Origin of the sequence: Clostridium algoriphilum (assembly GCF_020443705.1) — a bacterium.
Classification (GTDB): domain Bacteria; phylum Bacillota; class Clostridia; order Clostridiales; family Clostridiaceae; genus Clostridium_AD; species Clostridium_AD algoriphilum.
Window position 1 is genome coordinate 230687 of record NZ_JAIZZK010000001.1, and the last position, 57671, is coordinate 288357.

The 57671-nt window shown below is 29.6% G+C and carries 55 protein-coding genes and 6 pseudogenes (2 of these 61 running past the window's edge); 16 read left to right on the plus strand and 45 right to left on the minus strand.

Annotation, left to right across the window (positions count from 1 at the left end; translation table 11 throughout):
* Positions 1-1665: the 5' portion of a carbohydrate-binding protein gene (locus LGK95_RS01145; protein WP_226121303.1), read on the minus strand. 306 nt of this gene lie to the left of the window's left edge; only the first 1665 of its 1971 coding nucleotides appear in the window; the start codon lies at positions 1663-1665; its stop codon lies beyond the left edge, outside the window.
* An 85-nt stretch (positions 1666-1750) separates the two neighbouring features.
* Positions 1751-2500: a C1 family peptidase gene (locus LGK95_RS01150; protein WP_226121305.1), complete on the minus strand. Its 750-nt coding sequence runs from the start codon at positions 2498-2500 to the stop codon at positions 1751-1753.
* A gap of 541 nt (positions 2501-3041) precedes the next feature.
* On the opposite strand from LGK95_RS01150, the gene LGK95_RS01155 reads away from it, so the two are divergent.
* Positions 3042-3293, plus strand: coding sequence for a hypothetical protein (locus LGK95_RS01155; protein ID WP_226121307.1), 252 nt, complete (start codon positions 3042-3044; stop codon positions 3291-3293).
* A gap of 423 nt (positions 3294-3716) precedes the next feature.
* On the opposite strand, the gene LGK95_RS01160 is transcribed toward LGK95_RS01155, so the two are convergent.
* From LGK95_RS01160 to LGK95_RS22735, 4 genes and pseudogenes are all read right to left on the minus strand, one after another.
* Positions 3717-3965: a hypothetical protein gene (locus tag LGK95_RS01160; protein ID WP_226121309.1), complete on the minus strand. Its 249-nt coding sequence runs from the start codon at positions 3963-3965 to the stop codon at positions 3717-3719.
* Positions 3966-4208: 243 nt separating this feature from the next.
* Positions 4209-4718 carry a GNAT family N-acetyltransferase gene (locus LGK95_RS01165; RefSeq protein ID WP_226121311.1) on the minus strand — a complete coding sequence of 170 codons (510 nt, stop codon included), beginning with the start codon at positions 4716-4718 and terminating at the stop codon, positions 4209-4211.
* A gap of 85 nt (positions 4719-4803) precedes the next feature.
* Positions 4804-5010, minus strand: a pseudogene (locus LGK95_RS01170) (GNAT family N-acetyltransferase); the annotation flags it as partial.
* Between the two features lie 437 nt (positions 5011-5447).
* Complete coding sequence (locus LGK95_RS22735) at positions 5448-5657, minus strand: AAC(3) family N-acetyltransferase (RefSeq protein WP_226121761.1); 210 nt, start codon at positions 5655-5657, stop codon at positions 5448-5450.
* A gap of 39 nt (positions 5658-5696) precedes the next feature.
* On the opposite strand from LGK95_RS22735, the gene LGK95_RS01180 reads away from it, so the two are divergent.
* Positions 5697-5855 carry a hypothetical protein gene (locus tag LGK95_RS01180; RefSeq protein ID WP_226121313.1) on the plus strand — a complete coding sequence of 53 codons (159 nt, stop codon included), beginning with the start codon at positions 5697-5699 and terminating at the stop codon, positions 5853-5855.
* Positions 5856-6177: 322 nt separating this feature from the next.
* Here the strand turns inward: LGK95_RS01180 and LGK95_RS01185 are convergent, their stop codons facing one another.
* Positions 6178-6642: a metal-dependent transcriptional regulator gene (locus tag LGK95_RS01185; protein WP_226121315.1), complete on the minus strand. Its 465-nt coding sequence runs from the start codon at positions 6640-6642 to the stop codon at positions 6178-6180.
* A gap of 250 nt (positions 6643-6892) precedes the next feature.
* On the opposite strand from LGK95_RS01185, the gene LGK95_RS01190 reads away from it, so the two are divergent.
* Positions 6893-7708: a ZIP family metal transporter gene (locus tag LGK95_RS01190; protein WP_226121317.1), complete on the plus strand. Its 816-nt coding sequence runs from the start codon at positions 6893-6895 to the stop codon at positions 7706-7708.
* 209 nt (positions 7709-7917) lie between these two features.
* On the opposite strand, the pseudogene LGK95_RS01195 reads toward LGK95_RS01190, so the two are convergent.
* The 6 genes and pseudogenes from LGK95_RS01195 to LGK95_RS01215 all read right to left on the minus strand — a co-directional run.
* Positions 7918-8073, minus strand: a pseudogene (locus LGK95_RS01195) (sporulation initiation factor Spo0A C-terminal domain-containing protein); the annotation flags it as partial.
* A 316-nt stretch (positions 8074-8389) separates the two neighbouring features.
* Positions 8390-9334 carry a magnesium/cobalt transporter CorA gene (corA, locus tag LGK95_RS01200; RefSeq protein ID WP_226121320.1) on the minus strand — a complete coding sequence of 315 codons (945 nt, stop codon included), beginning with the start codon at positions 9332-9334 and terminating at the stop codon, positions 8390-8392.
* 39 nt (positions 9335-9373) lie between these two features.
* Entirely contained in the window at positions 9374-9508 is a 135-nt protein-coding gene (locus LGK95_RS22290; RefSeq protein WP_264174435.1) for a hypothetical protein, read from the minus strand.
* A gap of 217 nt (positions 9509-9725) precedes the next feature.
* A complete protein-coding gene (locus LGK95_RS01205; protein WP_226121322.1) occupies positions 9726-9887 on the minus strand; it encodes a hypothetical protein in 162 nt (53 codons plus the stop codon).
* 101 nt (positions 9888-9988) lie between these two features.
* Entirely contained in the window at positions 9989-10561 is a 573-nt protein-coding gene (locus LGK95_RS01210; protein WP_226121324.1) for a GNAT family N-acetyltransferase, read from the minus strand.
* An 886-nt stretch (positions 10562-11447) separates the two neighbouring features.
* On the minus strand, positions 11448-11681 hold the full coding sequence (locus LGK95_RS01215) for a hypothetical protein (RefSeq protein ID WP_226121326.1): 234 nt from the start codon (positions 11679-11681) through the stop codon (positions 11448-11450).
* Between the two features lie 170 nt (positions 11682-11851).
* Here LGK95_RS01215 and LGK95_RS01220 point away from each other — a divergent pair.
* Together LGK95_RS01220 and LGK95_RS01225 are read left to right on the plus strand one after the other, a co-directional pair.
* Positions 11852-12412, plus strand: a pseudogene (locus LGK95_RS01220) (cupin domain-containing protein); the annotation flags it as partial.
* Positions 12413-12481: 69 nt separating this feature from the next.
* Positions 12482-12688, plus strand: a pseudogene (locus LGK95_RS01225) (cytochrome b5 domain-containing protein); the annotation flags it as partial.
* Positions 12689-12757: 69 nt separating this feature from the next.
* On the opposite strand, the gene LGK95_RS01230 reads toward LGK95_RS01225, so the two are convergent.
* The 12 genes and pseudogenes from LGK95_RS01230 to LGK95_RS01280 all read right to left on the minus strand — a co-directional run bounded on the left by LGK95_RS01230 (position 12758) and on the right by LGK95_RS01280 (position 23074).
* Entirely contained in the window at positions 12758-13483 is a 726-nt protein-coding gene (locus LGK95_RS01230; protein ID WP_226121328.1) for a ferritin-like domain-containing protein, read from the minus strand.
* A 56-nt stretch (positions 13484-13539) separates the two neighbouring features.
* Positions 13540-14193 (minus strand): annotated as a pseudogene (locus tag LGK95_RS22625) (AAA family ATPase); the annotation flags it as partial.
* A gap of 213 nt (positions 14194-14406) precedes the next feature.
* Positions 14407-14490 (minus strand): ATP-binding cassette domain-containing protein, encoded by an 84-nt coding sequence (locus tag LGK95_RS22740; RefSeq protein ID WP_404814393.1) that lies wholly within the window; start codon positions 14488-14490, stop codon positions 14407-14409.
* A 115-nt stretch (positions 14491-14605) separates the two neighbouring features.
* Entirely contained in the window at positions 14606-15457 is an 852-nt protein-coding gene (locus LGK95_RS01240) for a pentapeptide repeat-containing protein (protein WP_226121329.1), read from the minus strand.
* A 7-nt stretch (positions 15458-15464) separates the two neighbouring features.
* A complete protein-coding gene (locus LGK95_RS01245) occupies positions 15465-15794 on the minus strand; it encodes a PadR family transcriptional regulator (protein ID WP_226121331.1) in 330 nt (109 codons plus the stop codon).
* 574 nt (positions 15795-16368) lie between these two features.
* Positions 16369-17859, minus strand: a complete 1491-nt coding sequence (locus tag LGK95_RS01250; RefSeq protein WP_226121333.1) for a nitrilase-related carbon-nitrogen hydrolase — start codon at positions 17857-17859, stop codon at positions 16369-16371.
* A gap of 540 nt (positions 17860-18399) precedes the next feature.
* On the minus strand, positions 18400-19248 hold the full coding sequence (locus LGK95_RS01255) for an SGNH/GDSL hydrolase family protein (RefSeq protein ID WP_226121335.1): 849 nt from the start codon (positions 19246-19248) through the stop codon (positions 18400-18402).
* 450 nt (positions 19249-19698) lie between these two features.
* Entirely contained in the window at positions 19699-20070 is a 372-nt protein-coding gene (locus LGK95_RS01260) for a hypothetical protein (protein WP_226121337.1), read from the minus strand.
* Positions 20071-20152: 82 nt separating this feature from the next.
* On the minus strand, positions 20153-20800 hold the full coding sequence (locus LGK95_RS01265; RefSeq protein ID WP_226121339.1) for a hypothetical protein: 648 nt from the start codon (positions 20798-20800) through the stop codon (positions 20153-20155).
* Between the two features lie 129 nt (positions 20801-20929).
* Positions 20930-21406: a GNAT family N-acetyltransferase gene (locus LGK95_RS01270; RefSeq protein ID WP_226121340.1), complete on the minus strand. Its 477-nt coding sequence runs from the start codon at positions 21404-21406 to the stop codon at positions 20930-20932.
* A gap of 332 nt (positions 21407-21738) precedes the next feature.
* Positions 21739-22554 (minus strand): carbon-nitrogen hydrolase family protein, encoded by an 816-nt coding sequence (locus tag LGK95_RS01275; protein ID WP_226121342.1) that lies wholly within the window; start codon positions 22552-22554, stop codon positions 21739-21741.
* A 253-nt stretch (positions 22555-22807) separates the two neighbouring features.
* Positions 22808-23074: a cupin domain-containing protein gene (locus LGK95_RS01280; protein WP_226121344.1), complete on the minus strand. Its 267-nt coding sequence runs from the start codon at positions 23072-23074 to the stop codon at positions 22808-22810.
* Between the two features lie 976 nt (positions 23075-24050).
* Here LGK95_RS01280 and LGK95_RS01285 point away from each other — a divergent pair.
* On the plus strand, positions 24051-24500 hold the full coding sequence (locus tag LGK95_RS01285; protein ID WP_226121346.1) for a hypothetical protein: 450 nt from the start codon (positions 24051-24053) through the stop codon (positions 24498-24500).
* 449 nt (positions 24501-24949) lie between these two features.
* Here the strand turns inward: LGK95_RS01285 and LGK95_RS01290 are convergent, their stop codons facing one another.
* The gene (locus LGK95_RS01290; RefSeq protein ID WP_226121348.1) at positions 24950-25171 is read right to left on the minus strand and encodes a hypothetical protein; all 222 of its coding nucleotides are present in this window, start codon (positions 25169-25171) and stop codon (positions 24950-24952) included.
* A 674-nt stretch (positions 25172-25845) separates the two neighbouring features.
* Here LGK95_RS01290 and LGK95_RS01295 point away from each other — a divergent pair.
* Positions 25846-26019 carry a hypothetical protein gene (locus LGK95_RS01295; protein ID WP_226121350.1) on the plus strand — a complete coding sequence of 58 codons (174 nt, stop codon included), beginning with the start codon at positions 25846-25848 and terminating at the stop codon, positions 26017-26019.
* An 881-nt stretch (positions 26020-26900) separates the two neighbouring features.
* On the opposite strand, the gene LGK95_RS01300 is transcribed toward LGK95_RS01295, so the two are convergent.
* Positions 26901-27182 (minus strand): DUF1413 domain-containing protein, encoded by a 282-nt coding sequence (locus LGK95_RS01300; protein WP_226121352.1) that lies wholly within the window; start codon positions 27180-27182, stop codon positions 26901-26903.
* A 387-nt stretch (positions 27183-27569) separates the two neighbouring features.
* On the opposite strand from LGK95_RS01300, the gene LGK95_RS01305 reads away from it, so the two are divergent.
* On the plus strand, positions 27570-27785 hold the full coding sequence (locus LGK95_RS01305; protein WP_226121354.1) for a hypothetical protein: 216 nt from the start codon (positions 27570-27572) through the stop codon (positions 27783-27785).
* A 332-nt stretch (positions 27786-28117) separates the two neighbouring features.
* Here the strand turns inward: LGK95_RS01305 and LGK95_RS01310 are convergent, their stop codons facing one another.
* The 3 genes from LGK95_RS01310 to LGK95_RS01320 all read right to left on the minus strand — a co-directional run bounded on the left by LGK95_RS01310 (position 28118) and on the right by LGK95_RS01320 (position 32037).
* Positions 28118-29143, minus strand: coding sequence for a hypothetical protein (locus LGK95_RS01310; protein WP_226121357.1), 1026 nt, complete (start codon positions 29141-29143; stop codon positions 28118-28120).
* A gap of 79 nt (positions 29144-29222) precedes the next feature.
* Complete coding sequence (locus LGK95_RS01315) at positions 29223-30074, minus strand: hypothetical protein (protein WP_226121358.1); 852 nt, start codon at positions 30072-30074, stop codon at positions 29223-29225.
* A gap of 283 nt (positions 30075-30357) precedes the next feature.
* Positions 30358-32037: a hypothetical protein gene (locus LGK95_RS01320; RefSeq protein ID WP_226121361.1), complete on the minus strand. Its 1680-nt coding sequence runs from the start codon at positions 32035-32037 to the stop codon at positions 30358-30360.
* A gap of 525 nt (positions 32038-32562) precedes the next feature.
* Here LGK95_RS01320 and LGK95_RS01325 point away from each other — a divergent pair.
* Positions 32563-35796, plus strand: a complete 3234-nt coding sequence (locus LGK95_RS01325; protein WP_226121362.1) for an Eco57I restriction-modification methylase domain-containing protein — start codon at positions 32563-32565, stop codon at positions 35794-35796.
* Between the two features lie 314 nt (positions 35797-36110).
* On the opposite strand, the gene LGK95_RS01330 is transcribed toward LGK95_RS01325, so the two are convergent.
* Together LGK95_RS01330 and LGK95_RS01335 are read right to left on the minus strand one after the other, a co-directional pair.
* Positions 36111-38018 carry a type IV secretory system conjugative DNA transfer family protein gene (locus LGK95_RS01330; RefSeq protein WP_226121364.1) on the minus strand — a complete coding sequence of 636 codons (1908 nt, stop codon included), beginning with the start codon at positions 38016-38018 and terminating at the stop codon, positions 36111-36113.
* Positions 38008-38226: a hypothetical protein gene (locus tag LGK95_RS01335; RefSeq protein ID WP_226121366.1), complete on the minus strand. Its 219-nt coding sequence runs from the start codon at positions 38224-38226 to the stop codon at positions 38008-38010. The genes LGK95_RS01330 and LGK95_RS01335 overlap by 11 nt, the downstream gene beginning before the upstream one ends.
* Before the next feature lie 273 nt (positions 38227-38499).
* Between LGK95_RS01335 and LGK95_RS01340 the strand changes: the two genes are divergently transcribed.
* The gene (locus LGK95_RS01340; RefSeq protein ID WP_226121368.1) at positions 38500-38799 is read left to right on the plus strand and encodes a hypothetical protein; all 300 of its coding nucleotides are present in this window, start codon (positions 38500-38502) and stop codon (positions 38797-38799) included.
* Between the two features lie 149 nt (positions 38800-38948).
* Here the strand turns inward: LGK95_RS01340 and LGK95_RS01345 are convergent, their stop codons facing one another.
* Positions 38949-39131: a hypothetical protein gene (locus tag LGK95_RS01345; protein WP_226121369.1), complete on the minus strand. Its 183-nt coding sequence runs from the start codon at positions 39129-39131 to the stop codon at positions 38949-38951.
* A gap of 954 nt (positions 39132-40085) precedes the next feature.
* Between LGK95_RS01345 and LGK95_RS01350 the strand changes: the two genes are divergently transcribed.
* On the plus strand, positions 40086-40601 hold the full coding sequence (locus LGK95_RS01350; protein ID WP_226121371.1) for a nitroreductase family protein: 516 nt from the start codon (positions 40086-40088) through the stop codon (positions 40599-40601).
* A 323-nt stretch (positions 40602-40924) separates the two neighbouring features.
* Here LGK95_RS01350 and LGK95_RS22630 read toward each other — a convergent pair whose 3' ends face one another.
* From LGK95_RS22630 to LGK95_RS01365, 3 genes are all read right to left on the minus strand, one after another.
* Entirely contained in the window at positions 40925-41419 is a 495-nt protein-coding gene (locus LGK95_RS22630; protein ID WP_226121373.1) for a peptidoglycan-binding domain-containing protein, read from the minus strand.
* Positions 41398-41841, minus strand: a complete 444-nt coding sequence (locus LGK95_RS01360; RefSeq protein WP_226121374.1) for a GH25 family lysozyme — start codon at positions 41839-41841, stop codon at positions 41398-41400. The genes LGK95_RS22630 and LGK95_RS01360 overlap by 22 nt, the downstream gene beginning before the upstream one ends.
* A gap of 268 nt (positions 41842-42109) precedes the next feature.
* The gene (locus tag LGK95_RS01365) at positions 42110-42760 is read right to left on the minus strand and encodes a hypothetical protein (protein WP_226121376.1); all 651 of its coding nucleotides are present in this window, start codon (positions 42758-42760) and stop codon (positions 42110-42112) included.
* Positions 42761-43023: 263 nt separating this feature from the next.
* Here LGK95_RS01365 and LGK95_RS22745 point away from each other — a divergent pair.
* Positions 43024-43164: pseudogene (locus LGK95_RS22745) on the plus strand (Tn3 family transposase); the annotation flags it as partial.
* Positions 43165-43185: 21 nt separating this feature from the next.
* Here the strand turns inward: LGK95_RS22745 and LGK95_RS01375 are convergent.
* A complete protein-coding gene (locus LGK95_RS01375) occupies positions 43186-44082 on the minus strand; it encodes a hypothetical protein (RefSeq protein ID WP_226121378.1) in 897 nt (298 codons plus the stop codon).
* Positions 44083-44856: 774 nt separating this feature from the next.
* Here LGK95_RS01375 and LGK95_RS01380 point away from each other — a divergent pair.
* On the plus strand, positions 44857-46584 hold the full coding sequence (locus LGK95_RS01380) for an ABC transporter ATP-binding protein (RefSeq protein ID WP_226121380.1): 1728 nt from the start codon (positions 44857-44859) through the stop codon (positions 46582-46584).
* The gene (locus tag LGK95_RS01385; RefSeq protein WP_226121382.1) at positions 46550-48322 is read left to right on the plus strand and encodes an ABC transporter ATP-binding protein; all 1773 of its coding nucleotides are present in this window, start codon (positions 46550-46552) and stop codon (positions 48320-48322) included. The genes LGK95_RS01380 and LGK95_RS01385 overlap by 35 nt, the downstream gene beginning before the upstream one ends.
* Positions 48323-48410: 88 nt before the next feature.
* On the opposite strand, the gene LGK95_RS01390 is transcribed toward LGK95_RS01385, so the two are convergent.
* The gene (locus LGK95_RS01390) at positions 48411-49898 is read right to left on the minus strand and encodes a sensor histidine kinase (protein WP_226121384.1); all 1488 of its coding nucleotides are present in this window, start codon (positions 49896-49898) and stop codon (positions 48411-48413) included.
* Positions 49888-50574, minus strand: a complete 687-nt coding sequence (locus LGK95_RS01395) for a response regulator transcription factor (protein ID WP_319001880.1) — start codon at positions 50572-50574, stop codon at positions 49888-49890. Before LGK95_RS01395 ends, LGK95_RS01390 begins: the two co-directional genes overlap by 11 nt.
* Before the next feature lie 427 nt (positions 50575-51001).
* Here LGK95_RS01395 and LGK95_RS01400 point away from each other — a divergent pair, with 427 nt between their 5' ends.
* Positions 51002-51214, plus strand: coding sequence for a helix-turn-helix domain-containing protein (locus LGK95_RS01400; RefSeq protein ID WP_226121386.1), 213 nt, complete (start codon positions 51002-51004; stop codon positions 51212-51214).
* Between the two features lie 135 nt (positions 51215-51349).
* Here LGK95_RS01400 and LGK95_RS01405 read toward each other — a convergent pair whose 3' ends face one another.
* The 6 genes from LGK95_RS01405 to rbsK form a co-directional block, all read right to left on the minus strand.
* Positions 51350-52348, minus strand: coding sequence for a LacI family DNA-binding transcriptional regulator (locus LGK95_RS01405; protein WP_226121388.1), 999 nt, complete (start codon positions 52346-52348; stop codon positions 51350-51352).
* Between the two features lie 221 nt (positions 52349-52569).
* Positions 52570-53478, minus strand: coding sequence for a ribose ABC transporter substrate-binding protein RbsB (gene rbsB / locus LGK95_RS01410; protein WP_226121390.1), 909 nt, complete (start codon positions 53476-53478; stop codon positions 52570-52572).
* A 19-nt stretch (positions 53479-53497) separates the two neighbouring features.
* The gene (locus LGK95_RS01415) at positions 53498-54427 is read right to left on the minus strand and encodes an ABC transporter permease subunit (protein ID WP_226121392.1); all 930 of its coding nucleotides are present in this window, start codon (positions 54425-54427) and stop codon (positions 53498-53500) included.
* A 41-nt stretch (positions 54428-54468) separates the two neighbouring features.
* A complete protein-coding gene (locus tag LGK95_RS01420) occupies positions 54469-55974 on the minus strand; it encodes a sugar ABC transporter ATP-binding protein (RefSeq protein ID WP_226121394.1) in 1506 nt (501 codons plus the stop codon).
* A 38-nt stretch (positions 55975-56012) separates the two neighbouring features.
* Positions 56013-56408 (minus strand): D-ribose pyranase, encoded by a 396-nt coding sequence (gene rbsD, locus LGK95_RS01425; protein ID WP_226121396.1) that lies wholly within the window; start codon positions 56406-56408, stop codon positions 56013-56015.
* Between the two features lie 43 nt (positions 56409-56451).
* The gene (gene rbsK / locus LGK95_RS01430) at positions 56452-57390 is read right to left on the minus strand and encodes a ribokinase (RefSeq protein ID WP_226121398.1); all 939 of its coding nucleotides are present in this window, start codon (positions 57388-57390) and stop codon (positions 56452-56454) included.
* A 233-nt stretch (positions 57391-57623) separates the two neighbouring features.
* Here rbsK and LGK95_RS01435 point away from each other — a divergent pair, with 233 nt between their 5' ends.
* Positions 57624-57671, plus strand: partial view of a hypothetical protein gene (locus tag LGK95_RS01435; RefSeq protein ID WP_226121400.1) — the start only. 234 nt of this gene lie beyond the right edge of the window; only the first 48 of its 282 coding nucleotides appear in the window; its start codon is at positions 57624-57626; its stop codon lies off the right edge, out of view.

Sequence of the window (57671 nt, forward strand, 5' to 3'; positions counted from 1 at the left end):
CCAATCTTGATTACCGTTGTTATCCCAAATAGTTCCATCTGTAAAGTCAAAATCTAATTTTGTAGCTGAAGCAGGAATAGTTACATCAGCCTGCCAAAAGCCATTTGAGGCTTTAGTCATATCAACATTAGTTACATTAGTCCAACCATTGATCCCCCAATGTAATGAAACACTTATGGAATTAGCTAGAGAACCATTATAGTAAACTGTAATTCTGTTACCTGTAAGTAACTTGCTACTATCGTAATCTACTTTGTAACCAGCGTGAGGAGCATAGGTAGTAATGGTATCATCATATAGAGTAATAATTGAATTTGCTGGAATGCTTCCAGATATTGTTCTATTTGAAACTGTTAAAGTACAACTTGCTGTTCCATGATTTGTGTACGTGCCATTTGCTAAGTTAGTAGCAGAATTAATACTAACACTTAAACCAGCGTTTACTATTACTGTACCAGTAGTTCCACGATCTATTAACATAGTTTGATTATTGTTTGTCCATCTTAGATATTCGTTTTGACCAACCATTGCATTATGGAACTGATTTAATGCTACAACGTCAACATCTTTCCATAAAGAATCACCTACGGATCCAATTGAACTAGTTGGTCTAACGAATAATAAAGGAGTGGTTCCTGCACGTGAATCAACAATAGCCCAACCCATTTTTCTTTGCCACTGTGTTAAACTACGAGTAGAACCATCCCCATAAGTATCATGAGTTTCAAAAAAATTCACACTTGTAGTTGGATCTATACCACCCATACCACTTGATTGGCTTAGATTGTTTGAAGTAATTGCACTTCTTACACTACCACCATAATTAGTAGCTGTAACGTTCATAAATGTTTCATAGCTGGCAATATTGTCTGCTGTTCCATCTTGTAATATTTCACCGTATATAAATATGCTTGATTTATTATGCAAATTGTCAAGAACATTATTCCAATAATTTCCAGACAAGGATTGTCCTGCATCTAGTCCTATATTTGTTTCAATATGTTTAGCTGCATCAAAGCGGAATCCAGAAGCTCCAGCATCAACGCATTGATTTAAAAATATTATTGCCTTGTTTTGAACTGCAGCGGTTTGAGTATTTAAATCAGGCATACCGATACCTTGTTGTGTTATGTCATACCTGTTACTCCAATCTGCACATTGTCCTAGATTGTGATACAAGCTTGGATCTTGAAAACTTGGATCAACTGAAGGATCTAATTGATTTGAATTTCCGTTATTTGCCATATGGTTCATAACCACATCTACTATTATTGAAATTCCATAGGTTTTTGCAACGCTGCAGAGTGCTGTAAAATCAGATAAAGTTCCAAGCTGGGCATTGCCAATAGCTTCATTAGTTGGTTGATACAATATCATCCACTGAGATGGATCAGTGCTTGTACTTTTGGTTCCTTGTATAGGTGAAACTTGAATGGATTTATATCCTGCTGCTGCAATATTAGGCAACTCATTTTGTATATTATAAAATGACCAATCAAAAGCATGAAGTATTGCTCCGTCTTTAGTGTTAGATGGTAAAGTAGTTGCAGCATGTACAACAGCTGGAGACTTATTAGATAAAAAATAGAAGTTTTGAAGTGGGGTGAAATCTAAATTTAAAAACAATCCAAACGAAGTTAATGTTAATTTCCTCTTCTTTCTCATAAATTCACTCCTCAATTTTTATTATAAAACGTGTATCCCTATTACTAAAAAAACCAACAAGCGTTAAAACCTATTGATTTTTCGTTTATTCTCCTAATTTAACAGTCCAAATATCAAATATAGATTTGAACATACTGTATGGCATATAGCAATATCCTGAATCACCCCAAGTTTCACCCCAGGAGTTTCTAACAATAAAGCTTCCATTATTAATATTATCATCATATCCAACAATACACAGAGCATGTCCACCAAGCTGCTTCTCTTCAGTTTTAGGTATTGGAACTATACCATCATTACCCACTGACTCAAAAGATTGATATACAGTCATCCCAAATACCAATAGATGACTAAGCAGTAAAGCATGTTTAACCTCATTAACTGAACGTATTCTTTGATATCCTGAAATTATATAGTCATTAGCTTCGATTATTTCATTTTGAGTAGGAGAATTTTCAAAGGTAGTTATGTCATATGGCCATGAAACTTCACGGCAAACACCTTTTTGTTTAAGAACCTTCATTCCGTCCCTAAGGGATGCTCCACTATCACTATTTATGGTACCTTCTAAATATCTTTCCCACCAGTATAAAAAAAGTCTGGATAATCGTTCAAAAGGTTTGCGGGAACTATTATTGAGCAGCATAAACTCTCTAAGTCCTGAAACAATTGCATTGGCAGTACAACTTCCTAATTGACCTTGATCTACAACAGGAGAACATTTTTCTCTAAGATCAATTTTCCCAGGAAGTAATTCAACATTGACAATATGTCTCTGTCTATACTTCAAGTCCCTTGGATCAATCTTATCCTTGATTAATGTATACTTTCTCACATTAACACACCTCCGCTTTTTTAATATTTTGTATATATTAAAATATTGATAAAAATAAATATTATCAATTTAAAAGATATATCTGCTTGGGATATCTATAAATTTACTATAATTAAAATTTACAGATTGAAGTGATCAATACAAATCAGAAAAAATTTATATCTAAATTATACCATTAAATACCATGTATTGCCATTCAATAACTTATATCGAAAATATTATTTAATTAAAAAACACTATTGTAAATTTTTAACAAAGATGTATAATTAATGTGTATAGTAATCCATTTCATTATAATAATTTAAATTAACCTTGAAGAGGAAATGTTAATGATAGAATGGAGAGTTTTTTTAAAGATCATAATTTGCATAGGTAATATAAACACATTGTTTCGGTTGATTTCTTGTTGACAAAAGTATACATTGCTAAGGTAGCGATAGCATTGGTCATGCTTTGCTACCTTAGTTCTTTTAAAAATTTAATTGACGACACATATGACCAATGTATCGTCAAAAAATATTTAAAAGAAGGGGTGTATATTATGACAACAAGAAAATCAAACTCAAAACCGAAACCAAAAACAAATGAATTAATATTATTAGAAGCAAAAGAGAACCACAAGTTTATTATTGATTTGATTAATAATAAACACTTTCTTCCTTTTTTAAATATAGTGCTTTCTACTGTATTTATAGGTATTATAGCAAGCATTTGTATTTACAAGGGACAACTTGCAAATACAGCAATATTAGTTAGTGATATGCTAATGAAATTGTTTGTTGGTAGAAAGTAAGCATGTTAGATAAGAGAGATTTTATACACCTCTCTTGTCTTTTGGTCGATTTGTTTATTTGCATAACTTCAAAACCTTATTTATTTTAATTTTCAAATGAAACGCTTTAAAAATTACATACTGTATATTGATTCCGGTATATGGCCGATTTTTACCTGTATGTCGGCTGTACAAAAGGTTCTTTCATAAATTAATAGCATTGGTAACCGTTATGTTCTATATGTCATTGCCAACATTTCAACATTTCTTAATAGGTATTATTTTATGTTAAATGCGATAATTATATTCTTCTATTGATAGTGTTTTACTTCGTACTTGATCATTTATTTTGCTCATACATAAATATCCATAAAATTCATTATAATTTATAGTATGCAGAAACAATAAAAATGTAACTAATGTCTTAAAATATTTATTAATATACTAGGTAATTGGTTCACTCAGTGGTGTATTATCAGCTACTTGAATTTTAAGAAAATCGGGCAAATAATTTGGGTAATAATTCCATACAGCAAATGGTGCTTTTTCAGCCTTTTCCTTTGTAGGTCTGAGTCCGATACCAAATGGAGAAATCATATTTGTGGTTGGCAGGCAACGCTCGTACAATCTCATTGGCTTAGTTCGCTCATTCTGTACTTCTTCTATATTTTCTATCCATAAAAGTTCCAACATTAAATTATGAAAATAAAATCTCCTATTCTCTGTACCTTGCCCAGGGTGATTATTTGAAGAATCTTATACAAGTCCAAATTCTACAAGTAAGTTACCAGCTGGTGCTTTGGTTTCTGTGCATATATAGATATGGTCAACTTCCATATGATTTCCTCCTTATTCGTTGATTTGTTGTCAAAGAAAATATAAAAAATCTTTACCCCGCACTATTATACAAATGTTTCTTAAATCCAACTATTTATTTTATCTGAATTCAATAATATAATTATCCTCTTGCTCAGTAGAACTATCCACTTTAAAATTACAATTATTTAATACTTTATTAGAGCCTATATTTGTTTTTAAAACTTTAGCAATTATTCCTTTACATTTTCGGAATCCGTAAGCCCATTTTAACAATGTATCTAAGGCCTCCGTCATAAAGTTTTGATTTCTATAATTAGGTGAAATACTGTAACCAACCTCTGAATAACCATTTTCACTTAACACCCCTTTGAAACCAATAAAACCTATCCCCGTTTGATTATCTTTATTAATGATTAGCCAGTATGTATACCATTCATGAATATTCTCATTAACATTTTTCATTTTGACCAGCTTCTTTGATATTGCTGATTTAACAAAATTAGATATTGCTTCTAATTCAATGATAATTTTAATATTATAAATCTCATTTTCACTAATACATGATAGTTCATTATAAGATAAAGGCTTTAAAAGCAACCTTTCTGACTCTAAGACTTTCCTATCCATTTAAGCTGCCTCCTCCCACAAGTTTCCGCACATTTATCTACCATTGCAACACACTTTAAGAAAACTGCGTAGTAAAATTTTTTCCCTAAAGATTTTTAATAAATCCTGTCTTTATTCCTCTAACGAATCCTATTTGTTCATAGAACCTTAATGTCTCTTCTTTTTTCGAACCTGTTAAAAGCATAACTTTATAGCAATTATTATCTTTTGCAATTTCAATCGCCATATTTAGTGCTTTTGTTGCATGCCCTTTTTTTCTATAATCTGAATCAGTAATAACATTTTCTATTAATCGGGGTAATGACAGGGTAGCTACCGTGTACTGCAAAGTAATTGGAATTAATTAACTTTTAAAAAATCATATGCGAAAAGGGCTTGATGACCTTAATATATTGTTATGCAATATATAAATATTTCGACTTAACATGAATTGAAGGATTCAAAAAATAGTATTATATTTATATTTTTTTAACTATATAATCAATAAATCCCTGGCGGATTTTTTCTCCTTCATATATTCTTTCTAGAACTCTATTTTCTTTATATAATATCTCCATACCGTGAAAATATCTATCTGCTTCATATTCTTCACAATATGAGTGTAATTTCCCTATTAGGCATTATATAATATTCTCTTTTTAACCTTTCACTTATGGCGCCTTCCATTAGTATAAAATCATTATTATTAAAGCATTGCTCAAAGGTTTCTTTCATTTAAATCACTGCCTTTCAAATTGCGGAAAATCTATATTTAATTAGCCACGTCTTTGCAAAGTCAACTCCGTCTTTCATTTCGAACAACTTACATTCTGCATTGCCAACCTTGCCCTTTTGTACATTATAGTTTTCTTCAAACTTTTTACCAATTAATATAAAATCGTCTGAGCTGTAATCATAATCCTTAAACCATTTCCAGCATCGCTCACCATTTTCAAATATTACTCAAAACTATCTATTTCTTTAACTAATATTGAGGTTATGGATAATTATGTTATAGTTATTTTAAACATTCAAAACACAGATGATCCTTCTTTAGAATTAGATCTAAGTAGAACCTATTTAGTAAATGGTAAAAATAACTCTACAAAAATTGATAATCCGAATTCAATTAGTCTGATGTCAATTCCCAAAGCTTAAGCCAACAGCAATTGAAGTTATACTTTAAAGATTTTCATTTTGAAGGAAGTCCTTATACATTAAAAACAGTTTTAAGCTCTGCTGTAAATAAAGCTATAAATTTATATGTAGATATTAAATAATCCTCTCAATTTGGGAGGATTATTTTTATTTTAAGATAAATTTAAGAAATACCCTAACATTCTTTATGCAGAGAGTATGACTTCTCCGCTAAAAAATATATGTTCTTACATTCAACATTATCAACGCTTTGTTATTTTTTACGAATATAACACAATTACACTTATGTTACATTCAGAATATTAATTTTTAGCAATCTATTCTAACATTTTTTATAATTCATATATTTTTCTAATATATCTTTGTTACTTTTAAAAAAGTCATATAAAGTTTGCATATTTTTCACCGTATCCGTAGTAATAATATGCTCTATCAATTCTACCTGAATTAACTTATCCTCTGTACATCCTATAAAAGTTAAAAAATTTTCTATTATATTATGTCTGTTCAATAGGAATTCTCCTAATTTCTTACCTTCATCTGTTAAAGTTACAATTCCATATTTAACATAATTCACTAATCCAAATTCTCCAAGCTTCTTTATCATTTTTGAAGCTGAAGAATCCTTAACATTTAGAAGCTGTGCAAGCACATTTGTTCGAATATATGTTTCTTTTAGGCTATTCCTATATATCATTTCAAGATAATCTTCTAATGCAGGAGTAAGCATATTTTTATTATATCCTTGTAATTCATATCCACGGACAGTATGAAATTTATTATCCATTTAATCACCACCATTATATAAATTATTCTTTATAATTTATATATACTAGTAACACTTATAAAATATTTATCATATTTTAGTGTGGGGAAAGTTTTTTTCTCTACAGCAAATTATATTATTTGGATTTTAACTCATTGTGCTGGTTTCATGCAATTTAAATAGTTGTCCCTATAATAACTATGTGCTATATTTCTACAGAAAGTATTCTTGAACTTGATAGTAGATAATATTTATGAATGGAGGATTTTTTATGATAATAGCCTGGCTTAAAGGTTTTGATCCGATAACTCAAGCTCTTTTTGCAACACTATTTACTTGGGGTGTAACTGCTTTAGGAGCATCGTTAGTATTTCTATTTAAAGATATAAATAGAAAGGTACTAAATGGCATGCTTGGGTTTGCGGCTGGAGTTATGATTGCTGCGAGTTTTTGGTCGCTGCTCGCCCCTGCTATAGAGATGGCCGAGCAAACAAGTACACCAGCATGGATACCAGCAGCTGTAGGTTTCTTAGCAGGTGGCGCTTTCCTTTTTGGAGTAGATAAAATTTTACCCCACCTACGTCTTAGTCAACCAATAGAACAAGCGGAAGGTATTAAAACTAGTTGGCAAAGAAGCGTCCTATTGGTATCAGCTATAACACTTCATAACATACCAGAAGGACTTGCTGTTGGAGTCGCATTTGGAGCAGTAGCAGCTAATATGCCATCGGCTTCATTAGCAGGAGCGGTTGCACTGGCAATTGGAATCGGCATTCAAAACTTTCCAGAAGGAGCTGCGGTTTCTATCCCATTAAGACGAGAGGGTTTCTCTCGATTAAAAAGTTTTATATACGGTCAAGCGTCAGGCATAGTAGAACCTATAGCAGGTGTGCTAGGTGCATTTGCAGTAATATCTATGAAACCTATTCTTCCTTATGCGTTAGCTTTTGCGGCAGGAGCTATGATTTTTGTAGTTGTTGAAGAACTAATACCTGAATCACAACAGGATTCAAAAACAGATATTGCAACTATTGGTGCTATGGTAGGGTTTGTAATTATGATGGTGTTGGATGTAGCTTTGGGCTAATGTTAGAAACCACTATTCTTAAATAAATGTAAAAATTATTTAACATAATATACGTTATGTTGTATGCCTTTAGAATCTAATTCAATACCAATAGATCGAAAGAGCATTCACTATAACGTTTATTATGTTGTATGATTTCCTGCTATACTAATTTTAAGCTAAAAAGTTTAACAATTACGCTTAAAATAAAATTTCTTAACTAATTCAAACTAACTAATGCTATTTTGTAATCTTAACTTGTCAGCCACCATTGCCATAAATTCTGAATTAGTAGGCTTTCCTTTTTCATTGCGAATAGTATACCCCAAAATTTTATTAATAGTTTCTACTTAACCCCTACTCCATGCAACCTCTATTGCATCTCTTTCGATGAAAATAAAGTGTTGAATGTTTAAGTATCAATGGCTTATAATACATAGATAAAAACAATTATTTAATTTTAGAAGGAGTTTTGTCTATAACGGTATATTGTTTGCAGTATTTATTGTAAGAAAGGCTTTAAAATAGCAATACCAGAATATATTACACCTATGGTTACAATATTAATAATTACATTCTTTTTCTTTAAATCAAAAATTCATGCTAAAACCCATGTGACATCCAATTAGGAGAATATTTAAAATTCAGCAGTTCTTATATTGCTAAATTTTAAATATTCTGATTTATTCTAAAAACACACATCTATTTAAGATTTAACCAACCTTTACGTTTAAACCACCAGGACATACTGATGCCTATAAGAAACATTATAATTATAATAAAAAAGTAACCGTAGCGCCAATGAAGTTCTGGCATGTAGTCAAAATTCATGCCATATATACCTACAATGAATGTAAGCGGAATAAATATTGAAGAGATAACTGTCAAAATCATCATTATAGTATTCATTTTGTGAGAATTAAGAGATACAAAGCTATCTCGTATTTCAGAAGTTATTCCCTGGCTTGATTCGAGTATTTCAGAAAGTCTTAAAAGATGATCATAAACATCAACAAAATAAACACGGTTATTTTTAATTTCTTCAAGATGAGTTGAGTTCAGAACTCTATAAATCAAGTCTTTCATTTGGTTTATAATTCTGCGAAGTTTAAGTAAATTTGAACGAATTTCAAAAACTTTATCCATTGAGTTCCTAGTTAAACTATCACCAATTCCGTCGATTAAATTCTCCAGATTATAAACGGCTGGGAAATAATGATCTACAATTTCATCAAGTATGTGGTAGCATATATATATATTTCCTTGACTCCAAGCGCTCTCAGTGGTATTGATTTTTTGCCATACTTCATCAAATTCATCCAGATGAGTACTATGAAAGGAAACTATAGATTTTTCACCCATAAATATATCAACTTCTTCAGGTGATAAAGTTTTTTCATTTAACGAATGAAGTACAAAAAAACTGTATCCTTCGTAATAGTCAAGTTTTGCACGTTGCAAATCATAAAGACAATCTTCAATAGCAAGCTTATGAAAATGAAAATAAGTATCAAGTAGTTCTGCTTCCTTTGGAGTAGGACAGTCAAAATCTACCCAAAACCATTCTATATTGGTATCATTAAGTTTTTCCAAAGGTAAATCTTTTTTTAGGATTAAATCTTTTGTTATTGCTAATGTATGAATCACTTCTTTGATCCCTCCATCTCTAAGTTATGTAATCTATTTTTATACCTTTTCAATTGACGCTTTCACACCTGATATAACAAAAGGTAGGACTTCTTTTGCAAAGACAGAAGCGTCTCTCAGTAGGTCTTTAGTATACCAATAATAAGTTGCACCATATATTGACCAACTTATCATAGTATCAACCAACTCCAATTTTTTTCATTCACTACCAGCAAAAGTTGTACTGTTTGTCAGCATAGTAATAACAATACCCTGTAATTGAAGTTGGTCTTTAGTCTCAACCAGTGAAGCAATGGATTGATGCTTTCAAGTTATAACTATATTATAGCTTTTCTAATAAAAATCGAAGCAATCAACATTGTGGCTTAATAGAATTTTTTTTATAATTTTATCATGTTAAGTCCTTATTTATTGTACTGATGCAATAGCCAATATATAATGACTTATCTTTATCTCTAATTAAATCTATATTCAGCTCTGACTCTTCAGCATTAATAAATTTATAATTTGAAATTCCTAAACTTAGAAGAAAAATGATTTGAGTTATTTTCATGATGTTTATTTAATTTTTCCCATAACGGTTGCACTAAGTCAAATAATTCTCTATTCACATTTAAAAATTCAAAATTATTCATATGTAATCCTCCTCCAAATTTATAGGTTTTTAACTTTCATTGCATTGATCCAATCCTCTTTCAAAATTGCATAATGAACAACGTCATAGAAAAAGTTTTTAACTTTTACTTCTTGTAGACCTAACCCTTCATATTTCATCCCACATTTCTGCATAACACGACCAGAGCCTTCATTTCCTACATAATGTGTAGCTTCAACGCGATTCAATTCTAATTTTGAAAATGAAAGTTCCAATATTAAATTCAACGACTCAGACATATAATTATTATTCCAATATTTACGGTTTAGTACATAACCAATATTTGCTTTATTATCATCAGTACATACTCTTAAATCAATACACCCAATACATCTATGCTCTGCTTTTAACTCAATTGCAAAAGTCCCTATTTTATCTAAAAAATGATCTTTTACTGATCTCTCTGTTTGCGATACATCCGTATGTGATGGCCATGTTAAATATTTTGTTACAATATCATCCCCGGCATATAAGAACACATCATTTATATCATCTATAGAAAACGGTCTTAAAATTAATCTGTTTGATTCTAATATAGGGTTTTCTTTTATAATTTCATTGTAATCCATCATTTTCGCTCCTTTCCGTATAAAAACATATGTAATCATTGCTCCGTAATAAAATACAATTACGAGATAAACCTTTAGTTAATTATACTATTTTTACCATGAATTATATATAAGAAAATAAAATGGGTTTTATTTATTATTGCGATAAAAAACATTTAATATTTTATACCTATATCTAGCCTATACCCTCATTCATACTTTTGTATATGCAATAAATCACTATTTAAACTGCATAAATGGTGTCTAATTGAGAATATACACTACATTTATGCATTTAATACAAGTAAACTGTGACAAAATCATTTTCATGTTTTTGCCACAATCATATACAATTAAATTGATATTAATCTTATTGAGGATCTGCTATCTCAAGTTGACAAGTTGTAATGGCAGTATCTGTATTAGTAGCTGAGTTACCAACAAAGATTATCCAACAGCTTTAACATTAACACGTCTGTTTCCTGTTGTAGTACCACCTGCTTGAATATTATAAATAGTTCCGACAATTAAATTATCTCTAATGGCTTTTTCACAAACATCTTCGCAGCTTGTTTGTGTGGGTTCAGGTAACGCTAATGGAGTAATTCCTCCAAGTGATTGAAAGCATAGTTATTGATAAGAGGTATTGCAGTACTTTTTTTAAAATATTTACAAATAAAGGCATTCCCATTGCCGTTCCGTTGCTACACAAACCCCTTATCTTGAACCAAAAGAAACACCATCTGATCTTCAGATGGTGTTTTGTTAAATGGATATTTAACATAAATAACTATATAATGTTGAGTATCTATGTACTGAGATGATGGCCAAACAAAAGTAACGGTAGACTAATTACATATGTTGAAAGAAGGGCGAATTGGTTAATAAATTAATTTTTTTCAAATAGTACTTAATTTATTAACCAATAAAAGGCATCAGTTTCGGTTTCGGGTTTGTTAGGTTGTTTTTTTAAAGCTAGATATTGTTGTTGAGCTGCGATAGTTAGCATTAACCAGCCTATACCTACAATAAAATTTCCAAGTACATTTGTTTCATCAGCACTTTTATTTTTTGAAAGTGCAATAGCGATTATATTAGTTAAAACTACTAAATCTTCGGGGCTTGAATTTTCTAAAAATGTCAATATTACACCACCTATTTGCAAATAGTAATACTAATATATAGTATTGTTATTATATGAATAATATGAGTGTATGTTTGGGATATGCATAATTCAATTCCTGCGAATAGAAGCACCTTCTCTGAACATAGGGCATATGATAATATCGTAAACCTATGAAAGGAGTGAGCAATATGTATAATCCTTATAACACGTATCAATGTCCTTACTACTTTAACGAACCAATGTATAACTCAGACTTTTCTAATCAGTATATTCCTTTTACCAATGAAATGGATTATGATTCAAGATTTAATTTTTCTGAATCAGCAGATGCTGATGGTTTTATTGAATTGAAGGATTATGGACCAGACCCCTTTGTAGTTAATATTAATGAAGCTACTAAGCAAAATGATACTTATCGTACCGCTTTATGGACAGGAAGCTATTTGCAAGTTACCTTGATGAGTATCAATGTTGGGGAAGACATAGGTTTAGAGGTTCATCCTAATCTTGATCAATTCATTCGTATAGAACAAGGTCAAGGAATTGTTAAAATGGGTGATAGAAAAGATAGGTTGGATTTTCAAGAAAGAGTCTATGATGAGTTTGCCTTCGTTATACCTGCTGGTAAATGGCACAATCTAATCAATACAGGTTATGAACCGCTTAAATTGTACTCTATTTATGCACCACCTCAGCATCCACGTGGTACAGTTCATGTAACTAAAGCAGATGCACAAGCTGCTGAAGAGCACCGCGGTGACTACTATCAAAAGGAACAAAGAGCTCATAGGCAAACCAAGGAATTTACCTTAAGTGAACTTGCTCAGTATGATGGTGCTATGGGAAAACCTGCTTATGTAGCAGTTAATGGAATTGTATATGATGTAAGTGATAATTCAAAATGGAGCGGAGCTACACACTTTGGCTTAACTGCTGGTAAAGATTTAAGCTCACAGTTTGAAAGTTGCCATGGAGTGGCAAGCAAATTAGCTAAGATTCCTAAGGTTGGTGTACTTAAAGGGTAATTATAAAAATCATGTAAAAATGAAATGTGATAACTTAAATACTAAGCTATCACATTTCATTTTTACACTCTAGTAATTGTAGCCTCTTGCCATTTTACTCTTTGCAAGCAGCTGTGATGTACCATCCCTTTCCCACTGTTCAACTTGTTCAATAGCCTCCTGAGGGTTCTTTCCTAGTCCTACAAGCACTCCTGATAATATAAATTCTTGATATAAATGTTCTGGATTAATCCCTTCTTTAGCTTCTGCTAAAGCACGAGTTACTAATGGAGTTATATATCTTACCCAGTCGTCTGGTGTAAATTTAGAAGTATCTTGTACCAAGCCTCTACTCGTAGATGGAATATTCAAACTGCTATTTAAGGTAAATAGATAATTGTATTTTGATGAGTGTTTTATCTCGTCTGTAATTATATCAAATAATACATCTCTATATGGACCTATAGGCAAAGCTCTTTTAATTGCTCTGTATTTTTCTACGGCTCTTAACTCTCCAAATAAAGCTTTTTTAATACCCTCTATATAAGAACTTGGTTTTTCAAAGGTGTCTTCACCACCAGTTGGTACTTCCATCCCTGTAAAGTCTTTATAAATTTTTCTGAATAATCTATTATGTTTGCGTTCATCATCCCTTATAGAAATTATAATAGCTTTTTCTTCTCTAGTAGGCGCTACACTTATAAGGTAATCATAAAAAAGTTCATCTTCTCTTTCACCTTGAACTGCTTCTTTTACCCCCACAAGTGCCTCCTGTAATTGAGGATTATACATCATTGGATTCTCTACTCTTGGCATAATATACACGAAAAACCTCCTGAAATAATAATTCAATAGTATATTATGTTATATTTTTATAAATGTGATTTTTTTAATTTTTTACTTATATTTAGTAATTTGGCGAACTCTTTTCGTATTTTGTAGTGCATATTTAAACAAATCTCTAATAAATTATTTATTACCATTAAATCACCCCTTATATAGATATTAATTTTATATATGGGTACATCCTCAAGTGTTGGTAACTTTTGTGAAAATTCAGCAACAGTTATGTCCGCGTTTTCAAGTAGGTTAAGAATGCTAGTTATCTGTTTTATGCTACCATCCGTAGAAATGGTAAGTGTTTGATTCTCTTCACTTGTGCTTGGAGTATATTCATCAAGTAAATTACACGCCATTTGTACTGCTTCTTTATGATGAATTTTCAGTTCAATATGCCTATGTGTAATCAACTTTTTTAATTCTGACGCGGTTCCTTCGGCTACAATTTTTCCATCATTTAAGATAGCGATTTGATCGGCAAGCTCATCCGCCTCATCAAGATACTGCGTAGTTAAAAATACGGTAACTCCTGAATGGCTGAGGTCTTTGATACTTTCCCACATAGCCTTGCGGCTTTGAGGATCAAGTCCTGTGGTTGGTTCGTCAAGAAATATAACTGAGGGATTGCAAATCAAGCTCATCGCCAGGTCAAGTTTTCGGCGCATACCGCCGGAATAAGTTGATACCCTCCTGTTTGCAGCATCAAGTAAATGAAACCGTTCAAGTAATTCATCGGCTTTGCTATTTACACTTTAAATATGACATAGTTTTCCAATAATACGCAAATTCTCTCTTCCAGTCAAAATCTCGTCCACTGCTGCAGACTGACCTATTAGGCTGATTACGCCCCGTACCTGATTTGATTGCGAAGCGATGTCAAAACCGCAGATCTGAGCGCTTCACTTATCTGGATTAAGTAAAGTGGTCAGGATTTTAATTATTGTAGTTTTACCCGCACCGGTGGAGCCCAGGAGGGCATAAATGCTTCCCTTTTACAGTAAAATGGATTTCCCTTAGCACCTTTAGGTTCTTATAGGACTTTTCAATACCACTTACAGTAATAGCTATATTATTTTATATCATATTTGCATTTACCCCCTATATAACTGTGACATTAGTCAAGTTTGCATTGCTTCCTTTTAAAACAGCATAGGTCAATTTATCCATTTTGGCACCGTCAAAAATAGCTTTTTTTACCTGAGCGTTTTTAAAGTACACATTTCTAAATACTACATTTTTAAAAGATGTCCCTTTTAACCCCGTGCAATTAAAGATAGTACCAATTAACGTTTGATTATCAAAACATACACCTGACAAATCCGAACTGCTAAAATCCGTATAATCTAAGACACAACTTTTAAAACTCATATTTTTCAGACCGACCTGAATTAATTTTACGCCGGTAAGATTAGCACCATCAAATCTTACATTAGCCAAATCACAAGCTTTAAAAGAGGTGTTAGTTAAATCTGAACCGCTAAAATCTGATCCTTTAAGTCCGCTACCATTAAACGTTCCATCATGTAAAGTTACATTTTTAAAATCAGAATTCTGTAAATCAGTGCCTTTAAAGGAGCTGTTACTAAAATCTGAATTGCTGAAGTCTGATTCTTTTAGAGCGCTGCCGTTAAATTTCCCATCATGTACTTTTACCCCTTTGAAATCAGAATTTTGGAGATTAATATTTGAAAAATCCTTTCTTACCCTCTCCTGTAATTCTATTGTCTTTGCAGCGATACTTCCTATGAGCTCTGATATATCGCCAATGGAGTTAATTGTCATGCTATAAGCAGTTTCCTCGTCATAACCTTGGTTTTTCAAATCACTTAATTTCTCTTGTAAATTATTAAACAATTCTTCTTTCAATTCCTTAACTACTTGCGAATCTTCATATATTGAAAATATTTCCTCTAAATATTTAATTAATTTCTCATTCATTGTTATTACCACCTTTCTCTTATAATAATTGATCCAAGATACGCTTAGCGTTCTCCCAATTTTTTTTATTTTCAAAATAAGTCTCATTTCCTTTTTTGGTAATTTTATAATACTTTCTTCTTCCACCTTGGGTCTCATCCCCCCAATAAGAAGTTATATCACCATCACTGTCTAGCCTCTTAAGGCTTGAATACATAGTTGCCTCTTTAAGTTCATACTCACCACCAGAGTTTGAATGTATCAATTTTGATATTTCATACCCATATTTATCACTGCTCATCAATAATTTCAATATAATTGTATTCGTATGTCCTCTGAGTAAATCAGAGGACATTTTATTATCTGCCATTGTGTCACCTCCACATTAACAATATACATCATATTACTATGACTGTCAAGGTACTGTTATTGTAGTTATACTGTTATTGGTTTGTGTATTTAATATAAATAAATATTATTTGGTTACTTTTTCTATTTGCTCTAAAATTGGATTCACGACTATGTCACAAAGTGTACTTTGTGACATAGTCTTATAAGTACACTTTTTGTATTTCAAATATACAAAAAATTTATATATGAAATATTTCATCTGACTTGTATACATTTTGAACTAAATTTATAATTATCATATAAATTTTTGAAGGAGTTATATAATATGAGAAGTTTTTTTATGGAAGAGTAAGTAGTAAGGATCAATCTTTAGAAAGACAAATTATTGTGGCTAAAGAGATAGAAATAGAGGATGAATATATTTTTATATGGTGCAGTTCAGTATTGTGTTACATTCAGGTTATCAATACGAGCTTAACAAAGTAAACCCATATCTAATTATATGGGTTTACTTGTATCGACATAAATGAAAAATGTGAATTAAACATTATTCAAAATTTTTTATATACTTTTATATAAAAATGTCGTTTAGATTACTTACAGGAATTTTTTGATTTAAAATTAACAACTAACATAATTAAAAATCCAAAGGTACAAACCCATGCAAAAATGTCTCCTATTGAAGCATATATTGTTTTTACCCCTTCTATCGGAACATAAGATATCATAACCTTATTATCTGTATTAAAATAATCCATTGAAGAAATGGTATTTCCTAGATAATCAGTTGATAGTGAATATCCATCTTGCACTTGTCGGATTATTGAGAATCCATTTTCCACTGCTCTGAATACAGCCATTTTTGTATGGATAGGGTCTATTTCTTTCCAATCTGAACTCGGAAGAAGTAGAATATCTATATTGTCCTTCCCAGCTTGTCTTATGTATGAGGGGAAGTCTGCATCAAAACAAATAGCGTTTCCTACTCTTCCATAAGAAGTATCTACATACTTAATTATTCCATCGCCAACCCTATCATTATCTCCTATCACTATTTTTGATTTAAGATATGTATACTTTATTTTACCTTTTCCATCAATAAACACAGATTTATTTTCATCATAAGCATTTCCTTGCTGGATTGTACACAATGATAATAAAATATTTACATTGTTTTGTCTTGCAATACTACTTACTTTATTTAGCAATAAATCTTCATCTTCTTTAAATGTAGGTGTGCTTACTTCATCCCAAAATATTATTTTTGCACCGTTTTCTGCTTCCTGTTTTGTTTTATTTAATAATTCATCTTGTAGAATACCTACTTTTTGTTTAAATAATTCTTTATCCTCCTTTGAATAGTTTTCATTCTTCATAGCTGCATGTATATCTTTGTTCAGGTATTTATGTGGTACACTTATCGATGCAACTTTTACAGTTTTATCTATTGGCTTTAATATAATAGTCCTAAGTCCTCCAAATAACATCATTAAAGTAAATACAGAAATGAAAATAGCTGTTCCATTCTTTATTTTATTAATATTAAACTCGTTTAACCACATCCAATTCGCATAAGAGTAAAACCAATATAACATAAAACTTATACCCCAAATTCCTGTAACAGAAGCTAGCTGCATTAAAGGCAAATTGCCATACTGAGTATAAGCGAGAGAACCCCAAGTTCCATAAGGACTGACAATGGAAAGTGCATACTCAATAGTTACTCCTGCAAATGGAAGAATAAAAGTAGATTTAAAACCTTTTATTTTAGGTTCAATAATTCTATCAATCAAAAATGGCAAGTAAAAAACTATGCTGAGTCCTGCTAAGACGGGATATTCAATCCAACTATTAATACCAGTAACACCTTTAAATGAAAAGAAGATTGTTACAACTAGTACTAATAAAGGCAGAAATAGGCCCTTTACATTTTTATTTATCCTATAGAAATGAATAAGAAATACTGGAGCAATCCATGATGCAATTGGTATTACCCATCTCCCATTGAAGAACACTAAAAGAATACCACCTATAATTAACCATATATACGAATTTTTTTCTTTTGATGATAAATCCTTCTTCATTTAATTTACCACACCCTTTCGTTAAAAATAGTTTTTAATTCTACTCTATTTTGTTGCGTATTATTTTACAATTGTTCATGTATCGTAGAATCACGATTGATGTACCATTTAAGAAAAGTATGACTCAACTTTAAGTAATACTTTTATGTATTTATATTTGTTGTAAAACTGGAGTAAATGGCACTTTAGTAAGTTCAATGCCCTTAAGCTATAACTTTCATTTTTTGAACTTCTCATTATAGACACAACCTGCCAAGTTTATCTAATGCCTTAGTAATTTTTGCAATTGTTTATGACGAACTTTAAGAACAATGTGAACCAATAATATTACCTACGTTTATATATAAGTTTTCTAATAATATAAGCTATAACAACACCTATACATATTATTAGAAAAATTATAATCGGTCTGTATTTGTGAAATGCAAATAAATCTTTGCATACATAACCTGTAGTAAAGACAATAAAAACTAATGTAATTAATTCAGGTGCTAAACTCCTACCCGGATTCAAATTATTTTGAACCAAGGGTAATTTATTTTAGTTTAATCCTCTTAAAAAGTCTGTCTGAATAAAACCCCAAAAATCCTGTGCAATTGTTCTGTAGCCTTGAACAGTCGGATGAACGTCACCAGGAAGATATTTAGTTAAATGCTTGTTCATTGATGCCTGGGTGTCAACATAAGTTGCTCCATTACTAGTAGCTGCAAGTCTTATTTTATCATCCAATTGTTCAAGAAGAGGCAAAAATCGAGGCATATCTGGTAATGCATTGTAATAGCCCATTACATAAATTTTAGTATCTGGCCTACAAACTTTTATTGCTTGAATTATCTTTTCTAATTTAAACTGAACTGCCGTGATTTCAATCCCAAGTATTGCCGTGATTTTTTGTTCAAGGGTTTTTGAAGAAATCAACAATGATTGTAGCTCTGCTGTCTCCATGGAACCGGGATAAGTTTGTAGCGTTTGTTGTGGAGTCATAGTACTGAGTTGATTTGCCCATTCAATCACCCTAAAAATGTCGTTAGCCCCAATATCCAAAGTAACAATTTCAGCGTTATTAAGGGCAGATTGAACGTCAGTATCAGTAGTAACCTGATTTAATACGTTCTGTGTAGTCCAGCCGGATACGCCATAGTCGCCGTAGCCACCTAAAACTCCAGCATCAGCAAGCTTGTTTACTATGATATTTGTATAACCATAGGAATCATTGTTGCCATATGGAGTCTGTCCTGCCGCCAAGGAATCACCCAATGATACATAATCATACAGCGGAGAAACAGCGCCAAATACTGTTCCATTCATAGAAAAAAGAAATACTATAATAAGAGAAATTACCATTGATGTTTTTGACATTAGATATTTTAACATAATTAAACACCTCACTTTACGTATTTATAGATATACATAGAATTATGAAATTATACCATTTTTCAATGTTTTTCAAACAAAATAAAGAAAGGTAAGTTTCCTCACCTTATTAATTACACTATTAATAGCTCTAAAACCTTGTTTATACCCTCATTTGCAATTATAATTAACAATCTTTAATTGAATTATATAATTATATAAAAGTTTTATCATCTATACAATTTTAATTAAGTTTAATTAAATTTAACTCAATTCTTATTCCTTAACTTTATATGATGCAGTAAATAAAATTTTATAAATAGTCTATAATTTAAAATACTATCCTTTTAATATGATAACTTATGAGAACAATAAATGCTCTAGCGGCTTGATGACAACTAATTATTATTATATATATTAATCTACACGACAAAAAAGAAGCCTCTTTCAGCTCCTATCTTATTTTACGAGTAATTTTACACTTAACTATTTACTCTCAATATCTTTCTTAGCCTTTTCAATTTTTTTGTTTATTTTATCTGCTTGTTTTTGGTTAATTACCTTATTCTTCACCAATTTATCTAATCTATTAATGCTACCTTTAGCCTTCGACCAATTCTTTGTTACTTCTTCCATTACTTTATTTGCTTGAGTCTGTGTTATTGTTTTAACTTTAACTAGACCCTTAAGAGTATCACTGTAAATAGTTTTCATAGCTGTCGAGATACCTTTTTCAGTATCATTAATGACCGTTTTGGGATTCATCGGTGCCTTTTTAGTAGTAGAACTACAACCAGTAAATAACATAATAGATATACAAACTAAAATAAATATTGAAGTAATTTTTCCGTTTTTCATTTTCACACCATCCTAAGATTATTTATTTTCCAACTTAATTTATCTTTAGGATAATCCAATGAAAATATACTATTTTTGTATTCTACTTAATAATCTTACTAATAAATCTAATTAATATATTTTTAGACTCACTTTCCTGTTTAGTAACTGCTACTTCTTCTTGACCTTTCTTAATTTCATTATCTACCATATTTATTTTATCTTTTTCAAATGTTACTGTGAGTTGTTCAAGTTTTTCAATTAGTAATGTTTGAAATTCTTCAGCCACTCTTTTTCGTTCTTCATTCCTTTCTTTTTCAATATCCTCTAATACCTGTAAACTGATACAATATATAAAATTCTTTTCTTTCGATTTTGATTTTACGCTATCAGTAACGATGAATGCAAACATAATCATTGATATAATAAAGCACCATATCCCACTAGTAACCCCTAATACTGTATGAAATGTAACTCCAGCAATTTGAATAACACTATTAATTAATATTGTCAAAGCTATAACCATTAGTTGTAAATTTAAATTCGTACCCTGACCTTTATAATGACCAATTTTCTTTTTTAAGGTTATCTTCTCAATGTTTATGTCTAAATTTTTATACTTTTTATAGAAATCATAGAGCTCTTTATATAATCGTTTATTCACTATTCGTGATTGGTCTTCTTTAGTTTCATTAAAAATCTTTTGATACCATTCAAAGCTACATTTTTTAAATTTTTCATTTTTAACCATTATTACCACCTCATAATCCCAATTCGCCATAAAATGGTAAAATCCTCTAATTGTTATTACAAAATAAAAAAGTACCTGAATTAACAGATACTTTTTAATAAATTAATCATATATTTATTGCTTTGAAGTCTAAAGTCCAATTTTCATAAAGCCCACTGTGAAAGGTAAATGTTTAAACTTTCTTGTACCTGTATGTATAAATCCTAAATCACTGTACCAATTCCTTAATTTCGTACTTTCTTCAATTAATCCAATAGTCATTTTATTACTTCCCATTTCTCTGACTTTATCCATTGCAAAAATAATCATTTCTCTGCCATAACCTTTATGACGATATTCTACCAATACAGCAAGATTATTCAGTGCAAAACTCCCACCATCATTCTTGTTAAGCGAAAAATAACCTACAATGATACCATTATCCAGATAAGCAAACATTGGTCGACCTTCATCATACTGCTTATATAATTTTTCAACTTTCATAAAACTTGCATTCCCTGGACAATTCTCTTTTGTAAGACTAAATTCTTGTGCTACTGTTCCAAAACTTTTTTTGATTACTTGTACACATACTTCAATCTCATCTCTTTCTATCTGCCTTATCATTTTTATCACTTCCATACTCACATTTTTTAATAATCTTTACTTCGTAATATTACACGATTATTCATCAATCGTAATTTATTGTGAACTATTTAGAAAATTTGCGAACTAGTAATCTTCTTCGCTACAATAAACCATTGTCCATATTTCTATTTAGGATATTCCTCGCCAAAGTATTTTATAAATATGTCCTATACTTATAAAAGAACTCTCTAGCCAAGGCGAACGGCAACATTTTGTTAGGCGCCGCCTATTTTTTAACGTCTGGCATCTTTTCTCTTAAATGATTCATTAACTTCCCCAGAAATTAATAATGAATATACCTTTGGTTAACGTTAAGCATTACCCCGAGTTTGACTTTCTCTATATTCTCTTAGCTCATCAATATTAAAACATGCCACAAATATTCCTTCTTCTTCCCCCGCCTTAACAATCAGTGTATTTCTTGAAATCCATTCTTTTCCCTTTATTATTTCACGAGATGAAACAACCTCAAAAGCCATAGAATGTCCATTACAAGTACCTTTAGCATAATTGGTTAATGCAACACCTACCATGTTTTCATAAGCTCTTGTTTTTAACTGACACTTCCTAGTTTCATCAATTTCACACGCATTAGGAATTAGGATTACTTCGGCACCTTTAAGCATTAAAATTGTTGCACTTTCAGGAAATTCTCGATCATAACATATCATAGCTCCGATTTTTACACTGCCCATAGAGGTATCTAAATCGCAAGTGTAAAAATTATCACCAGGTGTGCAAAATGCTTCTGTGGAAAAATCACAAGTATGTACTTTTGCATATGTAAGTGCAGAATTACCAAACCTATCAATTAAAGAAACTGTATTTCTAGGTAAACCTCCCCTTCTCTCTAAATAGGTTATCCCAATTGCCATGTTCAGTTCTCTTGCTAGATTTTTAAAACTTATGAAAAACTCGTGATTTTGATCTATTGCTGTTTCTTTCCACTTTTCGACCTCTTCTATTGTTTTGGGAAGGGAATATCCGTTATTCCACATTTCAGGGAATAAAGCAATATCAGCCCCCATTTTCTTTGCTAATCTACAATATTCATATCCTTTTTTCAAATTCTCCTTTGCATTACTATTTTGAATTAATTGTAACAATGCAACTTTTAAAATGCCCATAAAACACACCTCCGAAATTAATGATATTCTAGTAAAGATGGCGACTAACTACGGTATTCATGACAATCATCAAATAAGTATTAAATTTCCAACTACAGATTATAGAGACAACCTGCACAAATAATCTGATACCTCTTACAGTTGATTATGACGAACTATTATTGAAATGCAACGTAAAAACACCGTAAATTCAGTTATGAATAATACGGTGTTTTTTATTCGCTTTTAGTAGTTACGACGCTTAATAAGAATATTATTCATTATGGTCTGAAGACCAATAGTTAAGGTTATCGCTAATATTATAAGACAATTTTTGATCCCTTAAAAGTATTATATCTTCATCTGGGTATGTAGCAAAATCACCTTCTTCACGAGTTTCTACATCAAGTATCTGTAATAACTCTGTGCTATTATTTATAAACTGATGTGCAATATTTTTTCCTGCAGGTTTTGAAATAACATTACCAGCCTTTATTAATATTTCTTCTCCATCCATTCTTAATATGCCTTCTCCTCTCATTATGAGAAAGAACTATTTTTGAATGTGTATGATACTTTGCACTTTTCCTCCCGATTTTATTAAATCTATATTGATATAAATTTTTCACATCCTAGGGCATCTCCAATTAATACTGACTTCATTTTAGTTTGAAAATCAGGGTCATAATATACTCCTTGGATATATCATCTAAATTAAATATTCTATTCATTGTATCTCTCCTTTGAATATATTAATAAGTAATATTATACCATTTAAACCTTATTTATAGAAATTATAGCATATCATATATACTCATACATCACTATATTTCTATAATTGTAAATACCGTATTATTCAATTTTCAAAGAACATTGTCTGTACTTCAAATTTCAATAGTTATGTCACCCTATAATCAAAGTTCGACATATATATATCCGTTATTCTTTACCTAAGAGATCTCTTTTTAAACATTACTTTTTATCTGACTGCGATGTTCCTACACTCTTTGATCATTTTCCCAACTTCTCAATATAGACATTATATACTTCATCTAACTCCTATTAATTATGCAAACAAGCCACCTCGCGCTTTAACATTTTTCTTTTATTAATTCACCATAAAACAATTTTTCTCCTGCGATATTTATTAAAAAAGGTAAAAATTACTTTTAGATTTTACATTTGACTATAAGTTTTGACACCCCCGTATACATTGATTGTAGGTTATTATTTTACCGTTATCAATACTTTTAAGTTTTGAGTACGATGGGGACTTCAATATCAGCAAAAACATTATTTTTAGAGTATAATAAATATATAATTTAGGGTATAGCCCAGTACGAAATAAGTATGAGTTTTAATTATAGTTTTAATAATTGGGGGAGTTTTCTCCCTCTTTTTTTCGTTGTTTTATTATAATTAATTTTTAGGCAAAAAAATAGCCACCTATATAGTATAAATGTTTATTAAAGTAGCATAATAAAATTATAATTTATTTAAGAAGAGGAGTGACTACTTTGAATGATGATAAGTATTTAATTGCAAGCATAATTGGAATAATATCTATAATACCAAGTGAGATAGTTAGTCAAATATTGATAGGTTTAGGCTATAATAAGTACAGCACTTGTACCCTATCCAGTTTACTAATTACAGGTGATAAACCTTCATTAATTATGGGCATAATTGTAAATTCAGTGATTGCGGGATTCATTGCGATCATATTATATCAAACAATTAGAAAAATAGGTTCACAACATTTAGTCATAAAATGTGTTGGGGGAACTCTATTGATATGGTTAACTTTAGAATTATTATTTTCGATTTTTATTGAACGTAAGTTAATTGCTCCAAGAGGAATGAGTGGTTACTATTCTCATTTTTTGGGTGCTATTACTTTCGGAATTACTGAAGGAATGCTGTTTAATAAATTTTTATTTAATAAAAACATGGTCCATAAAGACTAATTGGTTTTAGTATTATAAAAACAAATATAGGATTATCCGCTTACACTTTCTTTACGCTTTCATAATTGGATAAACCTATACAACAGGCTATTTGAAAATTAAAAATCTATTTTAAAGCTGTTTTATATCTTATTTTTTTTAATGTCATACGATTCTAACTCCTTCATCTTTTATTTATATTTTTCGATAAATTCATATAGTGCTTGAAAAATAATATCCTGCTGTTTAACCCCTCTATGTTCGTCCAAAAAAAAATTAAACTTATCTAACACCTCACTATACAACTTCATATTTTTTGATATTAGAGTTCCTTCAAAGGACATAATTTTAAGTTGTAGTGGTTCTAGAATCTCTATTATGTTATTTTGCCTTCTGTTTCTTTCTATTAAATCAATAAGCTCTGTTTTTAGACTAGCTATTTCCAGTAAGGCAGGAATTGCTTTTCCCAGTTAGCTTTCTAAATACATATTTAACTTTTTTTCTTTCTCTTGCTTTTTAAAGTTTTCTAAAGCTTTCTCACTTCTTTCAATTGGTTTATTTTTAATTTCTGAAATATTTTGAAAGCTTTTGCTTTCCTTCCCGGGGATGTTATATAAAAAAGTTTGTCTATTGTAGTTTATACCAGTGCCTATAATGTTTTTAGCAAATTTTTTTTTTTCTATTCGTTCCAAGGCTATGTATAAATTTATCTGTTTGGATCTTATCCTCTTTTAATCGACTCCGATTTGCTATCGTGTTTTTATTTAATGCTTCGGCAATTTCTATAAGTTCATTATTTATCTCCATTTTTAACACCGCCCTAATTATATTCTACACTTAATCATAGGGGTTCGGTCAGTGTCATTTAAAATAAACTCCAGATACTGATTTACCGAATACGGATAATTATATTTGGTTGAAATGTTTTTGGAGTTTATCACAATTTTGCATGCTTTTTACCTCCTTTTTGGTTAATTTTTTGTTGCTTTTTTCAAAACCCGCAAACATTTGGTGTATAAGGGCTAGAACCTACTTTTAAAAAATTAGCTTTCATTTGTGCGGTTACAAAACCATACAATATAATCAAGTTAATATGAGTTCCGATTCCTTTTTTACAGAAGTAGAGGTGGCAGATTTTAATTTTATCTTGCTCACAACCCTTTATATAAAAATAGACCCCCTTAATGGGGTAGTAATCGCTAAGCGTAAATTTACCACGTTAAGACACATATTACCAAAATGACGATGAATTCAGAGAGAATATTAAATATACTCATGTTAATTTAATGTTTTTCTCAAAGATTTTACATTAGCTATATATAGTACTTTTAATGGAAGATACGGACCATTTCGCAAGCCGGTTGGCTTGTCTTGGCAAAGAGATTATAGAATTAAAGTAGTAACCCAAAGCAGTAGTGATCCATTTTTGCTCAATATTGAGAGTTTAAAAGATATAACTATATGGGGCAAAGTCAGTGATTTGATAAATGGAAGTGTTGACTATAGAGGAGGAGTAATGATTCCTAATTGTCGTACTTAATATTATAAATAGATTAGTAACTACTAAAAATTTAATTTATCATTGGAATACCGTATTATTCAGTAAAATGAATTTTACGGTGTTTTTTTATTAAGTTAATACGGAGTCTGACCAAAATTCGATATAAATAGTTCAAGCATATACAAATAAAAAAGACCCGCGATTAGCACAAGTCTTTGATAATTTATTGAATTCTATTTCATACCTAACATCATTTGAATACAATTCACTAGTTCTTGTCCATGCATACCACATTTATGAACGCATTCAACAATGCATTGAGCAAAAGTTTGACATGTCATTACAGCACCTCCTATAAAGTATATTGTAATTATAATCCAAGGTTATGTAGATATTATGAAGAAAACTCAAGTAGGTCTCTTTTATAAGTTTATAAAATCAGCATATAAAAATAATTCACATTCCAAAAATATCTCGACATAACTTATAATAAATTGTACTCCTATAACCTATAATTCCCTTACTTTAATATATTTAATTGTATGTAAAGTATCATTCATAATTATTTACACTTATCCTATATAATTCGTTTATATACAAAGGGTTATAGTTGTTTTATCATGTTATGTTTTATTGTACATATTGTAATATATGCAATCCCTATCGTTTATTAATTATCAAAATGTCCCTATGTATATAGTTTATTGATACACCTACTATACTAAAGCGTTCGTCTAGATCTAATATAATAAATGGACTAATTATATGTATATTCACCACCATATAATGCCACTTTGAATGCTATTAGTTCACGTTCATCTGCGGTATACTCTATCCGAACTACTTTATGCATTGTAATACTACTCGTCCACACATAAGTTCACGTTTTGTCCAGCAACATTCAATGTATTATAAAAATCTTATTTATTATTAGTTGTTGTATCATCATCATGTAATTTTCTATATTTTTGTTGGTTATGAGCTGTTTTTCCTATTCCTACTATGATTAATTTATCATCATTTTTTGAAAAGTTAAAAAACATAGCTCCCAATTTAGCTCTGTTACCTACATCTATTCGAGACCACTCATAACCTCTAAAAAGATCTTTTACAATAAACTCTTCATCCTCTTGTATTTCATATATAATGCCTTTTGCAATTTGAAATAAGTCTTTAAGGGGTGTATTACAATCAATTTTCATATTCAAACCAACCTCCCGTTATTGTATGGCTACTAGCTATACAATAACATAGATATCTATGGGACTTAATCATCTCTTATCTTGTTAGTACCTTTTTTTAAGTATCCTTGACATATGTTGTAAGCCTACCCGTTCACGTTTTGTCCAGTAAAAGTTCCCTTTATGTGCAAAACCAACCTCTTTTCAATTAAAATTCTATAGGAGATCTTATTATCATTTATTAATATATGTAAAGTATGGTTCTATGGATTATTTTATCATGACCAACTGCTGATAAAACTATTATACTAGACAATGGATCTAAATCCATTCATTCAGTAGTCTTTTATATCTATTATAAAACAACCATGTTATACTATCCCAAAGGCGGTGCATTTTATGCAACAAATGAGAAAGAACGTAACAATATCCTTACCTATACTCCTAGTTAATAAACTTAAATCTCATGCAGAAGAATTTTCAATCTCCTCCGATAAATTAATACATGATGCCATTGATGAGTATCTAATTAACCATAAGGATATTCAATATATAAAAGATATTGAAGACTTAATTTTTGAAGATGACGAATTAACCGGTACTAACACAATGTCCCAAAAATGACAATTAAACCTTTACAATATGTATTTTTAAATATATAATTAATTAACCTATTATGCTTAACATATAGTAATTTAGTATTAATTAAAGTTGTATTCTCTCCAAAGAGTACAGCTTTTTTTGTATCAAAATAAAGATCCTCCAAGATAATGTCAAAATTTAAGCCTAGCAATCATGATAGGCTTCGTATTAATAAGAATAATGTGAACCTATCTAAATGTTTAGATTTCTTTAAAATCATTATTTCACTTTTTAAGCACTAACTAATATATCGGCATTTACTTATGTATACTTATTTCTTTACTAATTTTCTGTGGTTAAAAATATTTTTTATATTATTCATACACCTTTTCCAACTGATTTACTAGATGCTTTTGTGTCTGGAACACGCCCATTTTTTTCCATTCTAAATATAACTCTGGACTAAATACTATCTTACTTTTAAAAAAATAAATTTTAATAGATTCAAATGCTACCTTTGAACTATCCTCAAATTTTGATTCTGCCATATTTAATGCACACATTATAATATCGTCCTTTATAAATACAATTGCGTCACAGCGTGGAATTAATTTAACAACTAAATCTGTTTTTTTTCCTTCTCGTTCAAAAGATAATTTTTTCAAAGAATGTATGCGCTCATCCGTATCCAATTCAACTTTATCTACTGACCCAGCAAAAACCTCATCAAAGTATTCAAAAACTCCATCAAGCTGATATTCCCAAGATGCCCACCACGTTTCTTCAAGCCCCTTACTCGCTAAATGTATAACACTATCAATTTCTTTTAATATATCGCCTTCAAAATGTCGTTCTGATTTCCTAATTGTTTTGCTATAAAAACTCTTGACTAATCCAAGGCTATCATTGATTATAATTAATATTTTATACCATCCAAAGTCATCCCAATACCCAAGATGAGTCATTGCATTACGCATTTTCCCAAGTGATACCAATACTTCATAAGCTCTATCTGCTAATTCTTCTTTAAATATAGATTTTAAAATTTCTATACTCTTTTTGTATTCAATAGTTTTGTATGTGGTATCTTCCACCTTACCCGCTATCCAATAATCCATATGAGAATCCCTACTGTTTTCTACATACTTCTGATGTAACAGCCTTGCAATGAAATCATCAGATACATCAACCGTAAAAATTAACAATTCATTTACATCATACAATATTTTTTTAGTAAACAGCTCTATTGCATTATGAAATGCCATTGTAGAAAATTTTAATTCACTAAAATGTTCATCAATACCTAAGCCCATATCATCAATATTTTCTAAAAATTTGTTATAATGAATCAACCCAAACCATAACGAATCAATTCCATTATTCATTATATGAAATTGCATTGTTTACCTCCTACTTAAGCCTTATTTTTTAGTAAAACTAGATCTTTAATTATCCTAATGGATATATATATCGCATACCTTAGGCTTCTATCTTATAAAAGCCAACAATATTTTCTTTACTAACAGATTTATTATCTTTCAAACGCATTATTGGATTATTAAATCTAGTATTCCATACATCATGATATACCTGAACTAGGTAGTATATTACATACTTATAAGTCAAATATATTTTAGATTTTATGGTCTTAAATTTAGTATGTTCATCAAAAATAATATCTTTGATGTCAACTAAAAAACCTAATGCATATGATGTCGATATTTTTCTCCACTCGTTTACAATATCTTGTCTATTAAGCACATAACATATGTCCGAGACAATTTCGGGACAATCCTTTATATGTTCTACATTACTATCTTCCCAGAATAAGTGATTAAATAAAAAGCCATTTATACAATTATCAATATATTTTCCTCGTACCTTTAATCTCTTTTTTATGCGATAAGTGTATGAACTGTCAAAGCTATTCCAATCTACTATTTCAGTGGTATGATAAGTAATTAACCCTTGTGCCATTTCTTTAAAAGTGATTCCTTTACTTGCTAAAAACTTACTAATGTCTGTAGTTTTAGTCAGAGCCCTAGCAAGGCAATATATATCTGATTCATTTGGTAGAGTTGTTCTTGTAGTAAGATGTGATATAACACATCTATCGAATTTTATGATTTCAAACAAATCATTATTGCAGTTAAACTTAACACCTATCGTTTTAAAGAATTTACTTAATTTAATATCTTCAACAATAATATTATTAAATGGTACTGAATACTTCAAATAGTTATTTATACTTTCTTCACTACAACCACAAATATATGATATTGATTCAATAGTATCCTCATACGAAGTTGTCCATAGTACTTTTTTGTCCACAAAATCCCCCTTTATAACTTGAATTCTGTAACTTTCTAAGCAATACTGTATACTTTGACTAACCAAATGTTTTTCTAAACCTATTTTTACAACCATATCTCTATTTTTTTCTTACAAGTAGCAATCAACTCTCCATATGTTTAGCATACAGCTACATATTAATTAAAGCTTTTGCCTTATATTTTTGGTTATCCATGTATACGGTTCACCGTACCTTTGTATCAGCGGTATTCAAATATACTTTAATTTGATGAGTAAACTAAGTATACTCATATCTAACATTTTATATCTCTAAATCTTCTTCAACACTTAAATAATCCAAATCTTCATTGTTTATTAGATTAATAAAAATTGTATTTATTGTTGAAAAAACTATCCATACAACCTTTATAAACTCAAACATACTCATTTCACTAGGATTAATGTCTCTAAGGTGGGCAATTCTATTTCTATACTCTAAACCAACCTCATTATCATCTTTTAACAAGTAATATCTTGTCCATCTTAAATGATGCTCACCTAACACTTTCAACATTACTTGGTTCAGATTATTACCATTTCCAAATATAGCACCCAAGGTGATATTCTTCTCAAAGAAAACAGTATTATCAATCGAAACATATACTAGTCTTAATATCTTTTCAAGGAAAGAAATAATATATATTAATTTATTGAATAGCGCAATTCCATGTTCGTTGTTTTTTACCACTTCACGAAGAATATTAATTAAATCATCAATATTATTATCTAGGTTTTCAAATTCAGTGTCGTGTTTTAGAGTTTCAAATATACATCCTATTACGACTTTTAACGAATTATTAAACTCTTCTGCTACCTCATCCTCACTAAACCAATAAAGCAATTTTGATGAATGAACGGTAATTAAAATGTCAAATTGGCTTTTTCTACTTGAAGTAAAGTAATCATTTGTATTAGGAGAACTAGCTATAATGTCTGTTACAGATCCCTTAAATGAAGTTGATGATTTTATTAGGGCGGATACCCATAACTTTGCTTCGCTCATTTCGTGGCTAATAGTTAAGTATCTTGTAAGTGGAACAACTTTTCTGTTCTGTTCCATCCACTTCCTATATGGCTCAGTTGAAAACTCGTATTTAAACTCTTGCCCTGTTTCCATAATTTTTTTATTTACTTTTTCATCTATTTCTCGAATGATTAGTGTTAGCTCCTTCGCTTCATTCATTCTTAATAGATACAATGTATCATAGGCAACTTTTAAATCACCTTGTAAAGAATATTCATCCTCCATATGTTTGTATCTTTCAACGATGTTTTCAAATACTTTTCTGCCACTTTCTGTGGCTATATTAACAAAACCACGCTGATACAAAACTTTCACAACATTACAAATATCTTTGAACCTCATTCTTGATACTTTATGGAAATTATCAACCATAAGTAGTTTTAAAAGCTCTTGATTATTCTTTTTTAAAATATCAAATAATCCTTCAAAGTTATCAAATGCGAAGTATGTATGTTCATTAATAAGATATTGAAAGATTCTACTATCCTTTAACCCAGAATAAAACATAATCATTAACTCAAGTGTTGCCTTCATTAATCCCATATCAGAAAGTCTATTAGCAAGCGTAAATATCTGTTCATAATTACTTTGAAGACATTTTATTATCGGTCCATTTGTAATAATCTCTTTATGTTTAGTTGAATATTGTATAAGTTCTTGTAAATGCTTACGAAAATCTTCTGGAATATCATCAATGTGTTCTTCAAATTTAAGAATATGATCTAAATACAAATAATCGAAATATTGTTCTTCATTATCTAATGAGACTAATTTATGAGTATCAAAATAATCACAGATTAACTGTCTATTATCTATTAAGAACTTTATGTTATGGTAAGTTGCTAATTCAGCTAAATCATACTTTTCTATTGTTAAAAAGTCATTGGTTTCTTCACGAAGATATTCAATTATATTCATTCATCCACCTCCTACTATTATCATCAAATACTCATTTACAAAACCGCAGTAACTTATGATACGGTTCACCACTCCAAATTCTAAAACTTATTAAGAATTTACATTTTCTCTAATCATCATAACTTCCCATTATAGACAATATATACTTCATCTAACTCCTATTAATTATGTAGTACAAGCCACCTCGCGCTTTAACATTTTTATTATATTAATTCGCCATAAAACAATTTTTCTCCTGCAATATTTGTAAAAATAGGTAAAATAAAGCTCAAGAATATACCCCAGAGCTTATGATTCAAGTTTCCAGTGATGACATTTATACTACTCGTCATACTTTTTAACTTTACTATGAATGATATGTTTTATAATTAGTCTTATAACCTTATGATACCGTATGGAATGTTGATATATGGTGCTATGAATTGTGAATCATTTGGTACACCTTTCCTTCCTAATTCTAAATTTATCATATATCAAGCATTTGTTTAATATTGTAAATGTATAGCAATTATTAAGTGGTAGGTTATGAGTAAATATGATATTCCGTTATTTAATACAGAAGATTTATTGAAAGAAGTTAATTTACTAGACGTGTTTCATGTTGAAGCAAGGGTAAATGTAATAAAAAAATGGAGCAATAATGATTATATTAAAAGCCAAAGTGAAATACAGTTAGGGGGAGAATTTTTTAAGGACATATTTGTTGATGTTTTAGACTATAGTACTGTGACATCTGGTGAAAAAGATTGGAGTTTATGTATAGAACAAAAAACAGAAGTAGATGGAACTAAACCGGATGGCGTATTAGGATTATATTCAGCTAGCAATACAATGGGTAAAACGCAAGCTGTTATTGAATTAAAGGGTCCGAATATTGATTTAGATGAAAAACAAAAGAGAAATGCTAAAGATTATGGAACACCAGTTGAACAGGCGTTCAGTTACGCTAGCAAATATGATGGATGCAAATGGGTATTGGTATCAAATTTTAAGGAGATTAGGATATATAAAGTCGGAAGAAGCCAGAATTATTATGAAAAATTCTTATTAGAAGACATTCAGGAACAAAATGAATTTAAAAGATTTTACTTATTACTATGCAGGAATAATTTAATAACAAAAGAAAATGAATCAAAGACTGAAATGTTGAGTAAACGAGCTTATAATATTGAAAAAAATATTACTAAGGAATTTTATAGTAAATATAAGTTGTTAAGGTTAAGTTTATTACATGTTATAAAAGATAATAATCCATATTTAGACATTGACCAATGTATCAGATGCTCACAAAAATTTTTAGATAGAATTGTTTTTATATGTTTTTGTCAAGGAATGAAACTTATAAAACAAGACGAACTAAAAAATGCTCTAGTAAGAGGTAAATACTCATATAACGGTATATGGATTGAAATCAAGGGATTATTTAGAGCTTTAGATGAAGGTAAGAAGACACTTAATATAAATAAATTTAATGGAGAATTGTTTAAATTTGATACGTTTCTTGATAATTCTAAGATACCAGATGAGTTTTTTGAAAATCTAAATGATATTATTAATTATAAATTTTCAAATGATATTAATGTGGAAATACTTGGTCACATATTTGAACAATCTATAACAGATTTAGCGGAATTAAAAAAAGAGTTTACTGGAATTGAGGATTATGATAATGAAGGTAGACGAAATAAAGAAGGAATATTTTACACACCTAATAATGTTACTAAGCTTATAGTTGATGAAACTCTAGGAAAATATCTAGAAAAAAAATTTAATGAAATTGTAAATTATTACAATTCACAGGAGATTAAAGTTCTTAAGGACATTGAAGGGAAAAAATTAAACAAGACTAACAGCAAAGAATTATTTATATATGTAGCATATAGAGATATATTAAGAGATTTAAAAATACTTGATGCTTCTTGTGGATCTGGTGCATTTTTAGTACAGGTATGCGACTTTTTGAGCAAAGAATACGAGAGAGTGGAAAGAAAGATGGATTACTTAAAAAATAATCATTATGGCCAAATTAATTTATTTCAGTTAAACCAAGAAATCTTAAGTAAAAATATTTATGGCGTAGATTTAAATGAAGAAAGTGTAGAAATAACAAAATTATCATTGTGGCTTAAGACTGTTGAAAAGGATAGGCCGCTGCTGGCTTTAAATCGGCATATCAGATGTGGAAATAGTCTAATCAATGACAGTCCAATAACAAGTAAAGCGTTTGATTGGAATAAAGAATTCCCAGAGGTTTTGGAAACTGGAGGATTTGATATAATTATTGGGAACCCTCCATATTTAAAATGGAGTTTAATTAATCCAAGAAAGCCATTTGAAACAGGTCAATACTTAGGTATTTCTTATAACTGTAGAATTCACCATGAGGATGCACAACCTAATCTATATATTTTCTTCATTATTCTTTGTATGAATTTACTTAAGGATAAGGGTTCTTTAGGATTTATAACATCTCAGGAATGGCTGAATTATGAAAAGTTAAATACTGTGAAAAAATCATTGTTAGAGAATGGAACAATAAATAATATAATATTTAATAGTAAGTATTCTGTATTCATTGATTTAGATGGAACTACTATCGGAACAAATAGTTCAATAATAATATATGAAAAAGGAATTTTTGAAGAAAGTACTTCTATAAATATTCCATTAAATGAAGAGGAGATGTATTTTAATACAGGAAATTGTTCAAGTATTCCGTATAAAATTACTCTTAATGAAAAATGGAATAGATATGGTATTACCTCTGAAATAGATCTAATAATGCATCAAATTAGTGGGATTGAATCTATATCTTTGGACAATAGAGATTATTTTGACGTATTTGGAGGATTCCAACCACCTATAAATAAATTACAATACTTTACATTGACTGAATCGGAATATTTGATGGTACCTAAAAGCGAAAGAGAAATTGTATATAAAGCTATTTTAAATGCTGATTCAATTGATAAATATTTTATGAAGAATGAGGGAGTTTTCTGGATTGTAGCTAATGAACTAACAAGTGAAAGCGATTTTAATAATACGTATCCATATTTGTATAGACTGTTGAAGAGTAGGATAAAATCAATTAATGATAGTACTTGGTACAAGTTTCCTAACATTAGAAATCTAGACAAATTTAAATCCATGGAGTTAAAACTTCTAGCGCCTAGAACAAAAAAATATAATGCTTTTTCATTAGATGAATCTAAACATTTATTCAAGGGTACAAATAGTGCTATTTATGTTAAAAAGGGATTTGATGTTAAGTTTGTAATGGGAATACTAAACGCTACTCTATTAACATTTTGGTATAAATTCGAAGGAGATGCCTATCATGGTGAAACCAGAAAATATGAACCTAAATCAGTGAAAAAGTTTAAAATACCTGTTGTTGAAAAAAACATTCAAAACAATATTGCTAATAAAGTCCAGAATATTTTAAACAATGGTATCTCTATAAATTATTTAATTATTGAGTTTAAAGAATGGCTTCAGTTTAACTTTAAAGTAAATATTGAAAATAATTTTTATAAATTAGAAACCCATATATTTATCAAAAAGTATTTTAAACAAAACTCTAAGTTGCTTTCTCCAAAGGACTTAAATATAATAAATAATTATTTTAATAAATATAGTGAAGGCTGTAGAGACTTTCTGAATAATAATCGATTACTAATTCAGGAGATAGATGAGATAGTTTACAACATTTATGGTATAGATGAAAACCAGAAAAAAATCATTAGAGAGTTATAGATGCTATAGATAAACCAGTCGTATCAACGGTTAGTAACGAAAAATTTAATTCAACTAAATTTCAACTAAGTATACACGAAGTGAAAAGGCAGATAATAATTAGCGACTATATAAAACTTTGACTGCCGAAGCATGCTAACTGGCGATTATAATCAACACTTGCCACCCTACTTCTTTACTGAAATTAAACTAGATAATAAAAAAGGACACAGAAAGCACGTTTTTTGCTCTCTATGTCCTTTTTAAGCATTGTTTACTTAATTAATTAAGACTTACACCCTAATTTAAAACAATAGCTTAGGTATCAATACAAGTTATTTTAACAAGTTTTCAATATCATCAAAACTAGTTTCTTCGGTTTCTTCACTTTTTTTATCTTCAATGGGTTTTATATCAACAGTATTTACAGGCTTTAATGGTATAGTTTTATCAAACTTTATGTTTATAGGTTCTTTTTTTTCTAAAACAAGTCCATCAACTTTTACATAACGCATTTTCATTTTTATATCAATCTTTTGGTCTTTTGATATAAAAATGCTTTGTCCAGTTTCTAAATTTTGAATATCGGTGTACGTATATTTGCTTTGCATTGTTTCGTGCATATTACCATTGCCTGTAGATATTATTTTATTTCCAAATATGCTAGCTTTTTTTTCTACGCCATAAGAATAGTTAGTTCTTTTTTCTTGTCCGATTACTTTTTCCCACTCTGCAGAACTATCATAAGAGTTTTGTCTCATTATTATGTAGTTATTACAATTTTCTATAACTTGATTTCTAAGTGCAACCCCACCAGCTTTGTCTAAATCAGATAAACTTTGAAATGCTGGGATACATGTTATATTCGCACTTCTAGATTTATTTAATAGATCGATTGCAACGTCACTAGCGTACACATTAAACTCGTCAAAAATAAAATATTTTCTTGTTTTATCTAAAAATAATTTAGATACTGCTTTTTTAGCATCCAATATTGCAAGCCTTCCAACTTGTTTACTAAGCTCTTGCTTACCAAGACTATCTAAAACAATTAAGATATTAGCCTTCTCTTTTAATGCTGTGTATACATCAATACCATTACTATTAAATATTTCACCTGCCTCACTCTCCGCCGTAGTTGCAAACCGAGCCATTGCACTATTTACTATAGGAGCAGTGGTTTCAATTATATCTGATAGTTTTGCATATTCATCAATTTCAATTTCGTTGTTATATTTCATTTCTTCAATTAAATTTTGGAATAGAGTTGGCGAATACTTTATTATTGTATTTAAATCTAAAGGTATCTTTTTTATATTTAAAATCTTTATTAATTGTTGTAAATATCTTTCTGTATTTACTTTGTAATGTGCTTCGGACCAATCACTCATGCCGATTAACATATCTTTTGCTTCTGTCATTCCAGCTCCTTTAAAAGGGTTGTAATGGTCGCTTTCATCGGGTTTTACAAAGTTTACAACATATAATTGTCTATTATATGTTTCCGAAAGTGATTGCATATAATTTAATAAACTTCCATCCCCTAAATCCCCTTTTCCATCAATAGCAAAAACAGGGTGATTTTTTTGAATAGCACTCTCAATAAAATTTGCTATAGCAATTGTTTTACCAGCACCAGTTGTTCCAGCTACAATTATATGTTTTGCATTATCATTTATTTTTACGACTTCAATATCTTCATAATCAGCACCAATCGTTGTAGTTCCTTCGTCATGCGTTTGTAAATTAATTTTTTCCGAATATTTATTTACGGTATTTTCTTTTTTCTTTTCTTTTCTTTTATCTGTTTTACTTTTACCTTTCTTCTCTTTTTGCCTTTTTATATAATAAATTTCTGCTATTATACTACTTATTATTAAAGCAATTAGTAATTGCCAAACTATATTAATATTTAATATATAATTTTTGTAAAGTGTAGATATGGTTGCAGTTTTTTTATGTATTATAGCATCCAATATAATATTTAAAAAATTTATTGAATGTACTAAGTATTTTTGCATAAAACTAACCTTAAGATTTACAAGTATAGCTAATACAAAACTTGCTATACATAAATATTTTTTTTTAACTTTCTTTGTGTTTATAAATATAACTGTTAGAGCTATTGTAAGTATCACACTAGGTAAACTTACAATTACAAATAGCACTAATGCTATAAATGCTAGTGTAAATAGTATAAAACTATCCGAACCACTAGTGTTTTTGTCATTATTATAATTCATTTTTACCCCCCTTCACATTATTACGTAATTTTTCTTGTAATGTTGCCATTTCTAGTTTATCTACATCTTTTAAAAAACTTTCCTTTTGTGTTGTCGATTGAAAAAATCTATCAATATTCAAATTAATTATATTTCTTAAAAACAAAAGTCCTTTATGATTCATAGTAGATATATCTTTTGTTAACCTCTCTTTCCTATTTTCATTCATTGTTAAATTTTTACATCATATGAGTTATATATATATAAACTTCTGAAAACAGGCTCGATCCTCTCTAATAATGCATTATATAAGGGAATAACCACATTAGGTTTATTGCTCATCTCTTAAAAATTTCAATTTGAATGTAACTAAAGTATATTTTAAGATTTAAAAAAGTACACTAAGTTTTTTCAACTATAACTTATAGCAAAATGGGTAAACTATATAATGTATTGAACGTATATAGTGTAAAATAAATTTATATTTGAAGGGAGAATAATTATGAATGAAAATAATTTAGTAGAAACAAAAAAATCAAATAAACAACTAGAAGGTAATACAGACTCAAGCACTTACTCAAATGAAGGTATTAATAGTAGTGTTAATGATAGTATTTCAAAATCAAAGGCGCGTTTAATTAATGAACAAGATAACAATGATTTTTATCTTTCTAATGGAGATTTAAGTGCTTACATGTCTAGTATGTCTAATATGAATAGCGACAGTGACGCTGCTGCTTTAGAAGAAACAAAACAATTAAATGCACGTTCAGCAGCAAATAAAGGTAATACTAAAAAATAGCTTAAAGATAACCTTTTATTGTGTTGAATTCATTTTATTCTATAAAGTATAAAGAAAATAAAAAAGTAGTGGGGTCCCACTACTTTTTTTAACTACATGAATTTCGATTAAATTATAGTTTAAGCAGTTAATATAAATATTTCTTTGACTTATTCTGCCTGGAAAATATTTAATATATAAAGTTCATTAGATATTTCTTTGGTTTCCTCATCTAATCTTTTTTTAATACTAACTTGTATTTTTTTGAAAGTACATGCTTCACTAAATATTGCACCAAATATTTCTATTAAACTGTCCAACGTGTTTTGTGATTTGCTTTTTTTCTTGTTCATTCCTTCTCCTTTAAATATTTACTTATATTATTTCTAATAAATAAATTAATAACATTTGGTTTTAAATTCCTTCTATCAATCTAACCATATCCATCTATTTATTATTTTCCCAACTTAATCTGAATTTTGTCTGATGTTAAATTATATTTTATAAATGTATTATAACTCTGTTATTCTTGAATGCAATATAATTTTTTGATTCTTTTTCATAGTTAAATTCCAAAACTCTTTTGTATACGTTTCATCGCCATTTTACTCGTGTTTTAAAAAAAACAAGAAAACTATTGTATATAACAATATAATTTACTTAAAGTTGGAATCAAGGTTATATATGGAAAATATGATAAATGGATAATAAGATATATGAGGGGGGAGTACGTCTGTTTTTAGAAAACAATGAGGAGTTTAGATCTGAATAATTTTTTTTATTGAATCTACATTATTAATAGTATAAGTAAATAAGTTAATTTTAATTGTATTGTATTGTATGACAAATTAAACAGATAGGAAGTGAATTCTATGATAAGGGTAACTCTTCTTCACCTTTTGATTGAATGTAAGCTGCAGTAAATGGAATGGTAGTCAATATAAAAAACCTTTTAAAATCTTCCATACTGTAAACTTCTTTATATTTTAAATCTTTTAAATACCTTTGTTCATATATTAGTTATGTTTGTTTTATTATTTTGTCTATTTCACTCAAAACTGCTAACGTTAATCCAATAAGTGTTACTATTATGACAGAACCAAAAATTAATAATGTAATTATAATAATCACCCCTTAAATTTATAATATAATTACACTATATTTTGTAAACGTGTACAATTGTAAAAATTTATATGATATAATATATTAAAATCAATGTTATAAAATGGGGTTAAGTAATGGAAATGTTGATGTTACTATAGAAACATTAGTTATACATTTATCGCACTATAAAAAGGAGTGTTAAAATGCATTCAGTAATGTCATTTATATTAAATCGTAAAAGTATCAGATCATATACTTCAGAAAAAGTAAGCAAAGATGTTATTATGCAGTTATTGACTGCAGCTAATTGTGCTCCATCTGTTAACAATATGCAACCATGGAGATTCTCTGTAATAATGAATAATAAAGAATTGATAAAAAAATTATCTTCTCTTACTGTATACCATAATTGGGTGAAAGATGCCCCTTGTTTGATAGCAATCTTTTTAGATACCAAATCTTTAGACGATAAATCCCCAAGCATTTACTTAAGACATACTGAATCAATCGGAGCTGCGATACAAAACATACTACTTGCTGCACAGGAGCTTGATTTAGGTACTTGTTGGATTAGTGAAATATTAGAATATGAAGATAAAGTAAAGGGATTATTAGGAGTTTCAAGTGACTTACAGCTAATGGCTGTTATAACCGTTGGATATTCTAGTGGAAGGAATTTTAAATCTAATAAAAAGGATGTTATTGTAAGCTGGTTATAAAGTTAAACGTTAGTCTTTTTATGCCATAACATTATTATATTGTTCAAATAAATAGCAAAACCCATACAACATAATATGGTTAAGGTAGAACTGTAATAGCAAAGATTGATCCTGTCTTTCTGGCTAGATAAAAGTTGTTATTTATTATGTGACCTTTTCTCGTTTCATGGCGATTGAACCCATCAAATTGGCTTATTTGATATGTCTTTTGATACAAAAAAATATACATTTAATTAAAAACAACTAATGGAGGTAACTTAATACTAAGTAAGTTACCTTCACATTTTCTTATATTTTAAGATGCTTATTATTTTTAGTTTGGTTTATTTTTGTTTTTTCAAAAATTGATTTATGGTTAACGATTCCACAATTCCATCGGCTTTTAATGTTCTTGAAGTTTGAAATTTTTTCACAGCTGCTAATGTGTTTACACCAAAATATGAATCAGCTCCAGTTACACCACTACTAAATCCTGATGCAATAAGTCTCTGCTGTATCCACCTTACTAATTCATTATGATCTCCTTTAGTAAGCAATACCTTAGCTATAACCTCTGTGGTATGAGTCCCTATGATGCCATCCTCAACAAGCTTTTTCCCATTTTCATCTGTTAACCCCACTAAGTTGACAGCATGTTGAAAAGTCCGTACAACAGTATTTATAACTATTACAGGTGAGATTGAACCAATAAATATATCAGAACTAAATTCATCTAAATCTACAAGTCCATTTACCCCGGCTACGCTCCCAGATCCTGAATATTGAAACTCTATATAATTAATTGAATCTGGCTTTGCTACACGTAATGTGCCACCCACAACGGTATATTTTTAACTGAATTATCCAAATTTTTCGAGTAAAAATTATCTCCTGTATAAATGCAAACTTCCTTACCATTTGATATTAAATGATCTGCGAATAGCCTCACATTACGGCTTATTTTAGATATAGTTTGTCCCAATGACGCTTCTACATCTATTGCGTATTTACAATCGGACGAAAGTCCATCTATAACAATTAGGAAATGTTTTGCCTCTAATATTGGATCATTTGCTCTTAGATAATGATAAAATCCAATTTTGAGTCCTGCTGCCTTAGCTTCACTATATTGTAATATTAACAGAGGATTTTCATAAGTGACTCCTTCAGTGGCTTTAATATAAACTATTTCTATTCCACTGTTTTTTACTTTTTTAAAATCTATATTTTGTTGGTAACTTGCTATATCTATTCCTCTCACAAAATTTCATCTCCAGTTCTAATTATTTTCTCGTAACAAGATATGTTGCAACCCATATCTCTGCTACTATAAAATAAAGGTAGTTACGAAAGGAATGAGCCAATCTATGACTAAGGGAAGGGATACTTCATGGAAAGAAAGAATTGAGATTGCATTGTACTGTATTCCTCAAAGCAACGACTATCATGGGTTTCTTTAATTCAATTCAAATTATTTTATTGGACACAAAAAGAGGAACTAAGTCATAACACTTAGTTCCCGTTTTATCTTACTTAAATTCAGTTGTAATACCTATTACTGTGCTATCGTAATCATCACTATCTACAAGGTCAATATCTCTATTAAGCTCTATATGAAGCTCCTTACCATTAGTAAAAATAATTGTACCTTCGGATGTACTTATATCTATATTCGCAACTTGCACAGCACCTTCAATTTGATAAACATTGTCTGAGATTGTATCCCTATTTTCAGTGGATACTGAAATATATCTGTCTTCGCCTATGTTTCCTTCTATTAATAAATAAATTATTCCCAACTCACATTTAACTGCAACATAACTTTCATTTTTAACATATACCTCCAAACAATTGCCAAACCCATCTATTTCCCATTTTTTTAGGTTATGGGTATGTATTTTAATAATTTTATCACCTGAATACACTTTTCTGGTTAAGCTATGATTAAAGAGGTATTTAAATATGACTATTTCCTTTGAAGATAAATCCCTACTTATCATTTTTTCTATATTCTCAAGTTCTCTTGTTAGGTCCTCATTACATGAAAGGTCAATTTTAAACTGTTCTTTGGTCTCTTTTGAATATTTCTCTTTACATTCTCCAATATGATTATCTACCATATTTTCTAATAAAGCATTTAAAGCACCATTAAAATCATTCTTTAATAATATCATTTCCATTTTACAACACTCCTTTTGAATTTTAATTACCTTATTTACTAAAACGACCATATTATTAATTAATTAATTATTTTGAAATTATTTCTATTTGTTCTTTCATGGTACATAGAATAAATTTTATTAGTTTAATTTAAAGCAATTAATATATTAAAACCACATCTAGTTATATGGGTTTTACTCGCGACGAAATAGGTACCTGTGCAAAATTACCACACTAGGGTCTCTGTCAATTTTAACATATTTGTTCATTTAGTTCTATTTTAACATTCATAGCACTATTTAGTCACCTTATTCCTTGTGGATTATGGGAAGCTATTTATATAATTGATGTCTTCTTAGAAAACAAATCAGATACTCAGCCAGATACAGTACATGCAGATACCCAAAGACAATTCGTTAAAATAAAATACAAATAATAGCATTGGCTACTCGTTAGAATTTATATGTTTTGTTATTTTATCAGTTTCACTTTTATCTAGCTTCAAAATTATATTTTTAAATTGTTCAGTTGCTTCTTCTTTTTCTCTCAATAATTTATTAATTCTATCATTAAAGTCTTCTTGTAACTCTTGCAATTTAACTTGTTGCTGCTCTCTTAATGTCAATAGTTCTTTGCCTACTTCAAAACTAGTTCTTTCCTTTTGCATTTCAATATCTTGCTTAGCCTTAATTTCTAGTTCAGTTAACTTATTTTTGTTTATTGTATCTAACTCATTAATATGTTTTATCAATTTATCCGTTTCGGCATTTTGATTAACTAAGTCATTATTAAGTCTTAAATTTTCGTTTGTTAATTTATTAAGGTCTGTTTTAATTTTATAAATTTCATCTTTATATTTAATATATTTTTCGTTAGTTTCTTTTAGCTTTAATATTTTTTCACCCTGCATATTATTAAGAGTCTTTAAGCTCTTAATATTTTCTTGTAGTTCTTTACTTACATGGGTTGCATCTAATTGCTCTTTTTCTAGTGTGATTATTTTCTTATTTTCTTCTTTTAATAAAGCGATGTCTTCTTTTAGCTTTTGCACTTCTTTATCTTTATCTACTATTTCATCCCTATGTATATTTTTAACTTCTGCAGTTTTGACATTATTTCGTTCTACTATATTTATATATATATCTGCCATTCTACTTGTTATCGTTTGTAATTCTTTTATATCTTCAGACATATTATTATCTTCTTCTCTGGCTCTATTTAATTCATAGTATTTAACTACTTGCTCCATTAATTCCTTATTATTTATGCCCTCACTCTGAGCTAACTCATTAAATTTTTGTTTTAAATCATCGCTTATTCTTACACTTAATATTGCATCCATAACCTGCTCCCTCTCTTAGTCCAGTATTCTCTATGAATATTATATATATTTTAACTTTTGTTAAATCTGGATTTCACCTACAACATTACATTACTTCTATAAGTATTATCATGCTTATAGCAAGTGATTTTGTGATAAATCATTAAGATTTATTATATTGTTTTTTAATACCTATTGTAATTTATACATTGTAAACATTTATAAACCACTGTATACATTAAGACTAAACATGTATACATAATGTTTACAATAATAGTATACCATATAAAATAGTAAAATTACATATAAAATCATTTAAAATGCATGATTTATTATAAAAACAAAACCATTCAATATAACTTTTATTATATTGAATGGTTTTGTGCTGGTTAATAGCGTAAATTTATGAGTTTAGTAGCGAAACAATAAAAAAAGCTGATAGGTTAGTAAGAAAAATAACCTCTGACATTGAAAATAATTTTCGGTCAAAAAGAGGAAGCGTCATATAAAAGAACATAATAGTTGAAAAATTAAGAGATTATATTAATATTTGAATTAAGATGAACAGTACAACTACTTTTATCATATTATTTAATAATATTAACTTTATGGAGTGTAACATGAAATTTTTTAGGATAAATCAATACTCCAGAATAAACGCAGTTAATTATGCTAAGACATTGAATTATAATTTTATCACATAATATTACATAAATATTATGTCCGTTGCCTTTGTAGCTTATATTACTTATAATAGTATTAAAGCATAAATTTGGAGCTTAAAGGAGTTGCTTAATGGGAAAGAACATAATATTTGAGTTTTTTAAAAAGCATAAAACATCGTATATTCTTGGCTTTGTTTTTATGATGTTAACATCTTATATCCAGTCATTATTTCCTAGAGTTCTGGGCAATGCGATTGATATTTTAAGCACTAATAATTTTGATTTTTCTCTTGTAAAAGTTAAAATAATGTACATATTATTAATTGCTATAGGAACTTTTATAAGTACCTATGCATGGAGAAACCTAATTGTAGTAAATGCCAGAAATCTTGAATGTTATCTTCGCGCGCGATTGTTTAATCACCTTCAGAAATTATCTCCGGAATTTTATAATCAACATAAAACAGGTGATTTAATTGCATACGCAATAAATGATATTTCTGCTGTAAGGATGACATTAGGTCCAGCAACAGCAATGATACTAAATATTATTATTCTTTGCAGTATCTCTATATATTCAATGTCAACGATTATAAGTTTTGAGCTTACTCTAATGATACTGTTACCAATTCCTTTCATTATATTATTTATGTTCAAAACAGGAAAACGTGTTCAAAAACAATTCAGAAAGGTTCAAGAAAATTTTGCAGCAATATCTGGCAGAGTTCAAGAAAACATATATGGGATTAGAGTAATAAAATCTTATGTTCAAGAAGAAGCTGAGGCTCTGAAATTCGAAACATTAAATGACGATATGATGAATTCTAACATTAACATGGTAAAGATTTCTTCCGTTGTCTCCCCTGTAATTGAAATGTCCTTTAGCATAAGCTTTGTTATGAATCTTATCATAGGTGGAAATATGGTATTAAACGGCAATATATCTCTTGGAGAATTTATTGCCTTTAATGGCTACTTGACTATGATCATGAGGCCTATAATTTCTATAGGAAGAGTTATAAATATATTTCAAAGAGGTATTGCTTCAATGAAAAGATTAGATGAAATCTTTAACGTTAGTCCAATAATTAATGATGGATGTAAAATGATAAGTAGCGCTATACTTGGTGAAATAGAATTTAATAATTTGAGCTTTTCTTATGGTAAATCAAACATAAATGCTTTAGAAAACATTAAATTTAAAATACCTAAGGGGTGTACGGTTGGAATTATCGGGAAAACTGCTTCAGGTAAAAGCACCCTTTTGAACCTGTTACTTAAGCTTTACTTGTCACCTATTAATAAAATTTTTATTGATTCAATAGATATAAATGACTATTCTCTAGAAACACTTAGAAGTAGCATCGGGTATGTACCCCAAGAAAATTTCCTGTTTTCTGCTTCCATTAAAGATAACATTAAGTTTTTTAAAGATATATACACAGACGAGGATGTTAAAAAGGCCGCTCAAATAAGTTCTATTTATGAAAGCATTATGAAATATGGTAATGAATTTGATACAATACTTGGAGAACGTGGTGTTAATTTGTCAGGCGGCGAAAAACAACGTATATCAATAGCTCGAGCTATTATTAGTAACCCGCCTATACTAATTTTAGATGATTCCCTCTCAGCAGTGGATACTATTACTGAATCCAAGGTACTTAAAAATATACAAAAATTAAGAACTGGTAAAACTACAATAATTATTGCACATAGAATTTCTACAATAAAACATGCCAATTTTATTATAGTCTTAGATGAAGGTAAAATAAGTGAAATGGGAACTCATGATGAACTCATAAAGAAAGGAGGACTATACTATGAAGCCTATAAATCTCAATGTTCAGCTTCGTAAAATGAGTAGTCTTAGAAGACTTTTAGAGTTAACAAAACCACATCTGAAAAAGATAATATTGGCTGCTTTATGCGTAATTGTAGTAAATTCAGCAGAACTTTTAAAACCATACATATTAAAGCTTGTGATTGATGATTTCTTAATTAAAAAGGTTTCACGAAATGGTATAAACTCTATAACACTTATGGGAATAATATATTTTATTGTTGCATCTATTGGCGGGTTATCCTCTTTTACTCAAGTGAATTTAATAAACAAGACTGGTCAAGCAATTATGAAGGAGCTAAGAAAAAATGTATTTAGAACAATACAATTTCTTCCTCTCTCATATCTTGACAAAAACTCCTCTGGACGATTAATTACGAGAGCAACTAATGATGTGGAAGCACTAAGTGAGATGTATACAGATGTTATTATAAGTTTGTTTAAGGATGTTTTCTTACTTATAGGTATAGTTTATGTTATGCTTGCACTTGATGTAAGGTTAGCTCTAATTTCGTTCGCTGTTGTGCCTCTAATGTTTTTTATAGTTTTCCTATTGAAGAATAAAATTAAAAAAAACTTTTCCATTATGAAAATGTTAATAGGTAAAATAAATGGATTTATGGCTGAAAATATTTCAGGAATGAAAATCATACAAATATTTAATGGAGAAAAGGAAAAAAATGTTGAGTTTTTAGATTTAAATGAAGAATATTTAAAAAGCACAATATTTCAAGTTAGATTGAACAGTATATTAAGACCTGCTGCAGATGTTTTTCAAAGTCTTTCAGTAGCAATTATTCTTTGGTATTGCATGGGTAAAATTTCAAACCATACTATAGGAATAGGTGTACTTTTCGCTTTTACAACCTATATAAAACAATTTTATAGTCCGATTTCAGATCTTGCGGATAACTATACAATTATCCAATCCGCTTTGATTTCAGCAGAGAGAATCTTTGAACTCCTTGATGAGGAAGATTCTCTAGAAGATATATATAAGGGCACGAGTATGGAACAGTTACATGGCAATATAGAATTTAGAAACGTATGGTTTTCATATAACAATTCAGATTGGGTATTGAAAGATATAAGTTTTAAAGTTATAAAGGGTGAAACTGTCGCATTTATTGGAGAAACGGGTGCAGGTAAGACTACGATAATAAGTTTAATAAGTGGATTTTATAAAATCCAAAAGGGTGAAATATTAATAGATGGAATTAATATTAATAATATAAGAAAAAAGGACTTACGGAAAGGTATATCAGTTGTTCTTCAGGATATATTTTTATTCTCGGGTGATATTGCCTCTAATGTTGTATTAAATGATAATATCAGTAACGAAATATTAATTGAGTCCTTAAGAACTACTTGTGCCTTAGAATTTGTAAATCGGTTACCTGACGGAATACATGCAGAAGTCATGGAAAGAGGAGCTACCTTTTCAGCAGGCCAGAGACAACTTCTATCTTTTTCTAGGGCACTTGCTCATTCTCCGTCAATATTTATTTTAGATGAAGCCACATCAAATATAGATACACACACAGAGAAGTTAATACAGAAGGTAATTCAAGAAATGGCTCAAGATAGAACTACACTTATTATTGCACATAGATTATCAACCATAAGAGAAGCTGATAAAATAGTGGTCCTAAAGCATGGAGAAATTTTAGAAGTTGGAAATCATGATGAACTTATATCCATTGAGGGATATTATAAAGACATGATTCAGGGTAATGTAATTGTCGTAAAATAATATTAAAAAAGGTATGTAAAATAACTGCTTTAGTATTTTACGTACCCTTTTATATTCTTAAAAATATATAGACATATCTATCAGTTAATCATTGTTTTATTAAGATAAAATAGAATTTAACACCAAGGTCTGTGTTTTCCACTCCACATCTGCCACCATGGAGCAATATTATATTTTTAACTATTGCGAGTCCTAGACCAGTACCTCCAAGCTTTCTAGTCCTTGATTTATCTATTTTATAGAAGTTATCCCATATCTTATTTGTTTCATTAGCATCAATTTTGCTTCCACTATTCTCCACCTCAACGCAAATTGCATCTTCTTTATCTATCATTTTTATTCTTATTAATCCACTATCATTAGTATGTCTTATTGCGTTAGTCATATAATTTGTTAGTACCTGCTCTATTCTATTCCAATCTGCTTTTACTTCTATATTTTCAATTAGTTTTAATTCAAGCTTAATACTTTTTTCATGAAGTAAGGATGAAAATTTCTTAGCAACAGGCTTTACTAGTTCATTTAGGAAGAATTTTTCCTCAACAAGTTTGAAATTCCCTGATTCTAGTTGTGACAAATTTAACATATCCGAGACTAAACTGTTCATTTTTCTTGATTCGTCCATTATGACTTCAATAAAATATTGTTTTTCTTCACCTTCTAAAACATCATCATTTAACGCTAATGTATACCCTTCTATAAGCGTTATAGGTGTTTTAAGTTCATGAGAAACTGATGCAACAAAGTCTTTTCTCATTTCTGTTAGTTTTTTTTCTTTTTCTATGTCTTTTTCTAATTGTGTATTAGCATCTTTAAGTGAAGTTAAAGCCTCATTTAAATTCTCTGATAGAAGGTTCAATGAAGCAGCCAGAGCACCAATCTCATCATTGCTTTTTACTTCACATTTTTCTGTAAAGTTAAGATTTGCCATTTCACCTGCAGTTTTAGTTATTTTTATAAGTGGCTTTGCAATCATATTTGAGTAAATTAAAGAAAGAAGTAGAATTACAATTAGGGCACCAATGTAGAAATATAAGTAGAATTCCTTTATAACTTGAACTGCTTCATTAACGGGCTGTAATGAAGAAAAAGCATACACAATTTCGTCTTTCTTTTTATCATAGGCTATTCCCGCTACGCTTACTACCATATCAGGGTTTTTATCAGTAATAAAAATAAGTGGCTTTTCCTCTTCTTTAAATTTTGTAAGACCACCTTTATTTGCTATCTCAGACGACATTATTTGGTCCATAATTCTAGCTTTTATAGAGTCTTTTCTTTCATCAGCTGTTTTTGTAAGATATTTTAAGTTTCCGGATTTATCTCGTATGATTATTTTATAACTATTTTCTTCTTCAAAAGAACTAATTAAGTTGCTCTCATCTTCATTATTTTTGAGTGAAATATATTCACTTTTAAATTTAATAAGGTTATGCTCTAAATTGTTTTTTTTCCATCTTATATAAAACTGTTCAAAGAATGCAGACTGAACTATTAAATTAGTAGTGATAAAAACTACAAAAACTATTGACGTTATTAAAAATAGCTTTCTTGTTATGCTCTTTTTACTTTTCATTTTTCACCTCGAATTTATATCCTGTACCTCTTACGGTTGCTATAAGATAAGATTTTTCACCAAGTTTTTCTCTTAATCTTTTTATAACAGTATCCACTGTTCTTAGATCTCCAAAATAGTCAATACCCCATAAAGCATCCAATATTTTTTCCCTACTTAATACAATTCGCTTATTAAGTATAAAATAATTTAGGAGTTCAAATTCCTTTGGAGATAGGTTAATTTCGTTATTGTATACGGTAACCTCATGGCTTAAATTATCAACTACGAGGCCGTCAAAGCTATTCTCTTCTTTTTGAACATCCTCACTGCTATGGGCACGCCTTAGAATAGCTTTGACTTTAGCAACTAGTAGTTTTGGAACAAAAGGTTTAGTAATATAATGGTCAGTTCCTAATTCAAAGCCTAATAATTCGTCATCTTCTTCAGATTTAGCTGTAAGCATTATTACAGGGATATCAGAGGTCTTTCTTAACTCCTTGCATACATCCCAGCCATCCATAATTGGCATCATTACATCTAGAATAACTAAATCTACTTTAGTTTTATTAAATATGTTGATAGCTTCACTGCCATTTTCTGCTTGCAAAACATTATATTGCTCTTTCCTTAAATATATAGACACAAGGTTTCTAATTCTTTCTTCATCATCAACTATTAAAATGGTTTCCATCATAAAATTTTCTCCTTTATTAAGAGCTTAATATAATTTAAAATTTAAATACAAGTTATAACTTTCTTCTATATTATATAATAATATCACCAATAATCATAATTATTAATATAATATCTAATATATAGCTTATAAGTAAAAATTCCTCTGCAAGGGGCATCACAGAGGAATTTTATATTTTGTATATATTCTAAACAATCTATTATATAGGTACATAATAGATTGTTTCTATGTCACTTAAATGGCAACAATGTTAACAATATGTAAATGATAATTGTTATTTTAATTTTGATATTTAAATTCTACTTTTAACAAAAAACACATAGAATTAATAAAGATTTTATTATATTCATAGTATAATTAACTTGTATGATTTAGATAATACTTGTAAGTGATTATTTATTCGATAGAATCATTAGGAGGTTTTTATATGCTTAACGGTGGTAAGATTAGAGAATTAAGACTTAATAAATCTTTAACAAGCAAAGATATATCAACTTTATCCCAAAATTTAAATGTACATGTATCTCAGACTTATCTAGAAGAACTAGAACGAGGAAGTAAAAAAAATCCATCATTTAATATAATTGAAACAATTGCAACCATTTTATGTGTTAATATAGATGAACTTAGAACAAATTAAAATAATTTAAGACAACTAACTTAATTGAGTTAATTGTCTTAAATTACTCCATGAAGGATTTATATAATTTTAGGTTTAATAAAGAATATATTTCTTTATTAAACCTCTAAAATTCTTAGTGACATAAACAAACATTTATGCAGTTCCTCTAACAATAAGATTTGTTTTAAAGTATACTTGTTTTTCGGTAGGAATTTCACCATTGATTACATTAATTAGGATACTGCAAGCTTTTTCACCCATTTTGTATATAGGTTGTGCTATTGTTGTGAGTTCAGGCTCAATGACAGCCGATATATGAATATTATCAAAGCCGATAACCGATATATCATTTGGGATTTTATAGCCATTGCGAAGTAAAATTTTCATTCCTCCGAGTGCCATCATATCATTACTATATAATATTGCATCCAAATTGTTAAAAGTGCCTATTATCTTTTCAGTGGCTATTATGCCACCTTTAACATTAAAGTCACCTTCAAATATATACTTTTCATTGTATATTCCATAATTCTTCATTGCATCAATATAACCATCTAGTCTTTGTTTTGATACTTCTAAATTTTCGCTTCCTTTTACAAAAACTATTTTACGCATACCCTTTTCATATAAGTATTTAATACCATCTTTTATTCCCTGATTATTTAAGCTAAATACCCCATAGTCATCTTTATATCCTTCAATGTATCTATCAACCAATACAAAAGGAACATTGTTGTTTTTCAATAGGGTTATACTCTCATTACTTTTTCCACCAGACATAAAAATAATACCGTCAATAAGTTTACTAATGAGAAGTTGAATATATTTTTCTTCTTTATGTATGTCATTATCCGTGTTACATATCATTAAATTATAGTCTAACCGTTCTGCCTCATCTTCAACCGCCCTTGCCATTTCTGAGAAAAATGGATTTGTAATATCAGGAAGTATAATCCCTATAGTCCCTGATTTCTTAGTGCTCAAGCTTCTTGCTATAGAATTAGGAATGTAGCTCATCTTTTTAGCAATTTTTAGTATTCTATTTCTGGTTTCATTGCTTATGCTAGAATCCTTTTTGTTCATAACCATGGAAACTGTGGCTTTTGAAACCCCAGCCATTTCAGCTATATCCTTCATTGTCACTTTACTCATAATTTTCCTCCAATTTACGATAAATGATCACAATAAATTAAAAATTTCTTTTAAAGTTAGAAATATACTTATACTATGTAATTTCAGTTAAAAAACGTGACAATATAAGTATATATCAAAATATAAATTATTTACAAACATTTTATAAAATTATAACCCAGAGGATGCTCCTACTGGGTTATAATTTTTAGTATTTAATTGTGATTGTAATATTTGCGTATCTATTTCTTTATAAGTTCGAGTTCAACAGGAATTTCCTTTTGAATTGCCTCACCCTTTGCTATTTTAATAGCATTTTCTATTGCAATGGATCCCATTAAACTTGGCTTTTGTGCTATCGTTGCTGTCATATCTCCACTTTTAACAGCAGCTTTTGCATCATCATTTCCGTCAAAACCTACAATAATAACATTCTTATGAGCCGCTTTGACTGCTTTTATAGCGCCTAGAGCCATTTCATCATTATGTGCAAATATTGCATCGAACGCAGGAGTCGCTTGAATAACGTTTTCAGTAACATTTAATCCCTTCTGTCTATCGAAATCTGCTGCTTGACTAGCCACAACCTTGATTTTATCTTTTTTATCTACTATATTATGAAAACCCTTTCCTCTATCCCTTGTAGCAGATGCTCCTGGAATACCTTGTAACTCTACTAAATTTCCTTTTCCATTTAATTTTTCAAGTATAAAATTCGCTGCCATTTCTCCACCTTTTACGTTATCGGATTCAATGTGACATGCAACTTCCCCACCATTAGATTTTCTATCTAGTGTTATAACTTTTATATTGTTATCGTTTGCGAATGTTATTGAGTTTACAACCGCATCGCTATCTGTTGGGTTAATAATTAAAGCTACAATTCCTTGTTGAACTAGATCTTCTACATTAGATCTTTCCTTTGCTGCATCATTTTGAGAGTCAAGAACTACAAGAGTATATCCTAATTCCTTTGCCTTTTTCTCAGCACCTTGTTTCATAGATACAAAGAATGGGTTATTAAGGGTCGATACTACCATTCCAATTTTTTTTCCACCTTCTGCAGATTTCTGCGAGCTACAGCCAACCAAAGTTGACATAACAAATACAGTTGATAATACCAATGAAAGTAATTTTGATCTTTTTCGCATTTAAATCATCCTCCAATTTTTATTTTTTCTTTTTTTCAGCCATTACAGCTAGTAAAATAACTATGCCTTTAATAATTGATTGATAAAATGGTGATACATTCATAAGATTTAAGCCATTATTAAGTACACCAATGATTAAAGCTCCTATTATTGTTCCTACTACACTACCCTCTCCACCAATTAAGCTGGTGCCACCTAACACTACTGCTGCGATAGCATCTAACTCAAAACCTACTCCAGCATTTGGGGAAGCTGATCCTATTCTACTTGTAACAATAATTCCACTTAAGGCTGCGGTTGCTCCACAAATAACGTATACAAGTGTTTTGATTTTATCTGTATTAATACCTGATAATCTTGCTGAGTCTTCGTTTCCGCCTAGTGCATAAATATATCTACCATATCTGGTTTGACTTAAAACATAAAATGCTATACCAAATATTATAACCATAAATACAACAGGGATTGGTATTCCTAAAATCATTTTATTGCCTATGCTAGAAAAGCTTTGTCCTAGTCCTGAGATAGGAGTGCCATTTGTATATACATAAGTTACTCCTCTAAAGATAATCATTGTAGCTAGTGTAACTATGAAAGCTTGTATTCTCCCCTTTGAAATAAGAATACCATTTATAAAGCCTATTACAGCACCTATGGCTAAAGCTACAATTATTGCTAAAAATAAGTTACCTGTTGACTTTATTATACTTGCAGCAACAGCTGCACTTACTGCAAGTATTGATCCTACTGACAAATCAATACCTCCAGTAAGGATAACAAAAGACATTCCTACTGCTATAACGGCATTTACTGAAACTTGAGTAAGTACGTTTTTAATGTTAGATATGCTTAAAAATCTAGGAGTAATAAATGATATAACAATACATAATACCAATAAACCTACTAAAGATTTATACTTTACAATCATATTTCTTAAATTAACTTTCACAATATAATCTCCTTTCTTAGTGAACATTATCAACTAAAGTCTCAATTATCTAACCCCATAGCATACTTCATTATAGCTTCTTGAGAAGCTTCTTCCCTGGAAAGCTCACCAGATATTTCTCCTTCATGCATTATTAAAATTCTGTCACAAATGCCGAGTACTTCAGGCATATCAGAGGATATCATAATAATTGATTTACCCATAGACTTTAATTCATTTAAAACTTCATAGATTTCCTTTTTAGCTCCTACGTCTATTCCTCTAGTTGGTTCGTCTATAATTAATACTTTTGGTGCAAGCATGAGCCATTTAGCTAATATAACCTTTTGCTGATTTCCTCCACTTAAATATTTTATTAACTGATTTGAACTTGGGGTCTTAATAGAAAGTTTTTTTATATATTCTTGTATTGACTTATTTTCTTCTGCTTTATTAATGCGTTTAGCTCTATTTTCATATTTTTTAAGGTTAGCTAAGGTCATATTGGTTCCTACTGACATACCAAGAATGAGCCCTTCTTTTTTTCTGTCCTCAGAAAGATAGCAGATTCCTTTCTCAATGGAGTCTTTAGGAGAGTGAATATTGACTTCTTCGCCATCAATAAGTATTCTACCAGAAGATTTTTTGTATTCTCCAAATATAGTCTTTGCCATCTCAGTCCGCCCTGAACCCATGAGACCTGATATACCTAATATTTCGCCACTATTTGCTTCAAAACTAACATTGCAAACCTTTTCATTAAAGCTTAAATTTTCAACTTTAAGAAGGGCTTTTCCTTTCGGTGATTTTCTGTAAGGAAATTGTTCCTCTAATTTTCTCCCAACCATCATTGAAATTAAATCATCTTTTGTAATGTCTTTTGTTTTAACTTCACCAATATGCTTACCGTCTCTTAAAACTGTTATTCTGTCACATATTTTAAATATTTCGTCCATTCTATGGGAGATGTATACAATGCTCATATTTTCATTTTTAAGCTTGTTTATAACTTTAAAAAGATTATCTGTTTCAACATCAGTTAATGCAGTTGTAGGCTCATCCATTATTATTATTTTAGAATATTTAGAGAGCGCTTTTGCAATTTCTATTAGTTGTCTTTCTCCTACATTCAAATTTTTAACCAAGGTGTTTACATCAATATTAAAATTAATGCTTTTAAGTAAAGTCTCCGATTTCTCTCTTAGCACTTTCTTATTTATTCTTCTTGTTATTCCACTGAATACTTCATTACCTAAGAATATATTTTCCCATATACTTAAATTAGGGAGAAGACTTAGTTCTTGATGAATAATTGCTATCCCTAATTTTTCAGCTTCTTTTATGTTTTTTATATCTACTTCAGAACCTTGGATAATAATGCTCCCTGTATCCTTAGTATATACTCCACTTAGTATTTTCATTAAAGTAGATTTCCCAGCTCCATTCTCTCCTAGAAGGGCTAGAACTTCTCCACTATAAGCTTCTATCCTAACATCTACGAGAGCCTTTACACCTGGAAAGGATTTTGAAACATTTTTCATCTGAAGTAGAGGCGTTATATTAGTCATTAAATCTCCTCCTCAAAATTACTTATATCTTGTTATATTTAGAATACAACTCCTGATTTTAGTATTATATTTGCATAGGGAGTTTGTTCACCAGTTCTTACTACAGCTTTACATTGTTTTAACTCAGCTTTCAGCTTCTCATGCGTTGTAAATGTGATTTTTACATCACCAATTGCTTTTTTTACATCATTAAATATGTTAGGACTTAATTCAAATGTCTCCTTAGCCACTATTACTTCTTCTACTTGAAGCTCTGTTAATACGGCATTTAGAGTTTCAATAAACCCGGGTATATTTTTAATTAATGCAATATCTATTCTTTTAATGTCGTCTGGTATTGGAAGACCACAGTCCCCTATTGCTAAGGTATCTTTGTGTCCCATTTTAGAGATTACTTCAGATATTTGTGAATTTAGTAATGCAGTTTTTTTCATGATTTTCCTCCTTACATTCCATCTTGCATACCTTTATTGAGATTTAGTAACTGATATCTTCCCCATAAATATCCAAAACCTCTTGCATAGTAGGTATTGATGGTTGTGCCCCCGATTTTTGAACTACTATAGAGGATACTTTATTAGCAAAAACTATAGCTTTTTTAAGATTCTCAAAGTTCAATTCTTTTGAACGTAATATACTTGCTAAGGCTCCAATAAAACTATCTCCTGCAGCAGTTGTGTCAATAGCGTTAACCTTAATTGCAGGAATTATTTCTGCCCTATCTTTATATATTAATGCTGCACCCTTTGAACCTAGTGTTATTATCACGAATCTTGCTCCCATACTTATGAGACATTCAGCTGATTTTTTAGCACTTTCTAAATCTTCAACTAAAACTCCAGTAATATCATAGGCTTCTGTTTCGTTAGGAATTATTATATCTGTATATTTAAATGCGTTTTGATTTGATTTATTTGCTGGAGCTGGGTTTAGGATTGTTATAATTCCCTGGGACTTTGCAAATTTAAAAGCCTCAGTTGTAATTTCAATAGGTGTTTCATATTGTGCTATAATTACGTCGCAATCCTTTACTATTGAATAGCTTTTTTTTATCTCATTTATAGTAATCGTCATATTAGCACCAGCTACTACCACTATTGAATTATTACCTTCATTGTTAACATTTATTATTGCTGTACCTGTTGTTTCCTTCTTATCTTTAAAAACATAATCTGTGTTTATGCCATCAGATTCGAGCTTCCTAATCAAAAAATCACCATTGCTGTCTAACCCAACCTTACCTATCATGTAGACATCGGATCCCATTCGTTTAGACGCAACAGCCTGATTTGCCCCTTTTCCTCCAGGAACATTGGTTATACTTTTTGCAAAGATTGTTTCACCAATTTTAGCCATATTTTCTACTTTTAATACTAGATCCATGTTTAAACTTCCTAGTACACAAATTTTACTCATACATATCACCTCTTCGTTACTTAACCGATTAAGTTAACCGGTTAAACTTATTGTATACGTTTAGATATTCTTTGTCAATTAACTATTTTAAAATATTAAAGATATTTAATATTTTATTATAACAAGAGTAAAATTAAGTCTTAAGTTAGTTATATTTATAGTTGTGTATAGTAAATTGCATTGACTATAGCTATAATGAAATTATTATAATAAATATATTGGGGAGATGACAAATGAATATTAAATTTAATAAAGAAGCGTTTGAAGAATTAAAAGCATTA

Excerpts from the sequence above, each read along its gene's own strand:
- rbsK (WP_226121398.1), bottom strand. The coding sequence starts at position 57,390 with ATGAGTAAAATTTGTGTACTAGGAAGTTTAAACATGGATCTAGTATTA.
- LGK95_RS01250 (WP_226121333.1), bottom strand. The coding sequence starts at position 17,859 with ATGAAGAAGGATTTATCATCAAAAGAAAAAAATTCGTATATATGGTTA.
- LGK95_RS01305 (WP_226121354.1), top strand. The coding sequence starts at position 27,570 with ATGAGAAAGAACGTAACAATATCCTTACCTATACTCCTAGTTAATAAA.
- LGK95_RS01345 (WP_226121369.1), bottom strand. The coding sequence starts at position 39,131 with ATGAACAAGAAAAAAAGCAAATCACAAAACACGTTGGACAGTTTAATA.
- LGK95_RS01320 (WP_226121361.1), bottom strand. The coding sequence starts at position 32,037 with ATGAATATAATTGAATATCTTCGTGAAGAAACCAATGACTTTTTAACA.
- LGK95_RS01395 (WP_319001880.1), bottom strand. The coding sequence starts at position 50,574 with ATGATGGAAACCATTTTAATAGTTGATGATGAAGAAAGAATTAGAAAC.
- LGK95_RS01400 (WP_226121386.1), top strand. The coding sequence starts at position 51,002 with ATGCTTAACGGTGGTAAGATTAGAGAATTAAGACTTAATAAATCTTTA.
- LGK95_RS01185 (WP_226121315.1), bottom strand. The coding sequence starts at position 6,642 with ATGGATAATAAATTTCATACTGTCCGTGGATATGAATTACAAGGATAT.
- LGK95_RS01260 (WP_226121337.1), bottom strand. The coding sequence starts at position 20,070 with ATGAAAAACGGAAAAATTACTTCAATATTTATTTTAGTTTGTATATCT.
- LGK95_RS01365 (WP_226121376.1), bottom strand. The coding sequence starts at position 42,760 with ATGGAAATGATATTATTAAAGAATGATTTTAATGGTGCTTTAAATGCT.
- LGK95_RS01180 (WP_226121313.1), top strand. The coding sequence starts at position 5,697 with ATGGATAATTATGTTATAGTTATTTTAAACATTCAAAACACAGATGAT.
- LGK95_RS01375 (WP_226121378.1), bottom strand. The coding sequence starts at position 44,082 with ATGGATGCAATATTAAGTGTAAGAATAAGCGATGATTTAAAACAAAAA.
- LGK95_RS01330 (WP_226121364.1), bottom strand. The coding sequence starts at position 38,018 with ATGAATTATAATAATGACAAAAACACTAGTGGTTCGGATAGTTTTATA.
- LGK95_RS01405 (WP_226121388.1), bottom strand. The coding sequence starts at position 52,348 with ATGAGTAAAGTGACAATGAAGGATATAGCTGAAATGGCTGGGGTTTCA.
- LGK95_RS01325 (WP_226121362.1), top strand. The coding sequence starts at position 32,563 with ATGAGTAAATATGATATTCCGTTATTTAATACAGAAGATTTATTGAAA.
- LGK95_RS22290 (WP_264174435.1), bottom strand. The coding sequence starts at position 9,508 with ATGATAAGTTGGTCAATATATGGTGCAACTTATTATTGGTATACTAAA.
- LGK95_RS01300 (WP_226121352.1), bottom strand. The coding sequence starts at position 27,182 with ATGAAAATTGATTGTAATACACCCCTTAAAGACTTATTTCAAATTGCA.
- rbsB (WP_226121390.1), bottom strand. The coding sequence starts at position 53,478 with ATGCGAAAAAGATCAAAATTACTTTCATTGGTATTATCAACTGTATTT.
- LGK95_RS01335 (WP_226121366.1), bottom strand. The coding sequence starts at position 38,226 with ATGAATGAAAATAGGAAAGAGAGGTTAACAAAAGATATATCTACTATG.
- LGK95_RS01340 (WP_226121368.1), top strand. The coding sequence starts at position 38,500 with ATGAATGAAAATAATTTAGTAGAAACAAAAAAATCAAATAAACAACTA.
- LGK95_RS01230 (WP_226121328.1), bottom strand. The coding sequence starts at position 13,483 with ATGCCAAGAGTAGAGAATCCAATGATGTATAATCCTCAATTACAGGAG.
- LGK95_RS01205 (WP_226121322.1), bottom strand. The coding sequence starts at position 9,887 with ATGAAAATAACTCAAATCATTTTTCTTCTAAGTTTAGGAATTTCAAAT.
- LGK95_RS01265 (WP_226121339.1), bottom strand. The coding sequence starts at position 20,800 with ATGGTTAAAAATGAAAAATTTAAAAAATGTAGCTTTGAATGGTATCAA.
- rbsD (WP_226121396.1), bottom strand. The coding sequence starts at position 56,408 with ATGAAAAAAACTGCATTACTAAATTCACAAATATCTGAAGTAATCTCT.
- LGK95_RS01380 (WP_226121380.1), top strand. The coding sequence starts at position 44,857 with ATGGGAAAGAACATAATATTTGAGTTTTTTAAAAAGCATAAAACATCG.
- LGK95_RS01280 (WP_226121344.1), bottom strand. The coding sequence starts at position 23,074 with ATGAGAGGAGAAGGCATATTAAGAATGGATGGAGAAGAAATATTAATA.
- LGK95_RS01390 (WP_226121384.1), bottom strand. The coding sequence starts at position 49,898 with ATGAAAAGTAAAAAGAGCATAACAAGAAAGCTATTTTTAATAACGTCA.
- LGK95_RS01190 (WP_226121317.1), top strand. The coding sequence starts at position 6,893 with ATGATAATAGCCTGGCTTAAAGGTTTTGATCCGATAACTCAAGCTCTT.
- LGK95_RS01165 (WP_226121311.1), bottom strand. The coding sequence starts at position 4,718 with ATGGATAGGAAAGTCTTAGAGTCAGAAAGGTTGCTTTTAAAGCCTTTA.
- LGK95_RS01310 (WP_226121357.1), bottom strand. The coding sequence starts at position 29,143 with ATGCAATTTCATATAATGAATAATGGAATTGATTCGTTATGGTTTGGG.
- LGK95_RS01350 (WP_226121371.1), top strand. The coding sequence starts at position 40,086 with ATGCATTCAGTAATGTCATTTATATTAAATCGTAAAAGTATCAGATCA.
- LGK95_RS01420 (WP_226121394.1), bottom strand. The coding sequence starts at position 55,974 with ATGACTAATATAACGCCTCTACTTCAGATGAAAAATGTTTCAAAATCC.
- LGK95_RS01275 (WP_226121342.1), bottom strand. The coding sequence starts at position 22,554 with ATGGGCATTTTAAAAGTTGCATTGTTACAATTAATTCAAAATAGTAAT.
- LGK95_RS01245 (WP_226121331.1), bottom strand. The coding sequence starts at position 15,794 with ATGGCAGATAATAAAATGTCCTCTGATTTACTCAGAGGACATACGAAT.
- LGK95_RS01270 (WP_226121340.1), bottom strand. The coding sequence starts at position 21,406 with ATGATAAGGCAGATAGAAAGAGATGAGATTGAAGTATGTGTACAAGTA.
- LGK95_RS01160 (WP_226121309.1), bottom strand. The coding sequence starts at position 3,965 with ATGTTGGAACTTTTATGGATAGAAAATATAGAAGAAGTACAGAATGAG.
- LGK95_RS01155 (WP_226121307.1), top strand. The coding sequence starts at position 3,042 with ATGACAACAAGAAAATCAAACTCAAAACCGAAACCAAAAACAAATGAA.
- LGK95_RS01385 (WP_226121382.1), top strand. The coding sequence starts at position 46,550 with ATGAAGCCTATAAATCTCAATGTTCAGCTTCGTAAAATGAGTAGTCTT.
- LGK95_RS01210 (WP_226121324.1), bottom strand. The coding sequence starts at position 10,561 with ATGATGGATTACAATGAAATTATAAAAGAAAACCCTATATTAGAATCA.